The sequence below is a fragment of the Aeromonas sp. s1(2024) genome (genome assembly GCF_040908005.1).
GTDB lineage: Bacteria > Pseudomonadota > Gammaproteobacteria > Enterobacterales > Aeromonadaceae > Aeromonas > Aeromonas caviae.
Genome location: NZ_JBFOCW010000089.1, coordinates 1 through 45334 on the forward strand (window position 1 = coordinate 1; position 45334 = coordinate 45334).

The 45334-nt window shown below is 62.0% G+C and carries 55 protein-coding genes and 2 pseudogenes; 27 read left to right on the forward strand and 30 right to left on the reverse strand.

The annotated features are described in order from the left end of the window. A partial coding sequence (locus AB5Y70_RS20760; protein ID WP_368176039.1) for a GPO family capsid scaffolding protein occupies nt 1-218 on the reverse strand: 218 nt, incomplete at its 3' end. Nucleotides 219-367: 149 nt separating this feature from the next. Between AB5Y70_RS20760 and AB5Y70_RS20765 the strand changes: the two genes are divergently transcribed. After that, nucleotides 368-2137: a terminase ATPase subunit family protein gene (locus AB5Y70_RS20765; protein WP_368176038.1), complete on the forward strand. Its 1770-nt coding sequence runs from the start codon at nt 368-370 to the stop codon at nt 2135-2137. Continuing rightward, nucleotides 2134-3195: a phage portal protein gene (locus AB5Y70_RS20770; RefSeq protein ID WP_244081748.1), complete on the forward strand. Its 1062-nt coding sequence runs from the start codon at nt 2134-2136 to the stop codon at nt 3193-3195. Before AB5Y70_RS20765 ends, AB5Y70_RS20770 begins: the two co-directional genes overlap by 4 nt. A gap of 417 nt (nt 3196-3612) precedes the next feature. On the opposite strand, the gene AB5Y70_RS20775 is transcribed toward AB5Y70_RS20770, so the two are convergent. The 25 genes from AB5Y70_RS20775 to AB5Y70_RS20895 all read right to left on the reverse strand — a co-directional run bounded on the left by AB5Y70_RS20775 (nt 3613) and on the right by AB5Y70_RS20895 (nt 16285). Next, nucleotides 3613-4620: a DUF4062 domain-containing protein gene (locus tag AB5Y70_RS20775; protein ID WP_319877706.1), complete on the reverse strand. Its 1008-nt coding sequence runs from the start codon at nt 4618-4620 to the stop codon at nt 3613-3615. An 84-nt stretch (nt 4621-4704) separates the two neighbouring features. Then, nucleotides 4705-5337, reverse strand: a complete 633-nt coding sequence (locus AB5Y70_RS20780) for a P22AR C-terminal domain-containing protein (protein ID WP_319877704.1) — start codon at nt 5335-5337, stop codon at nt 4705-4707. A gap of 28 nt (nt 5338-5365) precedes the next feature. Further along, a complete protein-coding gene (locus AB5Y70_RS20785) occupies nt 5366-5719 on the reverse strand; it encodes a hypothetical protein (RefSeq protein WP_368176128.1) in 354 nt (117 codons plus the stop codon). A gap of 28 nt (nt 5720-5747) precedes the next feature. Next, entirely contained in the window at nt 5748-6143 is a 396-nt protein-coding gene (locus AB5Y70_RS20790) for a hypothetical protein (protein ID WP_319877702.1), read from the reverse strand. Next, nucleotides 6143-6700 (reverse strand): Panacea domain-containing protein, encoded by a 558-nt coding sequence (locus tag AB5Y70_RS20795; RefSeq protein ID WP_223920683.1) that lies wholly within the window; start codon nt 6698-6700, stop codon nt 6143-6145. The genes AB5Y70_RS20790 and AB5Y70_RS20795 overlap by 1 nt, the downstream gene beginning before the upstream one ends. Before the next feature lie 468 nt (nt 6701-7168). Beyond that, entirely contained in the window at nt 7169-7510 is a 342-nt protein-coding gene (locus AB5Y70_RS20800) for a hypothetical protein (RefSeq protein ID WP_368176129.1), read from the reverse strand. Between the two features lie 2 nt (nt 7511-7512). Further along, entirely contained in the window at nt 7513-7857 is a 345-nt protein-coding gene (locus AB5Y70_RS20805) for a hypothetical protein (RefSeq protein ID WP_319877698.1), read from the reverse strand. After that, nucleotides 7854-8093 carry a DUF3850 domain-containing protein gene (locus AB5Y70_RS20810; RefSeq protein WP_210538154.1) on the reverse strand — a complete coding sequence of 80 codons (240 nt, stop codon included), beginning with the start codon at nt 8091-8093 and terminating at the stop codon, nt 7854-7856. Before AB5Y70_RS20810 ends, AB5Y70_RS20805 begins: the two co-directional genes overlap by 4 nt. Continuing rightward, on the reverse strand, nt 8078-8419 hold the full coding sequence (locus tag AB5Y70_RS20815; RefSeq protein ID WP_210538153.1) for a hypothetical protein: 342 nt from the start codon (nt 8417-8419) through the stop codon (nt 8078-8080). Before AB5Y70_RS20815 ends, AB5Y70_RS20810 begins: the two co-directional genes overlap by 16 nt. After that, complete coding sequence (locus AB5Y70_RS20820; RefSeq protein ID WP_319877695.1) at nt 8416-8619, reverse strand: hypothetical protein; 204 nt, start codon at nt 8617-8619, stop codon at nt 8416-8418. The genes AB5Y70_RS20815 and AB5Y70_RS20820 overlap by 4 nt, the downstream gene beginning before the upstream one ends. Next, on the reverse strand, nt 8604-8822 hold the full coding sequence (locus tag AB5Y70_RS20825) for a hypothetical protein (RefSeq protein WP_210538151.1): 219 nt from the start codon (nt 8820-8822) through the stop codon (nt 8604-8606). Before AB5Y70_RS20825 ends, AB5Y70_RS20820 begins: the two co-directional genes overlap by 16 nt. 165 nt (nt 8823-8987) lie before the next feature. After that, on the reverse strand, nt 8988-9251 hold the full coding sequence (locus AB5Y70_RS20830; RefSeq protein WP_368176130.1) for a hypothetical protein: 264 nt from the start codon (nt 9249-9251) through the stop codon (nt 8988-8990). Next, on the reverse strand, nt 9251-9853 hold the full coding sequence (locus tag AB5Y70_RS20835) for a 3'-5' exonuclease (RefSeq protein WP_319877691.1): 603 nt from the start codon (nt 9851-9853) through the stop codon (nt 9251-9253). Before AB5Y70_RS20835 ends, AB5Y70_RS20830 begins: the two co-directional genes overlap by 1 nt. A 5-nt stretch (nt 9854-9858) precedes the next feature. Next, nucleotides 9859-12246, reverse strand: a complete 2388-nt coding sequence (locus tag AB5Y70_RS20840) for a replication endonuclease (protein WP_368176131.1) — start codon at nt 12244-12246, stop codon at nt 9859-9861. Beyond that, on the reverse strand, nt 12243-12683 hold the full coding sequence (locus AB5Y70_RS20845; protein WP_368176132.1) for a hypothetical protein: 441 nt from the start codon (nt 12681-12683) through the stop codon (nt 12243-12245). Before AB5Y70_RS20845 ends, AB5Y70_RS20840 begins: the two co-directional genes overlap by 4 nt. Beyond that, complete coding sequence (locus tag AB5Y70_RS20850; RefSeq protein ID WP_290434983.1) at nt 12683-12889, reverse strand: hypothetical protein; 207 nt, start codon at nt 12887-12889, stop codon at nt 12683-12685. The genes AB5Y70_RS20845 and AB5Y70_RS20850 overlap by 1 nt, the downstream gene beginning before the upstream one ends. After that, nucleotides 12886-13422 (reverse strand): DNA methyltransferase, encoded by a 537-nt coding sequence (locus AB5Y70_RS20855; protein WP_368176133.1) that lies wholly within the window; start codon nt 13420-13422, stop codon nt 12886-12888. The genes AB5Y70_RS20850 and AB5Y70_RS20855 overlap by 4 nt, the downstream gene beginning before the upstream one ends. Next, nucleotides 13419-13847 carry a hypothetical protein gene (locus AB5Y70_RS20860; RefSeq protein WP_368176134.1) on the reverse strand — a complete coding sequence of 143 codons (429 nt, stop codon included), beginning with the start codon at nt 13845-13847 and terminating at the stop codon, nt 13419-13421. Before AB5Y70_RS20860 ends, AB5Y70_RS20855 begins: the two co-directional genes overlap by 4 nt. Further along, entirely contained in the window at nt 13844-14020 is a 177-nt protein-coding gene (locus AB5Y70_RS20865; protein ID WP_017763985.1) for a hypothetical protein, read from the reverse strand. Before AB5Y70_RS20865 ends, AB5Y70_RS20860 begins: the two co-directional genes overlap by 4 nt. After that, complete coding sequence (locus tag AB5Y70_RS20870) at nt 14017-14316, reverse strand: hypothetical protein (RefSeq protein WP_368176135.1); 300 nt, start codon at nt 14314-14316, stop codon at nt 14017-14019. Before AB5Y70_RS20870 ends, AB5Y70_RS20865 begins: the two co-directional genes overlap by 4 nt. A gap of 63 nt (nt 14317-14379) precedes the next feature. Then, nucleotides 14380-14823 carry a hypothetical protein gene (locus tag AB5Y70_RS20875; RefSeq protein ID WP_319877680.1) on the reverse strand — a complete coding sequence of 148 codons (444 nt, stop codon included), beginning with the start codon at nt 14821-14823 and terminating at the stop codon, nt 14380-14382. Between the two features lie 15 nt (nt 14824-14838). After that, on the reverse strand, nt 14839-15057 hold the full coding sequence (locus AB5Y70_RS20880) for a hypothetical protein (protein WP_104455397.1): 219 nt from the start codon (nt 15055-15057) through the stop codon (nt 14839-14841). Beyond that, complete coding sequence (locus tag AB5Y70_RS20885; protein WP_279982881.1) at nt 15054-15311, reverse strand: ogr/Delta-like zinc finger family protein; 258 nt, start codon at nt 15309-15311, stop codon at nt 15054-15056. Before AB5Y70_RS20885 ends, AB5Y70_RS20880 begins: the two co-directional genes overlap by 4 nt. Before the next feature lie 11 nt (nt 15312-15322). Further along, on the reverse strand, nt 15323-15838 hold the full coding sequence (locus tag AB5Y70_RS20890) for a phage regulatory CII family protein (protein ID WP_323887215.1): 516 nt from the start codon (nt 15836-15838) through the stop codon (nt 15323-15325). Nucleotides 15839-15871: 33 nt separating this feature from the next. Further along, complete coding sequence (locus AB5Y70_RS20895; protein ID WP_239053058.1) at nt 15872-16285, reverse strand: hypothetical protein; 414 nt, start codon at nt 16283-16285, stop codon at nt 15872-15874. 382 nt (nt 16286-16667) lie between these two features. Here AB5Y70_RS20895 and AB5Y70_RS20900 point away from each other — a divergent pair, with 382 nt between their 5' ends. From AB5Y70_RS20900 to AB5Y70_RS20940, 9 genes are all read left to right on the forward strand, one after another. Then, nucleotides 16668-17192 (forward strand): S24 family peptidase, encoded by a 525-nt coding sequence (locus AB5Y70_RS20900; protein ID WP_239053059.1) that lies wholly within the window; start codon nt 16668-16670, stop codon nt 17190-17192. 18 nt (nt 17193-17210) lie between these two features. Further along, on the forward strand, nt 17211-17951 hold the full coding sequence (locus AB5Y70_RS20905; RefSeq protein WP_290433594.1) for a WYL domain-containing protein: 741 nt from the start codon (nt 17211-17213) through the stop codon (nt 17949-17951). Further along, on the forward strand, nt 17952-18998 hold the full coding sequence (locus tag AB5Y70_RS20910; RefSeq protein ID WP_319864159.1) for a tyrosine-type recombinase/integrase: 1047 nt from the start codon (nt 17952-17954) through the stop codon (nt 18996-18998). Nucleotides 18999-19107: 109 nt separating this feature from the next. Further along, nucleotides 19108-19575: a xanthine phosphoribosyltransferase gene (gene gpt / locus AB5Y70_RS20915; protein WP_039040347.1), complete on the forward strand. Its 468-nt coding sequence runs from the start codon at nt 19108-19110 to the stop codon at nt 19573-19575. 174 nt (nt 19576-19749) lie between these two features. Then, complete coding sequence (gene frsA, locus AB5Y70_RS20920) at nt 19750-21018, forward strand: esterase FrsA (protein ID WP_010675462.1); 1269 nt, start codon at nt 19750-19752, stop codon at nt 21016-21018. A gap of 62 nt (nt 21019-21080) precedes the next feature. Beyond that, nucleotides 21081-21473: a sigma factor-binding protein Crl gene (gene crl / locus AB5Y70_RS20925; protein ID WP_039040346.1), complete on the forward strand. Its 393-nt coding sequence runs from the start codon at nt 21081-21083 to the stop codon at nt 21471-21473. Between the two features lie 145 nt (nt 21474-21618). Continuing rightward, nucleotides 21619-22722, forward strand: a complete 1104-nt coding sequence (gene proB / locus AB5Y70_RS20930) for a glutamate 5-kinase (RefSeq protein WP_048207022.1) — start codon at nt 21619-21621, stop codon at nt 22720-22722. A 32-nt stretch (nt 22723-22754) separates the two neighbouring features. After that, nucleotides 22755-24011, forward strand: a complete 1257-nt coding sequence (locus AB5Y70_RS20935) for a glutamate-5-semialdehyde dehydrogenase (RefSeq protein WP_262512438.1) — start codon at nt 22755-22757, stop codon at nt 24009-24011. A gap of 156 nt (nt 24012-24167) precedes the next feature. Continuing rightward, nucleotides 24168-24803 carry a murein L,D-transpeptidase catalytic domain family protein gene (locus tag AB5Y70_RS20940; protein ID WP_042016892.1) on the forward strand — a complete coding sequence of 212 codons (636 nt, stop codon included), beginning with the start codon at nt 24168-24170 and terminating at the stop codon, nt 24801-24803. Nucleotides 24804-24972: 169 nt separating this feature from the next. Here the strand turns inward: AB5Y70_RS20940 and AB5Y70_RS20945 are convergent, their stop codons facing one another. Continuing rightward, nucleotides 24973-25404, reverse strand: coding sequence for a universal stress protein (locus AB5Y70_RS20945; protein WP_041212463.1), 432 nt, complete (start codon nt 25402-25404; stop codon nt 24973-24975). 194 nt (nt 25405-25598) lie between these two features. Between AB5Y70_RS20945 and AB5Y70_RS20950 the strand changes: the two genes are divergently transcribed. After that, nucleotides 25599-26342, forward strand: coding sequence for a hypothetical protein (locus AB5Y70_RS20950; RefSeq protein WP_010675456.1), 744 nt, complete (start codon nt 25599-25601; stop codon nt 26340-26342). Nucleotides 26343-26385: 43 nt separating this feature from the next. On the opposite strand, the gene AB5Y70_RS20955 is transcribed toward AB5Y70_RS20950, so the two are convergent. Then, nucleotides 26386-26889: an RNA methyltransferase gene (locus AB5Y70_RS20955; RefSeq protein WP_045525729.1), complete on the reverse strand. Its 504-nt coding sequence runs from the start codon at nt 26887-26889 to the stop codon at nt 26386-26388. Between the two features lie 284 nt (nt 26890-27173). Between AB5Y70_RS20955 and AB5Y70_RS20960 the strand changes: the two genes are divergently transcribed. The 11 genes and pseudogenes from AB5Y70_RS20960 to AB5Y70_RS21010 all read left to right on the forward strand — a co-directional run. Further along, a complete protein-coding gene (locus AB5Y70_RS20960; protein ID WP_049636577.1) occupies nt 27174-29798 on the forward strand; it encodes a nitrate reductase in 2625 nt (874 codons plus the stop codon). 28 nt (nt 29799-29826) lie between these two features. Beyond that, nucleotides 29827-30585: a uroporphyrinogen-III C-methyltransferase gene (gene cobA / locus AB5Y70_RS20965; protein WP_010675453.1), complete on the forward strand. Its 759-nt coding sequence runs from the start codon at nt 29827-29829 to the stop codon at nt 30583-30585. 125 nt (nt 30586-30710) lie between these two features. Then, nucleotides 30711-31295 carry an ANTAR domain-containing response regulator gene (locus tag AB5Y70_RS20970; protein WP_010675452.1) on the forward strand — a complete coding sequence of 195 codons (585 nt, stop codon included), beginning with the start codon at nt 30711-30713 and terminating at the stop codon, nt 31293-31295. A gap of 344 nt (nt 31296-31639) precedes the next feature. Next, nucleotides 31640-32995 carry a CmpA/NrtA family ABC transporter substrate-binding protein gene (locus AB5Y70_RS20975; protein WP_233265265.1) on the forward strand — a complete coding sequence of 452 codons (1356 nt, stop codon included), beginning with the start codon at nt 31640-31642 and terminating at the stop codon, nt 32993-32995. A 14-nt stretch (nt 32996-33009) separates the two neighbouring features. After that, complete coding sequence (locus tag AB5Y70_RS20980) at nt 33010-33969, forward strand: ABC transporter permease (protein WP_049636599.1); 960 nt, start codon at nt 33010-33012, stop codon at nt 33967-33969. A gap of 31 nt (nt 33970-34000) precedes the next feature. Next, nucleotides 34001-34822 carry an ABC transporter ATP-binding protein gene (locus AB5Y70_RS20985; RefSeq protein ID WP_010675449.1) on the forward strand — a complete coding sequence of 274 codons (822 nt, stop codon included), beginning with the start codon at nt 34001-34003 and terminating at the stop codon, nt 34820-34822. 26 nt (nt 34823-34848) lie between these two features. Further along, nucleotides 34849-37431 (forward strand): nitrite reductase large subunit NirB, encoded by a 2583-nt coding sequence (gene nirB / locus AB5Y70_RS20990; protein WP_080988628.1) that lies wholly within the window; start codon nt 34849-34851, stop codon nt 37429-37431. A 47-nt stretch (nt 37432-37478) separates the two neighbouring features. Next, the gene (gene nirD / locus AB5Y70_RS20995) at nt 37479-37832 is read left to right on the forward strand and encodes a nitrite reductase small subunit NirD (RefSeq protein ID WP_049636597.1); all 354 of its coding nucleotides are present in this window, start codon (nt 37479-37481) and stop codon (nt 37830-37832) included. Between the two features lie 144 nt (nt 37833-37976). Continuing rightward, on the forward strand, nt 37977-39068 hold the full coding sequence (locus AB5Y70_RS21000; protein ID WP_049636576.1) for a PfkB family carbohydrate kinase: 1092 nt from the start codon (nt 37977-37979) through the stop codon (nt 39066-39068). Continuing rightward, nucleotides 39062-40078: pseudogene (locus AB5Y70_RS21005) on the forward strand (pseudouridine-5'-phosphate glycosidase). Before AB5Y70_RS21000 ends, AB5Y70_RS21005 begins: the two are co-directional and overlap by 7 nt. Before the next feature lie 3 nt (nt 40079-40081). Then, nucleotides 40082-40186: pseudogene (locus AB5Y70_RS21010) on the forward strand (pseudouridine-5'-phosphate glycosidase); the annotation flags it as partial. 73 nt (nt 40187-40259) lie between these two features. Here AB5Y70_RS21010 and AB5Y70_RS21015 read toward each other — a convergent pair. Further along, complete coding sequence (locus AB5Y70_RS21015; protein WP_049636574.1) at nt 40260-40985, reverse strand: carbonic anhydrase; 726 nt, start codon at nt 40983-40985, stop codon at nt 40260-40262. Nucleotides 40986-41630: 645 nt separating this feature from the next. On the opposite strand from AB5Y70_RS21015, the gene AB5Y70_RS21020 reads away from it, so the two are divergent. Next, entirely contained in the window at nt 41631-42386 is a 756-nt protein-coding gene (locus tag AB5Y70_RS21020) for a DNA/RNA non-specific endonuclease (RefSeq protein WP_010675443.1), read from the forward strand. Between the two features lie 207 nt (nt 42387-42593). Then, the gene (locus tag AB5Y70_RS21025; RefSeq protein ID WP_029314779.1) at nt 42594-42941 is read left to right on the forward strand and encodes a DUF2541 family protein; all 348 of its coding nucleotides are present in this window, start codon (nt 42594-42596) and stop codon (nt 42939-42941) included. Between the two features lie 31 nt (nt 42942-42972). Here AB5Y70_RS21025 and mog read toward each other — a convergent pair whose 3' ends face one another. Then, a complete protein-coding gene (mog, locus tag AB5Y70_RS21030; protein WP_041212474.1) occupies nt 42973-43503 on the reverse strand; it encodes a molybdopterin adenylyltransferase in 531 nt (176 codons plus the stop codon). Nucleotides 43504-43912: 409 nt separating this feature from the next. Here mog and AB5Y70_RS21035 point away from each other — a divergent pair, with 409 nt between their 5' ends. Together AB5Y70_RS21035 and AB5Y70_RS21040 are read left to right on the forward strand one after the other, a co-directional pair. Beyond that, a complete protein-coding gene (locus tag AB5Y70_RS21035) occupies nt 43913-44251 on the forward strand; it encodes a DUF3135 domain-containing protein (protein ID WP_010675440.1) in 339 nt (112 codons plus the stop codon). Between the two features lie 232 nt (nt 44252-44483). Beyond that, entirely contained in the window at nt 44484-45281 is a 798-nt protein-coding gene (locus tag AB5Y70_RS21040) for a threonine/serine exporter ThrE family protein (protein ID WP_042014428.1), read from the forward strand. Nucleotides 45282-45334 lie beyond the last annotated feature (53 nt).

The window sequence follows — 45334 nt, forward strand, 5'->3', positions numbered from 1 at the left end:
TCGATGGTGACCTCTTCTGTCTTGGCGGCGGTGATGTCGCCGTACATCTTGAACAGGCCGTTGGGGTCAATCCCCCGGATGTGCTCCATATTGACCCGGGCGCCGTAGGTGGACTGGTTGTAGCGCTGGGCCATCTGCTCAAGCCATTCGCGGGTGATGGCGCGGCCATCGGTCGTGCCCCCTTCTACGGCAACACGGAAAAATTTGGACTTTGCCATGGGTTGGGATCCCTTTGGTGATTGGGTGGTGATGTCGCGGTTATGGTCTGGGTGACAGGCGGGATCGTGCAATCGGCGGCCAGTGTGTACGGCGCTGGCACACTGGCGGGGTGGCGTTTGGATGGGTTGTGGCTGGGTAGACTGGCGCCATGACGACAGCACCCTTACTTTTCCCCCATATCGAACCCAGACGGCAGGCCATGCACCTGTACTTTCAGGGGTACAAGATCCGAGCCATTGCGGAGCTGCTGGCGACCCCCGAGGGGACGGTCGCCACCTGGAAATCCCGCGATGGTTGGGATGACATCAAACCCATTGACCGGGTCGACTTCGCCATCGAGGCGCGGATGTGCCAGCTGATCGCCAAGGAGGTGAAAAGCGGCGGCGACTTCAAGGAGATTGACCTGCTGGGTAGGCAGTTGGAGCGGATAGCCCGGGTCAACAAGTACAGCAACGGAGGCAATGAGGCCGACCTCAACCCCAAGGTGGCGAACCGCAACAAGGGGCCGAAGAAGGCACCCGAGCGCAATGTGGTGGAGCCCGAACAGCAAGAGCGGCTGATCGAGCGCTTCGAGTCCACCATGTTTGGCTACCAGCGCACTTGGTACGAGGCTGGCAACCAGCACAGGATCCGCAACCTGCTCAAGTCTCGCCAGATTGGGGCGACCTACTTCTTTGCCTTCGAGGCCTTCATCGATGCCCTGGTCACCGGGCGCAACCAGATTTTCCTGTCGGCCAGCAAGGCGCAGGCTCATGTGTTCAAGCAGTACATCATCCAGTTTGCCAAGGAGGAGGGGGTGGAGCTCAAGGGCGACCCCATGGTGCTACCGAACGGAGCGCACCTCTACTTCCTCGGCACCAACGCCCGCACCGCCCAGAGCTACCACGGCAACATCTACATGGATGAGTACTTCTGGATCCATGGCTTCCTTGAGTTCCGCAAGGTGGCTTCCGGCATGGCGATGCACAAGAAGTGGCGCCAGACCTACATTTCCACCCCATCCAGCCTTTCCCATCCCGCCTATGCGTTCTGGTCCGGCGCCAACTTCAACCGTGGCAAGGCGAAGGCAGACCGGGTCGAGATTGACCTGAGCCACGCCAATCTTGCCAGCGGTAAGCTGTGCGCCGATGGTCAGTGGCGGCAGATTGTCACGGTCGAAGATGCGGTGCGCGGTGGCTGCGACCTGTTCGACCTGGATCAGCTGCGCAGCGAGTACTCCGAGGAGGAATACCTCAACCTGCTGATGTGCATCTTCATGGATGACACCTCGAGCGTGTTCCCGCTCGTCACCCTGCAGCGCTGCATGGTCGACAGCTGGGAACTGTGGGACGACTACAAGCCCTTTGCCCTGCGTCCGCTGGGTAGCCGGCCGGTGTGGATCGGCTATGACCCGGCCAAGGGTGGGCAGGGGGATAGCGCAGGTTGCGCCGTGCTGGCTCCGCCGGCGGTGCCCGGCGGCAAGTTCCGGGTGCTGGAGCGCCACCGCTGGAGCGGGATGGACTTCGACGCCCAGGCGCGAGCCATCAAGGCCATGTGCGAGCGCTACAACGTGTGCTACATCGGCATCGATACGACCGGGATCGGGGAGGGGGTCTACCAGTTGGTGAAGCAGTTCTACCCGGCGGCGACCCCTATCCAGTACAACCCGAGCGTGAAAATCCAGATGGTGATGAAGGCGCAGGATGTGATGAACAAGGGGCGGCTGGAGTTTGACAGCGGTTGGACAGACCTCGCCCAGGCGTTCATGAGCATCCGCCGCGCCGTGACCGCGGGCGGCAAGCTGCCGACCTTTGAGGCCAGCCGGTCAGAGGAAACCAGCCACGCCGATATTGCCTGGGCAACGATGCAGGCCCTGTTACACGAACCGCTGGCAGGTGCCACCGGTGCCAATACCAGCATGATGGAGATTTTCGCATGAGAAAGCGCCGCCCACAGCGCCATACCTCGCCGATGACGGCGACCCAGAAACCCGGCGCGGCCATCGAGGCGTTCAGCTTTGGCGAGCCGGTGCCCGTCTTATCGCAACGGGAGGTGTTCGACTACCTGGAGGCCATGCACAACGGCCGCTGGTACGAGCCGCCCCTCTCCCTCAATGGGCTGTCTCGGGTCTATCGGGCCGGGGTGCATCACGCCTCGGCCATCCAGGTGAAGCGCAACATCCTGCGTTCCTGTTTCATCCCGCATCCGAAACTGAGCCTGGCCGCCTTCACCGGGTTGGCGCTGGACTATCTGATCTTCGGCAACGGCTATCTGCAGGCGGTGCAGAACCGACTCGGCGGGGTGCTGCGCTATGACCACCTGCGGGCTAAATACACCCGGCGGGCTCTGGACTTGGACACCTATTGGTGGATTGCCCAGCCCGGGCAGGAGCAGGCGCTGCCGGCCGGGCGGGTGGGCCATGTGATGGAGAGCGACATCAACCAGGAGATCTACGGCATCCCCGACTATGTCGGCGGGCTCAACTCTACCCTGCTCAACGAGTCGGCCACCCTGTTCCGCCGCAAGTATTACGAGAATGGATCCCACGCTGGGTTCATCATGCACATCACCGACGCAGTGCAGAACGAGGGCGACATTGCGGCCTTGCGTGAGGCGCTGCGCCAGAGCAAGGGGCCCGGCAACTTCCGCAACCTCTTGCTCTACACCCCTAACGGCAGCAAGGACGGGGTGAGGCTGATCCCGGTTGCCGAGGTGGCGGCCAAGGATGATTTTCTCTCCATCAAGAACGTCAGCCGCGACGACCAGTTGGCCACCCACCGGGTACCGCCCCAGTTGATGGGAGTGATGCCGAACAGCACGGGCGGGTTCGGCGATGTGACCAAGGCCGCCCAGGTGTTCGACATCAACGAGATCGACAGCATCAAGGCCAGCCTGCTGGCGCTCAATGACTGGGCAGGGGAGGAGGTGATCCGGTTCAACCCCTACAAGCTGGCCGCCGGTATCGAGCAGGCCAGCCAAGGCGACATGCTGCGCTGACCCTGCCTGTGCATCCCGACCACCCCGCCACCTGGCGGGGTTTTCTTTTGCCCCTCACATGGCCGCATCAGCGGCCCGCTGCTGCATCACCGATGCGGGCTATCCTTGCACCCTCGCAGATCCTTTCACGCGCATCCTGAGCGGCTGGCGCAGCCTGCTGCCCCCCCCTGCCAGCACCACTGGCGCGCAATCGGGACCCCGCCTCGCCTGCCCGCTTTATGTGTGGGAAATCATGCAGGTGAAAGACGGGGAGAGGGGAATGGCTCCCCGCGCCAGCACTGGCCGCGCGGGGGATAACGGATCTTTTTTGCGATCCTTCACTTTCCGTCAGATCCTTTCACTTCCTGAACAATGAAAAGCAACAGATGTACGTGTTATTCCCTGGTTAATGTGGGGTCTGTAACACTGCTGACAGCACTAGCTTTTTCTAATTACTCTAAGCTCCACCATTAACTTTTTTCCTTTATCAGTCATAAACCAAAATAGTGCAATGCCACCATCATTTGTTCGACTTTGTTTAACGTTAATTAAGCCTAGCGCTTCAAGTTGAATTTTAAATGTTTGGAATTCTTGGTCGTTAATACTAGAACTTGTGAAACTTCTAATACCTAATTTATCGAGAATGCAATCTTTTATCACTGAGCGTGCTTTGGTGTCATTCGGTGTGTTCATAATCGACGGTGCAATCAAATTATATAATTGACCAAATGTGTCTTTATATTCCCATGAGTCATCATATCTGTTGCCAGCTTTTCTATAACGCCCGGTGAGTGTGAAAACTTGATCTAATCCTGCCAGATCTGGGATGTTAATACTTGAGTTAGATTTCAGTAACTGACTAAGTTCCTGTACTTTTTTATTCAGTTCATCATTTTCATTTTTCACTGAACGTAATTCTTCCAATACTTCAGATGAGGTCGTTGCATTCCCCCTCACCCAACCTACAGCAGGATAAGCTTTAATTGTCTTGGGTAGGTTTAGGGCAACTAGACTGGGTAGCTCTATTGCGGATGTCCAGAACTTGACAAGCCTGTTAGTGCATACCTCATTTCTAAACTTAACAAGTTTTTCATACAACTCTGGATTTCTATCAGTTTTGGCAACAGGTAATTGATCCGGCTCACCATGGACAAGAGCGATGATTTTCATGCCTTTTTCTTTCGCATACTGATACTCTTTTTCTGTATAACTAAGGCCATCATCTACGGATATGGAGCCATATCTAGCCCCTAATATAAGCAGGTAGTAGTCACAGTCATCAATAATCTTTTTAATAAATTCAAACTGCTCCTCGTCCATGGCTGGAAATAATTCCATTCCGGCTGGAATACAATCCATTTCCATCAGGGTTTGAATTACTTTAGCTCGTTCATCTTGTAAGTCTGCATATGTTGAACTAACGAAAACCTGATAGCGTTTATTCATATGTCTAAGCTCTCTATCTATTTTTTTGTAGAGTACACATACAAAAGAGACCGGTCACGCACCTCAGTGCGTGACCGGTCACATTTACCAACTTTTTGCTGCCGGCAGGCGATGCAGGTTGGGGATCAACCTGTTCCAGTCGCGGTTGCCGTGGGTAGCGGGCTGCACATGGCGGGTCTTGTCGGCCAGGATGTGCTGGGCGGCGGCCAGGGTCATCGGGTATTCGTGGATGATGGAGTAGTAGGTGCCGGCTTCGCGGTGCTCGGCCACATCGAGCAGGGGATAGATGCGGCGGACGGCCCCCATCATGTAATCGGCGGCGCGCCAGAGCCACGCCAGCGAATGCAGCTCATCGTCGGTCAGCATAGTGAGAGGCTGCGGGTTGGCGGCGGTCTCCCGGTCCAGTACATCGAGCACCCAGCGGCGAAACTCTTTGGCGAGTGCAGTACGGGAGAACATGGCGATCAGATGGGCACCGCGCAGGGAGAAGATCCGAACCTCTTTCTCGCTGCTACCATTGCCGAACCCCTTGACCGTCAAATTGACGGTCAAGGTCATGCAAGGGGTAAATTCGTCCGCGTTGCGGGTGTAGATGCGACTGACGGCATCTTCTCTGGCATAGCCAAGGGCTTGGGCGATCTGGGCGGCGGTCAGCCAGGGTTGGCCTTGATGGGGGATAACGGTGAACTGGGTGTCATGGAAGCGGATGCTGTTCATGGCTAGATCCTTTTGGTCGAGTGGATCGTCACCATTGACGCCAATCCTCTGGTGACGAACTGGACAGGGTTGGCGTACCGGGACCAAAAGAAACCGGCGCCCCGAAGGGCCCCTGCCCAGCCCGCCATAACTGAGATTGCGGGTACAACTGGGCCGCACAATAAAAAACACGCAGGGCGCGTGTTGTGCGCTTTTGATCGAACGGGACGCCAATCCCGACAACGGATTTTGCCGTTGCCCGCGCAGTATCGCGCAACTGCGCGACACCAATCAGCCCCAATAAGGCGGGATAAGCCACAATCACCCCGCCCAGCAGCACAACACCGCCGGCAGGGTATTCCATTGACATCAAGAAGGAAGTGTCTGTTTTGGTGAGGCGCATACACAAGGCTGCTGACCTGAGTGGGCGATCAGCAGTATTTTTTGTAGAAGGTTTTCACTCTGGGGACGACGTAAGGTGAGACGTCGAAACCGGCCAGAATGCGCGTGAATGTGGGGTCATCACAGGGTTGATGGGTGTGGATGTCCCCACTCGCGATCCGCTGACTTACCGTCACCGAGCCCAAAATATTGGCATTTTTGTAGAACACGAAGCTGGGATGACGGACAAAAGGATGATCACCTACCGCAAGAATGCAGGTCGTATCGTGTTCGATACCGGCTTTGATACTGCTGATATTAACGGCAAGAAAGCATTCTCTGGCCAAGTTAGGGTAAAAAATAGGGTCGTTGCAGACGAAGAAAAGGTGGTTAGTACCACCGGTTGGAATGAGCAAAGTCCCTTTGCGTATAGGCACCTGTGGCATCAACGCAACCCGTTGGTGATTTCATCAAGTTGGCGCTGTTCGCGCAGGTGCTGAGCCATGATGGTTGCCATTTCCGGTGTTTTTCCTACGGCCAAAAACAGCGTTTCTTCACTGATGGGGTAAGAGCTGCCATTGGGGTCACGCCATTCGGAGCAATTGTCGTGGGTGTAGTTGACCAATGCCCATTGGTCCATGTGACCAAAGTCATTCCAAGTGCGGGTCAGGATCTCCACTTCGATGTCGGACAGCAGGTCAAAATCATCCCGCTCTGCTTTTGGGTGACGAGTGGCGACCTCGTAATTTGCTTCACCCGAGATCCACTGTTCCCAACCGTCAGGCTGCTCACTGCCCCCCTTAATTAGATTCAGGGTTTGTGACAGAACGGGACCATGTGGCATGGACACCATACGATCACCGCTGATGGATTCACCAAAACGGCTCATGGCTTCCCGATCACTCAGGTAGAGCAGTTTCATCAACTTGAGGTATGGCATGCGGCCACCCTGCTTGGAGAGCAAGAAGGCTGCCATTTGGGCTACGCGTTCTTCGTTAAACATGGGATGTTCCTTCCTCACTGAGTGAGTTTTGCATGTCCTGGCCGATAACTAACCAGCCGATGCACAGTTCATTCATGCCGCAATCAAAACGGCAAAATCACTTCCACCGCTCTGTTTCCATGCTCTTTGCCACGGTAACAAAGCCCTCAGCCATTTTGGCTTTGAATGAGTCGCTAGTGGTTCGCTTGCTTTTCCCAGGGCGGGTTTTGGCCTGGAGTTGCTTCTCATTGAGATGGCCGCTCATAGCGTGCTCCTCTTCAATGATGGGGGGGGACGTCACCAAACAGATGCACGGTGAGTAATATTCAATTTTGTATATTACGCAGTATCGCGCAACATTGCGCCACCAATCAACCCCAATTATCCCCAATTTATCCCCAGTTATCCCTTGCCCCTATTGGGAAAACCGCCCTGCGTGGCTGTTCAACGCTGCTGGCGTGGTAGGCAAGAGCAAGGCATTGTGACCGGTCACAATGCCAAGGTTTTATCCCCTCTGGTGTGCCAGCAGGCCGCCTCACCCTTGAAGGTTCCTCCACACCCTTCCGGTAATGCACAGTCGCAGTTCTGGCAAATCTGCTGCTTGAGCTCGGCTTCCTGTTCCTGCCAGCGTTCCCAGTCACGGCGTAGCAGGGTGCTGATGTACTCGTCGGCGCTGTAGGGTTCACCGGATCCGGCTCTGGCTCGGCGCAGGATTTCCAGCTGCTCGCGCTCGCGGGTGGAGAGCGCCACCTCCACCCGCTTGATGCCTAGAGCGGCCTGTCTCGCATGCTGGGCCTGCTTTCGCTCCGTCGCCTCCTTTGGTTTGCTCATACCTACCCCCTTCTGGCAAATGCACCCTGCCGCGCCCTGGTGGCCTTCCATACCTGCTTGGGAGCTGGGCCGACAGGCAGCACCCGCTTTGCCTTCTTGGGTGGGGTGATGGTGTCCAGCTCGCCCTGATAGAACGGGAACCAGGTATCCTCGAACCGGATGACCCGCTCCATGCGGTCGAGCAGCAGATCGCAGAGATGGCGGTCAGTGGCCGGCATGTTGTCGAGCGTGCTGGTGATGGCGGCACGACCCGCCGATCCCGGCGGGTGTTGATGGAGGATGGGCCAGAGCCGCTGGCAGAGCGGCAGCAGGCGCTCGACGTCGGCGCGGTTGATGATGTCAGTCATACCGCATGCTCCTTCATCCCGAACACCACATAGCCCGGCTGCTGGGCATAGTCGGTGACGAAGGTGATCTGGCGTTTGGCGCTGCGGCCGGTGTAGCGTTCGCCGTCCCACTCGTTGAGGGTGACGGTATCGCCCTCTTGAAAGCCGCGGTCAGAGTTGTCGCGGATCTCGAACGGCTTGGCGCCGTCCAGTACCGGCTGGAAGTAGCGCGGCAGGATTTTCAGTTCGTGGTGCATGCGGCCTCCTCGCCTTCCTTACTGGCTATCTCAAAATCCCGAAAATTCTCGCTGCCGGTTTCGTTGTGTGCCAAGTTGCCGACGCGGTTGGTGTGAAACATCCCCATCGGCAGAAACGTTCTGGGGAAACGACCATGCCACTTTCCGTATTCAGTTGGCTTGCCAGATGCGAAGCTGGTCGGGCCGCATGCGCTACAAAGCTTCAATCCTTTTCGTTCTGGTGCATACGACCAGTCATAAAAACGCTCCATTCCATTGACGAATCCCTGGCTTGATAGTGCGGTGTTCTCGCAGCAACCGCAGTGCTCACATTGAAATAGGCTCATGCTTTCGGCCCCTCGTACTTGTTCCGCATCCGGTTGGCTATCTGCTCCAGGTCTTCGGCCATGTACCACATGCTGTTGTTGTCCTTGCGAGACACGACCTTGCTGCGATGAACGTTCCGGCCGATCAGGATTTTGGCGGCCAGCAGTACCAGCCATGCCTCAACATGGCGACGAATCCAGTCTTTCATTTCGTGGAGCATGCAGCCTCCATCTCCATCTGATTCATTGCCTCGGCCCAGCCGCCCGGGATCCCGTTGCTGATGGCTACCACGTCCAGAGCTCTGGATAGCTTCAATTCCTTACCTTTCGCCTTCTCTTCCTTCACCAGCTTTTTGGCTTTCTTGCGGCAAAATTCAACCGTATTGCCCGACGGGAATTTCAGATGGTCGTTGTCGTGCTTCATGTGTCCTCCATCTCAAGCAGGCGTAATCACTGGCTTCGATTGCGTCTGATGCATTTATCGTGCTTATGTCTGCTGCTCTTTCGTCAAATCCTCAATTTGCGCTCCCCGTATTGGGGGAGCGCAACACAAGCCTGTCATGGGCGATTGCCACAGTGACGATACTTATCACTCTTCCAGCGCCCTGAGCGTGGCATCCGCTTGGCCGACAGCAAACATCGCAACATCATTTTGCGTCATGTCATCCCAATTCGGGTTTTTCATCAGGGCTGCACTGAAGTGCATCGCCATCATTTCGCGTTTTGTCATGCCAACTGTCATACCACTTGAGACCAAATTTGATCCTCGGCCATCGGTCAGCGAAAAGACATCTATTGGCTGCCCATCAGACCCAGATACAGGCATGGCCGGCATATCAGCGTTTTTCATCATTACTCTCCTTTTTGGTTTTGATTTGAAGCCAGCGCCTGATAGATAGCGCTGACATAGCGGGCCTGATGCTTGGCATCGTCCAGCGCTCGGTGGGCAACCCCCTCGAATGGCATGTCTTTTTTCGGGTCAAAGCCCAGCAGGTCACGCCCCATATCAACAACGGTGCGCACATCCCTATCCTGGAATCCGTTCCAGTAGCCAATGAAGCGCACTTTTCTTACCGCTTCATAGGCGTTGGCCATGATGGTGCAGTCAAACCCAGCACCGTTACCCCACACATAGGGTCGTTTGCCTTCTTGCCCGTTGGCCATCAGCCACTCCTGAAACTTTTGCAGTGCCTGGAGAAGTGCCATCCGCTTTTCGCCATCTACGTTATAGGCAATGGCTGCGCGCGCTTCATCACTCTGCCCCAGCCACCACAACACGGTGTCAGGGTCCATCTCACCGAATCTGGCACTATCACTCAGGTGGATATGCGCTTCGAATTCGGCACCCAGTTCACCGGTCATCGGGTCAAAGAACACGGCTCCGATGGTGACGATGGCCGCTCGCGGGCCTTTGCCCATGGTTTCCAGATCCAGCATTACGTTTTTCATCTTCATTCCCCTCATTCCACGCCCAGGCGCGTCCGCGCCTTGGCAATCTCCGCCTGATGGCGGTCGTTGTCGGCTTGCATGCTCGCGACGCGGGCCTGCTCCTGTTCGGTGGGCTGGTAACTGGCCCGGTCCTCTTCGTCATCCAGCAGACGGGTGAAGATGGCGATCGCCTCTTCGGCCTGCGCCAGCGGCAGAGCTGCCAGCCATTCCGTGACGTTGCCGCCGGAGTGCATCAGCTCGCGGGCCTGCTGTTTCAGCGTGTCGCTGCTGGCGGCCCGGGTGCTGGCCTGCTCTGCCTCGACCTCGGCGGTCAGCTGGTCGGCCACCGCATCGCCAGCACCCGGCCAGTTGCGGGTCACAATCAGCCGATCGCCGACCAGTCGCACATATTGGCCGTCGGCGTGGATGATGCTGCCGTGCAGCAGCAGGGCGGCGTTGCTTTCATCAAGACCCATTCGGCCCAGCTCTTTAGCCAGAGCGGATCCTTTCACCCCCGATTTGGATCCTTCCGTACAGTTATTGACAGAACTCCGAGGGGGGCGGCTGCCGCCGCCTGAGGGCAACTCGCTGCGCTCGCTCACTGCAGGCTCGCGCTGCTCGCCCAAACCCGACCCGTTGACCCCCTTGCGCACTATCTGCCAACCCTCGGTGCGGGTGATGGCGGTGGTCATGCCGATGTCGGTGATCACCCCCATCAGGCGCAGCACATCCTCGCCATACTTGTTGGCGGCTTCATCGAGGCGCTTGGAGAGGCGGATCAGGTGTTCTTTACGGGGAAGGTCAATGCCGCCCATGGCGTCGATAAAGTCGCCCCAGCGGTTGTTGTCGGCGGCGGTGCGGGCGGCTTCCAGAATGCAATCCCACTCGATCACCTCGTCACCCAGTCGGCGCAACTCGCGCCACACGCTCACAGCCGGGCCGCCTATCTGCTGAAACTGGCGGATACGCCAGCAGCTCGCCCAGGCCGCGACCGCGATGGTGGTGTGGTCGACCGGGGCCTCGGCCTCGTAATCCATCCCGACCTTGTGGCCGTCGATGTTCTTGGCGATGTACTTGGCGATGTAGCCGGTGGCGCTGCCTTGGGTTGGGTCGATCTCCTTCCAATTCACCCGTGGGTTGATGGCCTTGACCACCGCCGGGCTGCTCACATCGAGCAGCCACTTGATGCGCGGCATCTTGTTGCGGATTTTCATCTCGGCCAGCGCATCGAGCTGGTCGCCGTTGGGCATCTTGAGCTCTGCCCGTTCGGCGGCGGTGAAGTGGTAGGCAAGCATGGTCAGAAAGTCGCGTTGGTGCTCGGGGTTGATAAACAGCAGGCAATGCCAGTGCGGGGTACCGTCGTGGTGCGGCTCCACCACCCGAAAACCGAAGGCCATGATCCCCTCGCGGGCCAAGGCGGCACGAAAGCGGGCCCACTGCTTGCACAGCAAGCGGTTAGTATCGGTCGGGCAGGCGCCGTTGAACTTCTCGTTCTGGTAGGTCTTCGCCTTGTCTTTGCTGCCCTGGCGCCAGGCGTGATAGCTGGAGGGGGCGGTCAGTGTGAGGAACAGGCCCAGTTTGCCCTGCTCCTGTGCCATGTCTTCAAAGCCCCGCATGCGCACCATCAGCTCATGACGGCGGATCTCGGGGTTGGCGACCGAGCCCATCACCGCATCGACCAGGTCAATCTCTTGCCCCAGCTCTTCGTTGACGGCGCTCATGCCAGCCATCCAGGCTTGCTGGGCTGCTTTACGCTGGGTGAACTCACGCACGGCGTGCGCACTGGCGTAGGGGCTGACCCCCTTGCGCACCTGGCCGGTGAGGATGGCAATCAGCTCGCAGTAGATAGCCCAGGCGCGGTTGATCTTGCGCAGCCACCACGACTCGTCGAGCAGGCGCACCAGCAAGCTGGCGGCGGCCCCTTCGAACTTGTCCACCTCGTCGGCCAGATCGTCCCGCTCGGCCTGGCTCAGAGGGCGGCCCAGCAGGCGCTCAACCTTGGTGCGCGGGTGAATGGGGAGGGGCGGGCAGAAGTGCCACGCCTTGGCCTGGGCCCCGATATCGGCCAGCAGCTCCGTGGCGGTGCGCTCATGGCCCGCCGCCGCCAGCAGTTGCTGGCAGCGACGGGCCCACTCGGCGGCAACCAGCTCGCGGCGCACGTCGTTGCGCAGGTCGATCACCGGTACCGGAAACCGGCTCTGTGCGGCGGCGCAGGCGTCGACCATGCGGCGCAGCCAGATGTTGGCGGTCTTGGGATTGGCCGGGTAGCGGCGCAGGAAGGTCGCGGCCAGCGGCTTGGCAACGTGCCACTCAATGCGGGCAAGTTGCTCGGCCGCCCCGGCCATGTTGATGGCGTGGTGCCCGACCAGGTAGTGCTGGGGGAGTTGGATGCCGTGCAGGTTGGTGATGGAGTCCATCATTGGCACACCCCGCACTTTTCGTTCACATACTCGTTGGGTTGCAGGTACCGGCCGCAGTCGCTGCAGGTCGGTACCATGTCCAGGGTGGCGAGCCGATCAGACCAACAGGTGGCCTCGCAGAAAAACAGGCTGGTGAGCCGGTTGCCGACCAGGATGACCGGACGCACATGGCCGAACTCGCCGCAGCAACTGCAGCGCATCGAGGGGCGGGCATTGGCCGGGACGGTCTTCACCACGGTTTCACTGGCGGCGCGGGCCAGCGGCCAGCAGGTTTCGACGCAGTAGGGGTAAGAGCGGCGACCGTGTCGGCCCGCAACCGGCAGGCAAACCGCCATCTGGCGGCACTTGGTGCAGGGCTCCAGCGTCACGATATGGCTGTTTGCAGGGCGCACGACGCCCAAAGCCGGGGCAAGCCCGGCTGGTTTTTGGTGAGTCATTAGATGGCGCCTCCGTTGTATGACTGGCGCAGACGGGCGGCAGATTGGCGCTCGCAGCGGCGAGCAGCGCGCACCATGATCAGCAGGGTTTTGATATATCGGTGGGGACGGCAGGGACGGCGACGGGCATCCAGCAATTCGAGTTGGTATTCCCGGCGGCGCGCTGCGTCGCTCAACATGGCATCAAGCCAGAAGTCGTGGATCATGCTGCATCCTCCGCAATCAGATGACTCAGGCCGTTCGGCAGGTTCACGCGATTACCGTTGTCCCAAATAAACCAGCTGTATTCGCAGGAGTCAGACCCGCCATTCACAAAGCGGGGCCGCGGTACCAGGATCGGGGTCTTGTTCGGAAAGCCGACCTCTGCCCAGAACGGCACACGCTTTTTGCTGCCCAAGAAGTTCACCCGCTGCAGGTAAATCAAGGTGCCATCAGGTTCGAGCTCGTACAGACTCTTTCTCAGAAACTCCTCCGTCAGCGAGAACGGCGGGTTGGTGATGATGACGTCGAACTGGCGGCCAAAGTCCCACGCCAAGTAGTCACGGCCATGGCGGATCTCGGCCCACTCCTTCTGCTCGGCCGGCAGCGGCACAGGGTCATAGATGTTCCCCTCGGCGCGGCACGGCTCCATAAAGGTGTCGCCCTGGCGGAAGTTAATGCAGCGCATCAGGGCAGCCACTGCGCTGGCTGGCGTTGGGTAGAGCTCGCGCTCGATGACATTGCCGGTGGTGCTGCTCATGCCTGATACTCCTCGTCGTCGCGGTCTGCATTGGCCTCACGGCTGGCCAGCGCCAGCACCCCATACATCGCCAGCAGCAACACCGCTGACCGAGTGACAGCCAAATCCTCTCGGCGCAGGCCAACAACCTTATTCACCTCCGCCAGTAACTGCGCGACCAGCTCTCCGGTGTCTTCGAAGGCATCCATCCGCTGGCTCAGCTCGACTGCTGACATTTCGTTCATGCGCCCAACTGCAAGCGACATGGCGACCATGCTGGTATTCACTTCACCGACAAACTCGCCAGAAAGCGCTTCGCCGAGATCGTCGAACCAATTTCCCAAACCGCAGGCCGAGTCAGTGGCTACCCCTGACAAATCCAGCACCGCCAACTCGGCACCCAGACGGGCCCGCATTGCCATGGGGTTCACATAGACCTTGCTCATGCTGCTACTCCTTCCAGAACACGGACGCGGCCAGACGGCAGCGGCTCGATGCGGGCGGCTTGGCGCTGGCCACGCAGCCAGCAGTTTTTGACGTTGATGTAGCCGTGGCGCACCAGGTAGGCGACGGCGGCGGCCGGTGATGGGGCGGTGTGCTTGGCGGTGATGGCGATCATTGGGCACCCCCTTGCAGCTCATGGGCAAAGGGCGGCTGGAATATCGCGGTGCTGTCTGGGCCGCTGGCCATGTCCACGCCGATGATGTGGGGCCGCTGGCCACCGCGCAGGATCTCGAGGCGCTTGGTCAGCTCGGCGTAGATGTCGAGCAGAGCCAGCTCGTCGGCCTGTTCGGCCAGGGCTTCGAGGCTCGCCTCGACGGCGAGGCTGTGGCATGCCCCGAGCTGGGGACGGTGGGTATTGATGAGGCTGTTCGCGACTTTGCGGATCGCCTGTTCTGCTGTAAGATTGTTCATGAGGTTTTCCTCGCTGATTGATTGAAAGCCCCGCTGGTGCGCCAACACCGATAGCGGGGTTTTTTATTGGCCGCTTCCGGCCACCTTCTGCAAAACCGCTCTGCGGCTTTCCAACATGCCGGCCTGCTTGTTGAGCTCGGCCCGGCGCTTGTTCTCGTGTTCTGCCTGTTCCTGCTCGCTGCGGGTCGGCCCCTCAATACGGCGGGTGGTGCGGTGCCACTCGCGGCGGTGCAGCACGCCGCCATCAAACTCATGCAGGGTTGCCATCAGCTCACCCAGGGCGAGGCGGATCGCCTCTTGTTGGTCAAAGTCGAACTGGTCCAGCTCGCGCCCGGCTTGGGTGGTCGACACCCCGGCGGCGTAACAGATGACGGCGCGGGCCCGGGTCGGCAGGCGTGACCAGCGGCTGGCCGCCCCATTGCGGCCGAACTGGGCGCGCATCTCTGCCAGCGCCACCTCTGCGGCGCTGGGCTGTTGAACGAGCTCGAAAATCTGTGCGGTGTTCATGGGGCGGCCCTCCGGTTATGCCTGCAGCAGCTTGGTCAGCCAGTGCGGGCGAGGTTGATGGCACGGCTGGAAGCGCAGCGCGCCACGGCGGCCCTGGCTGTCTTCCAGATAACTGCCGTCGAAACGGGTGGTGTTGCGCATCACCGGCTCGTCGCCGCTGGTGACGACAGTGGCGCGGTTGAACAGCAGAAAAGGCAGCGGGATCAGCCCCGGCTGCTCTGCGCGAAGTTTCATGCTGGCTCCTTGAGCGGGACGCTCTTCGACATGGTTTTGTGGTTTTTGCCCACGCCCTTGCAGGACGGCAGCACGATGGCCGGATTGGGCATGGCGGATGGGCTGATGGTGCCGACGATTTCAAACGCCGCCTTGAAGGTGTGGCCGCAGTCGACATTGCTGCAGGCGTAATAGGCGTGGCCTGTCAGCGGGCTCATTTTGGTGGAGTTTCGGGTATTCGCGTGGTAACCGCAGTGGGGGCAAATCAATCTCATGGTCTGGTCTCCTATGCGCCGATGGCGGCGCGGGCCATATCAGCAGCGCACGCAAGGCTGGGGATGGCGTGAAAGCGGTCCTCGACCTCGGTAGCCAGCAGCACAAGGTGCTCGATGCCTGCCCAGATGCCGGTGACGACGGTGTTTCGGTGTGATTTGGTGACGCGTTCACCGGCGAGGAGGGTGGTGGCCTGGGCCGTGACGCCCAGGATCTGGGCCCCCGCATTAAGCGCCTGTTGGGCGCGGGCCTCTGGGGCAACCTGGGCGGCATCCGGCAGACGAACGGCGGTCAGGCCGCAGTCAAACAGCAGGCCATCAAACAGCGTGTCGTCGCCGGTGGCGTGGTAGAGGGCGATGAGATCGTGCGCAGTCAGGTTGTGCCGCTCACACGCCGGGTTGAATTTGTTGTGCAGCACGTGGTGTGACATGCCGATGGTTTCAGCCAATTGGCTGATGTTGTGCGCCTGCTTGAACAGGTCGCAGGCCCCTGCAAAGTGGCTGTGTGAACGAGTGCGCTGGTTTGACACTTTATCCCCCTGTGCTCAATCGCTACCGTTAGGTCAAGCAGCAGCGCGCTGGCGCGACTTGCTGGTCGAATCCTTGGCCACACGACGACGGGAGTTCTCATGAACGAACTTGAAGTAGTGTTCCGGCTCCTTGGTCATCTCGCGCCAGCGGTGCAGATTGACCCACGGCTTGTCGCCAGCACGCAGTTTGGGAACGATGGGCAGGCGCCCGTCGCTGATCATGTCCTGGGCGGTGCGCAGTGGCAGGTCGAACTTGAGTTCGTCCCGCAGCATGGTGAGGAAGGCGTCCAGCGGAATGGCCGGCAGCATGGTGAGCGCAAGGCTCTGTTTGATGGTTTCCAACTGGCGCAGCACTTCTGCCAGTTGGTCAACTGGAGGTTGAACAGCGTCACCTATCGGTGCGGCATGCGCCCCTAAAGGCTGTTTTTCGGTGTCACGTTGCGTCATACTGCGCCCCTATCCCTATTTTATTTGCCTTTCAATGCGTTGAACCCCCTAGTTTGCGACCTGTGGGTTACAACGAGACTTGTAGGGTGAGAGTATACGGTCGCGCGGCATCGCGCAACCGAAAGATCTCAAAACAACCTGAGGCTTTCAATTTATGGAGATTGTTAACGGCACCACATTCGACATGAAGGGTTTCGCAAAGCGAATGGAAGCTCTGATAGGCAGAGAGAGCTATAAGTCGTTTTCGAGACGGGTAGGTGTGAGCGATGCAGTACTGCGCAAGTACGTGACTGGCGAAACAATGCCCTCTGTGGGACAAGTCTCCCAGATCTGTGGTCATGAGCCTCGGTTGTTCTTATGGCTATGTCTTGGCTTAGGAGATATGCCTGAAGAGGTTGCCGTTCTTCCTGAGGTGCCACGCAATGCCCTGGCGGGTCATAGTAAAGAGCCAGTAGCGCTCGAAGAGTCCGGAGCTTCCTACCACCAGATGCAGGATTACACCCTGGTCGACTGCTACCAGGTGTTTGCGTCGGCCGGGTTCGGCGCCACCGTCTCCGACGAGCTGAAAACCGAGCCCATGGCGTTTCGCACTGACTGGCTCAAGAAAGAGGGGTTGGCACCGGAACGGCTGGCGGTTATCCGCGCCAAGGGCGACAGCATGGAGCCCACCATCAGCAATAACGACATCATCTTGGTGAACCTGTGCAACGGCGATGCCCTGCGCGATGGCCTCTATGTGCTGCGCATTGGCGACAGCCTGCTGGTGAAGCGGCTGCAATTCGATGTGCTCGGCGGGATCAAGGTCATCTCTGACAATCCTGGCTATGAAACCCAGGTGGTGACCAAGGACCAACGGGCCGATGTGCATATCGTCGGCCGCGTGGCATGGGCAGGGAAGAAATTCTGATATAGCAGGAGGCTAACCGTGTTTGATCTGAATTCTGCAGAGCAGCAGAGTACCCGCAAGCTCAGTGCCAAGCTGATTATTGGGATCTTATTTATCCCCTTCATCTTTGCATGGTTCACACTTGAGAAGGGCTATCGTCCAGTTGCGCGGATTGCTGCATTCTCTTGGCTGACTCTCAATTTATTATTGCTAGTTACCGATAGTGGTTCGGCAAATTGGGGAATAGTGCTCTTCTTATGTGGGGCAGGGATGCTCTCAGCGATATGGTTTGGCAAATGGCGACCATGGATTTCAGTACAAAATATTGCCGACCGTGTGCCCCAAAAGTCTGTTGATAAATCACAAGCCAAAGTTGGCCCCGTTTTCTCAAAGAAGGGTAACAAGCCAGCCCCAGAGTTTTCGTATAACCCAGTCGCAACTAAGGCTACGAGCAGTGACGCGCTAGATAAGTTTGAACAGTCGCTCACCACTTTGTGGGCAGGCTACATCTCTGGTGTCGAATTTACCTATGTCAGCTTTGACGGTGAACGGTCGCGAAGGCAGGTTGATGTGGAAGAACTTGTATTTAATGACCGTGGGCAATTTTACATTCGTGGGTTCTGCCATAAGCGGATAGAGCAGAGAACATTCAAGGTGAGGAATATTGAGACCAAGTTCAAGGTCGGTTCAAAGCGTTATGAGTTTGATGACTGGTGCACTCAGGTGCTTGGGTTACCGGCAGATGTGATTGATGATATTCAGTCATTAGATCATCGCTGAATGACAGTTCGCAAACTCGACGACGGCAAGCCGCGCCTCTGGCTTGCCGAAGTCTATCCCCAAGGCCGTGAAGGCCCCCGCAAGCGCAAGCGCTTCGCCACCAAGGGCGAGGCGCTGGTCTGGGAAAAGTGGTTGCTGGAAGAGAGCAACAGCAACCCCTGGCTCACCGCCAACAAGGTGACCGAAGACAAGCGGCGCCTATCCGACGTCATCGACCTCTGGTTCCGTTTGCATGGGCAGACACTGGTCTCTGGCGAACAGGTCAAGCGCAAACTCGACTTGATGGCCGAGGCGATGGGCAACCCTTATGCGGTCGATCTCAACAAGCGGCATTTCGCCACGTACCGGGAAGGGCGGCTCACCGGGGCCATCATCTTCCCTGGTCGCTGCCGTGACCGGGCCGCTGGGCCCAAAACGGTGAACGACGAACAGCGCTTGCTGAATGCGGTGTTTGGGGAGCTGATCCGATTGGGGGAGTGGGTGAACCCCCACCCATTGACTGGCTTGCGCCAGGTCAAAACCCATGAATCGGAGATGACCTACCTCACGGCAGCGCAAATCGACATGCTGCTGGCCAGTTGCGCGACCTCCCGGGTGCCGGCGTTGACCACGGTGGTCAAACTCTGTCTGGCCACCGGGGCGCGTTGGTCTGAGGTGCAGGGGCTGACCAGCGCCCAGGTGAGCAAGTATCGGCTGACGTTCACCCAGACCAAGAGCAAGCGCAATCGCTCGGTCCCCATCTCGCCAGAGCTCTATGAACTGATCCCCAAACGCGGCATCCATGAAGGCAGGTTGTTCCCTCCCTGCTATGACGCATTTGAGTATGCCGCGCAAAAATCCGGGGTAAACTTGCCGGAGGGACAACTTTCTCATGTGCTCAGACATACGTTTGCCAGCCATTTTATGATGAATGGTGGTAATATCCTTGTCCTACAGCGAATCCTCGGTCACAGCACCATCACCATGACCATGAGGTACGCCCATTTTGCCCCCGAACATTTGGATGACGCGGTCAGATTAAACCCTCTGATCAGCCCTCACTCATAGGTGAAAAATGGCGGCAAAGTGGCGGCAGAGCTCCGCATATAATGCGTGATACCGCGTGATGTTGCGCGCTAACCCTTTGTTTTAACTGTAAGTCGTTGAGCCAATTACTATGCCTAAGAAATTTTATGTATCGTGGGATAACCTGCAACGCGAAGCGCGCCGTCTGGCCCGTCGTCAACTGCCTGTCAGCCAGTGGAAAGGGATCATCGCCGTCAGTCGCGGTGGTCTGGTGCCTGCGGCCCTGATGGCCCGCGAACTTGGCATTCGCAATGTCGAAACCCTCTGCATCTCCAGCTATGACCACGACAACCAGCGCGAGCTGGTGGTGGTGAAGGCTGCCACCACCGCAGGTGACGGCGAAGGCTGGCTGGTGGTGGACGATCTGGTGGACACCGGCGGCACCGCCAAGGCGATCCGCGAGCTCTACCCCAGAGCCAAGTTCATCACCATCTTCGCCAAGCCCATGGGCGAACCCCTGGTGGATGACTTCGAAGTCGCCATTCCGCAGGACACCTGGATTGAACAGCCCTGGGACATGGCGCTGGAGTTCGCCAAGCCGATCTGCGACGAAGCGTAATCGCCGCACCGGTCGCGACCAGTGACTCCCCGGCATTCGGGAGCAGACTGATCCGTCGTGATGCAAGGTTGACCACATTGAGCCCCTTTTGGGGCTCAATGCGTTTCTGGTGTGGCTGCTCGATGTGAAAAGTGGTTAAGATGGGACATTGTTTGAGACAGAAGAGCCACCATTTTGGAACCAAACGACGATACCAATCTGACGGAAAAGCTGTTTACCCGGGTCAAAAAGGTATTGGAAACTTCCGAAGTCTCCAACTCGAGCCCCGTCGACGAGCAAGACAGCGCACTGTCTGACAGCTTCATCGATGGCGCCCTGTCGCCCCGCTGGTATCGCCTGCTGCGCAGACCGACCTGGGCCTGGCAGGGGGCCGATCCCGTCGAGGTGGAGCAGACCCTGGCGCACATCGCCATGGGGCAGGGGGAGCGCAGTCACGAACGCTATCTGGACACCATCAAGGGCTATGTGCCCGGCAACTGGGTCTATGAGTGGAGCCAGCTCGCCGGCCGTTATTTCAATACGGGGCGGACGCTGCTGGGGGAAGGGGATCGCGCCGCGGCGCTGAAGAGCCTGCTCAAGGCAGTGCGCTACTACTCCATCGCAAGCTACCCCCACCTCAAGCACGACGAGCTGGCGGATCAGGCCCAGTTGCTTGGCAACATGGCCTATCGCGAGGCCGGACGCCTGTTCAAGGTGCCCCTCAAGGAGTTGCAGGTCCCGTTTCGGGGCAAGACCATCCAGGGCTACCTGCATCTGCCCACCACCGAGAAACCTGTGCCCCTGGTCATCGTCAGCGGTGGCATCGATTCGCTTCAGGTGGACTTCCTCAACTTCTATTTCAAGTGTCTCGAGCCCCACGGCATCGGGATGCTCTCCCTGGACATGCCGGGCACCGGCTATGCCGAGCACTGGCCCCTGGTGCAGGACACCAGCCGCCTGCACCAGGCGGTGCTCAACTACCTCTCGGAGGTGGCCTGGGTCGATCACCAGCGCATCGCCATGGTGGGGTTCCGCCTCGCCGGCAATGTGGCGGCCCGTCTCGCCTTCGTCGAGCCGTTCAAGCTTCGGACCGTGGTCTGCATCGGTGCCGGCATCAACCAGGTGTTCACCAATCAGGAGATGTTCGCCCGCTGCCCGCGCATGATGCGCGACGGGCTGGCGAACCGGCTGGGGGCGGACGCGGCCCAGTGGGATCTGCTGCGCACCAAGTGTCAGGTCTTCTCCCTCAAGACCCAGGGATTGCTGGGGAGTCGCACTTCCGTGCCGATATTGAGTATCGGGCACAAGAAAGATTTTATTTGTCCCGAGCAGGATGTCCGGGCATTGGCCGCTGCGAGTCGCAACGGCAAGGCGGTGGTGTTTGACAAGCAGCCACTGCTCGAGGTCTATGACGAGGCACTGAAAGAGACGGTAGATTGGCTCAAAAAGCACTTATGTACATGATATAAAACTAAAAATGTAACATCACCATGTGATGGTATGGCTTGTTCAACAGGGAGGTTAGCATGTCAGAAAGAGTGACTTACAAGCGATTGCTGCGGCAGTTCGCGGCCATTGGCCCCTATTTGCGTGAAGACCTGTGCGAGGAGGGCCGCTACCGCTTTGACTGCCTGTCCGTCTGCGTCAGCGCCAAGCCTGCCCCGGACAAGCGGGAGTTCTGGGGCTGGTGGCTGGTGCTGGAGCAGGCGGATCACAGCTTCAGCTACCACTATCAGACGGGGTTCTACAACGCGGACGGGGAGTGGATCGACAAGGCGCTGCCCAAGAAGCATCAGGCGGAAGTAGAACGCACCCTGCAACATTTCTACAAGCTCATCAGCGGCAAGTTGACCCAGCTGGAGTGCACCCTCTCCCCCGCGAAGCAGGTGACCGCCGAACTGAGCGTGACGGCAGCCTGATCCCCAAGCCCCGCATCTTCCCGGTGCGGGGTACCCCGATGCTTTGTCACCGAGCCCGCAACTGCCTGGCGAGGCTTAATTGCCTTGCAGGGCAGGGGGGGCGTGGGTATAAAGGGATTCCTTACTTTTCTAACCCTTCGTTCCCATGGAAAACAGAACCATAGTCGTCAAACTGGGCACCAGCGTGCTCACCGGGGGATCTGCCCGCCTCAACCGTGCCCACATGGTCGAGCTGGTCAGACAATGTGCCGCCTTGCATCGACACGGGCACCGTGTCGTGCTGGTCACGTCGGGGGCCATCGCCGCCGGTCGTGAGCATCTGGGCCACCCTCCGCTGGCGCCTACCCTGCCGAACAAACAGATGCTGGCTGCGGTGGGCCAGACCCAGCTCATCCGGGTATGGCAGGACCTGTTCAACCTCTACGGGCTGCACATCGGCCAGATGCTGCTGACCCGCGCCGACCTGGAAGACAGGGAGCGCTACCTCAATGCCCGCGACACCCTGCGCACTCTGCTCGATCACCGCATCATCCCCGTCATCAACGAGAACGACGCCGTGGCCACCGCCGAGATCAAGGTGGGGGACAACGACAACCTCTCCGCCCGTGCGGCCATCTTGGCGGATGCGGACTTGCTGGTCCTGCTCACGGATCAGAAGGGGCTCTTCACCGCCGACCCGCGCACCAACCCGGATGCCCAGCTCATCGAAGAGGTGCAGACCATAGACGACACCCTGCGCTCCCTCGCCGGTGACAGCGTGAGCGGCCTTGGCACCGGTGGCATGGCCACCAAGTTGCAGGCCGCCGACGTGGCGCGCCGCGCCGGGGTGGACGTGGTGATTGCCACCGGCCAGATCCCGGAAGTGATCGGCCGCCTCGCCGCCGGGGAGCGGGTGGGGACCCTGTTCCCGGCCCTGGCATCCCCCCTGGAAGGGCGCAAGAGCTGGATCCTGGCAGGGCCCCCCCCTCACGGCGAAGTGCAGGTGGATCAGGGGGCTGTGGCCGCCATGCAGGAGAAGGGCTCCAGCCTGCTGCCCAAGGGCATCGTCGCGGTGAAGGGCGATTTCGTGCGTGGCGACGTGGTGCGTATCCTGGATCCCAAGGGGAGCGAGCTGGCTCGCGGCATCTGCCGTTACGACCATCTGGAGCTGGATCGGCTGCGCGGTGTCCACTCGGATCAGATTGAACAGGTATTGGGTTACGGCTATGGGGCCGTGGCCATCCACCGTGATGACATGGTGCTGCTCTGAACAGGGCGACACCGCATGAACAAAAGGGAACTGTGATGAGTCTGGAGAAAATGGGGCAGGCGGCCCGTGAAGCCGCCTATCAACTGGCCACCGTCAGCACGGCACAGAAGAACCGGGCGCTGGCGGCCATCGCCGATGAACTGGAAGCACGCAGTGCCCAGATCCTGGCGGCCAACGAGAAAGACATCGCCGCCGGGCGCGAGGCGGGGCTCACGGAAGCGATGCTGGATCGCCTGCTGCTCAACCCGGCGCGCCTTGCCGGCATCGTGGCGGATGTGCGCAAGGTGATCACTCTGGACGATCCGGTCGGGGCCGAAATCGACAGCCGGGTGCTGGAGAATGGCCTGCGCCTCTCCCGTCGCCGGGTGCCCATCGGGGTCATCGGCGTCATCTACGAGGCGCGCCCCAACGTCACCATCGACATCGCCAGCCTCTGCCTCAAGACCGGCAACGCCAGCATTCTGCGCGGTGGTCGCGAGACCTTCCACTCCAACCTGGAGCTGGTGCGGGTGATCCAGCATGCCCTGGCGGCGTCCGGCCTGCCCGAGGCGGCGGTGCAGTACATCGACAACCCGGACAGGGCGCTGGTGGCCGAGTTGCTGCGCCTCGACCGCTACGTGGATATGATCATCCCCCGCGGCGGCGCGGGTCTTCACAAGATGTGCAAGGAGAACAGCTCCATCCCCGTCATCATCGGCGGGTTCGGTATCAGCCATATCTTCGTGGACGAGAGCGCCGATCTGGCGCGTTCCCTGGCGGTCATCGAGAACGCCAAGGTGCAGCGCCCCTCCGCCTGCAACGCCCTCGATACCCTGCTGGTACACGAGAAGGTGGCGGCCACCTTGCTGCCGCAACTGGTGGCTCTGATGAACGAGCGCAAGGTGACCCTGGTGGGCGCGCCCAATGCCATGGCGCTGCTGGCTGGCAGCGACAACCTGTGCGACGCGGGGCCGGAAGATTTCGACACCGAGTGGCTGGGGCTGACCCTGGGGGTCAAGGTGGTGGCGGACGTCAACGAGGCGCTCGCCCATATGCGCGAGCACAACGCCGGCCACTCCGATGCCATCCTGACCAACTCCCTCGCCAATGCCGAGCGTTTCGTCAACGGGGCCGGTTCGGCGGCGGTCTATGTCAACGCCTCCACCCGCTTCACCGACGGCGGCCAGTTTGGCCTCGGGGCCGAGGTGGCGGTCTCGACCCAGATGCTTCACGCCCGTGGCCCCATGGGGCTGACCGAACTCACCAGCTACAAGTGGGTGGGGCAGGCGGATTATCTCAGCCGTGCCTGATCCAGGCACGCTCAGCAAGCAGGATAATGCCGACTCAGGTCGGCATTTTTGTGCTTTTTTATTGCTCGCAATCAATGGCTTGCATATAACTATCCAGCAGGATGCGGTGTCACCCGGGGCATCAGGCCAGCGACAGCAAGGGGAGCAACTTCAAGGATGAAGGGACAGGATAGGAGTGCGTGGTGGGGCAGCCTCTGGCTGAGCTTGCCACTGCTGCTGGGGGCGCTCTGTTTCAGCGGCGCCAGCCACGCCAGCTGGGACCAGGATCTCTATCGTCAGCTCGGGCTGGCCGGCAAGCTCGACAGCCGCGTGTTTCGCAAGGCCCTGGACGGTTACCAGAGCGTGCGCCACAAGCGAAAACCCATTCTCACCATCATCGACTACAGCAAGCCCTCGACCATGCGCCGGCTGTTCGTCATCGACGTCAAGCGCCACAAGCTGCTCTACCACACCTGGGTCAGCCACGGCCGCAATTCGGGGGAGCTGGCCGCCCGCCAGTTCTCCAATCAGATGAATTCCCGGCAAAGTTCCCTGGGGGTCTACCGCACCGCCGAGACCTATCAGGGCAAGCACGGTTACTCCCTGCGTCTCGACGGCCTCAGTCCCGGCAAGAACAGCAATGCCCGCAAGCGCGCCATCGTGGTGCACGGGGCGGACTACGCCAGCCCCAGGCATCTGCAGAAGTTTGACAAGCTGGGGCGCAGCTGGGGATGCCCGGCCCTGCCAAGGGAGCAGTCCAGGGCGATCATCGACACCATCAAGGGAGGGAGCGTCATCTATGCCCATGGCTGAGACCCTGCCCGCGAGCCTGCTGCGAGGGCGTCACCAGGACTGGTGGGCGGCGCTCTACCTTGCCGACGACCTCTCGTTATCCCTCGTGCACCGGTTCTGAGATGAGCATCCCATGGCAATGAACAGCAAAAAGGCCAGCATATGCTGGCCTTGGCGCATCAGGTGGGGATTATTTGCGGACCACCAGCACAGGGCAGGGAGCGTGGCGCACCACGGATTCCGCCACGCTGCCCACCAGCAGGTGGGTGATGCCGGAGCGGCCATGGCTGCCCATGACCACGAGATCCACCTTGTCTTCCTTCGCCTGGAGTACGATTTCATCGGCGGCGCGGCCAAAACGGACCTCGAACTTGGCCGGAATCGGCAGGCAGGCGACCAGTTCCTTGAGCTGACTCTTGGCCTGGCGTTCCATCTCGTGGGTGATCTCGATGGCCGTCATGTGCAGGATCTTGTAGCTGTCGAAGCCGTGCAGCTGATCCACCACGTGGACCAGTTTGAGCTCGGCCTGGTGGGTGTTGGCCATGAAGACGGCGTAGTCGAGTACCGCTCTGGACATCTCGGAGAAATCGACGGGGCAGAGCAGGGATTTGATGGTTGGCATGAGAATCTCCCCTCAAGTTGGGCTACTAATGAATCTTGTTTGCCATGATACGCTGTGGGGCGACAATAACCCTCGACCCGCTCGCAAAATGGGGAAAATGTCGGCCGGGACTCTGTTTTTCTATGCTATCTGTATGCCTGAACGGGCCGTCCGGCGGTGAGCATCTGCCGAGTGCCATATCACTGAGGATATTCATGGTTCGTCTTTTTCTGTTCTGTTGCCTGCTGATCACCTCGTTCGTGCGGGCAGACACCATACACGTCTATTGCGACGACTGGCCCGGCTTCTGTCACCGGGACGGCAAGGGGGTCTATCTGGATGTGGTTCGAGCCATCTATGAACCCCTGGGGCACGAGGTGAAGCTTCACATGGTGCCTTACAAACGGGCACTGGCGGTGGTGTCGAAAAAGGAGGGGGACATGGCGATGGGGGTCTATCGGGGAGAGGTGCCCGGGGTCCATCAGCCCGACTACCCCGACTCGGCGGACTACGTGAGCGTGGTGATGCAAAAGCGCTGGCTGCCGCACTGGGCAGGGGAGCACAGCCTCAAGGAGCAGGAGGTGCTCTGGCTGAGGGGGTGGGCCTTTGACAAGTTCATCCCGGAGCCGATGCGCTGGTTCGAGATAGACAGCCACGAGATGGCGCTGCAATTGCTGATCAAGGGGCGTTACCGCTACTACCTGACCGACGGCGCCCTCTACCCCGAAGGCTCCCTTCCCCCCGAGCTGGTACAGGTATTCCTGCGCTGGATCCCGACCTACCCCATCTTCGCCGATACCCCGAAGGGCAGGCAGTTGCACGGGCTCTGGGATCCCGGCATGCGTACCCTGATAAGGCAGGGCAAGCTGGCGGAGATCTATCGGCAGAACAAGCTCTACGACTACTACCAGGACTTTCTCAGGGAGCAGGTGGTGCGGGCGAACAAGCCACAGCCCTAGCTGTCGGGCCTGATGCCGTCATCGGGCCCCTCTTGCCCCGCCCTTAGTCTTTGGCTCTGAGCGTCTTGGCCAACCGGTCATAGAGGATGACGTTGACCGAGGCGGCCAGGTTCATGCAACCCTGAGTCGGCACATAGATGACCTCCTTCACCGCCGCGAAGCGGGCGGGTTCCAGGGTGCCATCCTCCGGGCCGAAGATGTAGAAGGCTCTCTCGGGGTGCACGTAATCCGGCAGGGGCGTGGCCCCCTCGATCAAATCCACCAGCACAGGGGTGCAGCCCTCGGGTACGAAGTCCAGCAGCTCCTCGACCCCGAGCAGGGGGATCTTCTCCACCATCTGCTTGGTGTCGGTGACAAAACGCCTCGCCAGCTCGAAGCGCTGCCCAGTGTAGTAGACCTCGTTCGCCCCGTAGCAGCCGGCGGCCCGCATCACGGCGCCCACGTTCTCCGGGGATTTGGGATTGACCAGCCCGATGGCGCAATAGTCCCCTCTCTCCCGGGCATCTGCCCGGTGCTGCCCGGCAGCGCCTTCATCTGACACTTTCATCTCTCTCTCCTGTGTGGCGGCGCATTATACCCCCGGTGGGCCCCTTGCCCAGCGTGCGGGGCGGATTCCCGCAAGGCGGGCCCAACAAGGGGGCGGCTGCACCGTGGCGGCGCAGCCAGACACCCTGATACGCAATGGCGGCGCCCCTTGCATCCTGGCGCGGGGTTTGCAGTCACTTCCCCATACAAGACGATGAGGCATCCGGACAAAGGCGTCCGTCCCCGCAGGGGGGCGGACGCTTTTTTTATGGGCCCTTCGTCAGACACATGACAAGGAGCAAGGGAATGAAGACCACCTGTGCCTATTGCGGAGTGGGGTGCGGCATCCGGCTGAGCCGGGAGGGTGACAACTGGCAGTTGCAGGGGGATGAGCAGCATCCGGCCAACGGCGGCGCCCTGTGCGTCAAGGGGGCCAGCCTGCTGGAGAGCCTGGCCTTTCCCGATCGCCTGCTCTATCCGCGCTGGATGGGGCAGCGCATCGGCTGGGAGGAGGCCCTGGACACCCTGGCGGAGCGTTTTGCCGCCATCCTGGCCGAGTCCGGGCCGGGTGCCATCGGCATCTATCTGTCGGGCCAGCTCACCACCGAGGATTACTACGTCGCCAACAAGCTGATGAAGGGATACCTCGGCAGTGCCAACGTGGACACCAACTCCCGGCTCTGCATGTCGTCGGCGGTGGTGGCCCACCAGCGCGCCTTCGGGGAGGATCTGGTGCCCGCCTGTTACGAGGATCTCGAGCTCGCCGATCTGGTGGTGCTCACCGGTGCCAACACCGCCTGGACCCATCCCGTGCTGTTTCGCCGCCTGCAGCAGGCCAGGGCGCGGCGCCCCGAGCTCAGGCTGGTGGTGCTGGATCCCCGCCGCACCATGACGGCGGAGCAGGGGGATCTGCATCTGGCACTCAAACCCGGCAGCGACGTGACGCTCTGGAACGGCCTGTGCCGCTACCTGCTCGATGTCGATGGCTGGGACAAGGCCTATGTGGCGCAGCACGTGAGCGGCTTCGAGGCGTTGGCGGGGGAGCTGGACGATCCGGCCTGGCAGTTGGACGAGGTGGCCCGCAGCTGCGGCCTCTCCCGCAGCGATCTGCTCGGTTTCTACCAGCTCTTTGCCCGCACCCCCAAGACCGTCACTCTGTTCTGCCAGGGGATCAACCAGTCCAACCAGGGGGTGGACAAGGCCAACGCCATCATCAACGCCCACCTGATGTGCGGTCGCATCGGCAAGCCGGGGGCGGCTCCCTTCTCCATGACGGGGCAACCCAACGCCATGGGAGGGCGTGAGGTGGGGGGGCTCGCGACCCAGCTCGCCGCCCACATGGGCTTTGGCGAGGCCGAGTGCGATCGGGTACAGCGCTTCTGGGGAAGCCCGACCATGGTGCGCGGGCCGGGGCACAAGGCCGTCGAGCTGTTCGAGGCGGTGCACCGGGGGGAGATCCGCGCGCTCTGGGTGCTCGGCACCAACCCGGCGGTCTCCCTGCCGGACGGCAACCGGGTGCGCGAGGCCCTGAGCCGCTGCGAGCTGCTGGTGGTCTCCGAGGTGACGGCCAACACCGACACGGCGCGCCTCGCCCACCTGCTGTTGCCTGCCGCCGCCTGGGGGGAGAAGAGCGGCACCGTCACCAACTCCGAGCGCACCATCAGCCGCCAGCGCGCCTTCCTGCCCCTGCCGGGGGAGGCCAGGCCAGACTGGTGGGCCTTGACCCGGCTCGCCCGTCGGCTCGGCTTTGGCGAGGGGTTCGCCTATGAGCACGAGCACGAGATCTTCTGCGAGCATGCCGCCCTCTCCGGCTTTGAGAACGACGGATCCCGCCAGTTCGACATCTCCGGGCTGGCGGGTCTCACCCGTGCCGAATTCGAGGCGTTGGAACCCCTGCGCTGGCCCGTCAACGCTGACTGGCCCCAGGGGAGGGCCCGCTTGTTCGAGGACGGGCGCTTTGCCACCCCGGATGGCCGGGCCCGCCTGCTGCCCCTGGCCCAGCGCTCCCCCGAGCAGCCAGAAATGCCCCCGCTTGCAGGGGCTGTCTCCCTGCTCCTCAACAGTGGCCGCCTGCGGGATCAGTGGCACACCATGACCCGCACCGGCCATGTGCCCCGGTTGCAGGAGGCCGAGCCCTGGCCCAGGGTGCGGATGGGGGCCGCCAGCCTGCTGGCGCTTGGCGTGAAGGAGGGGGACCTGGTGCGCCTTTGCAACGGGCTTGGGGAGGCGCTGCTGCTGGTGGGGCTGGATGAGGGGCTCAGGGAGGGGGAGGCCTTCCTGCCCATGCACTGGACCGACAGCCAGTGCAGCCAGGGAGCGGTCAACCGCCTCATCGCCCCCGTGGTGGATCCCCTTTCCGGCCAGCCGATGTTCAAACAGGGGCGGGTGCAGGCCAGGGCGCAGCCCACCCGCTGGCAAGGGATCTGGTGTGGCCGTGGTGAGTGGCGCGAGCCGGTGGACTGGTGGGCCAGGCGTCCCCTGCCCGAGGGGAACTGCACCCTGCTGGCCTCCTGGTCAGAGAGCACAGAGAGCCTGTGGCAACGGCTGGGGGCCGAGGGGCACTGGCTCAGGCTGCCCATGAAGGAGGGGTGGCTGGCCGTGGCCCTGGCCGGAGATCGTATCGAGGGGATCCTGCTGGTGGGGGCGCGGCGCCCGGACATCAAGGTCGACCTGCTGGCCAGTCTGCTCGGCACGCCGCTCCAGGCGGGGGCCCTGAGCCAGACCCTGAGCCAGGCCCTGGCCGGGGAGAGCCGGCTGGTCTGCTCCTGCCTGCGGGTCTCGGAGCAGCGCATCGTCGATGCCATCACCCGGCAGGGGGTGAGCGAGCTGGCGGGGCTGCAGGCCCTGCTCGGCTGTGGCAGCAACTGCGGCACCTGTCTGCCCGAAATCGACAAGCTGTTGATCAAACATGTTTTCCTGGCATCCGCTTAGTGCGGTGCCAGGACACAAGGAGCCTGAGATGAGCCAAATCAGTCTGGTGGGAGCGGGCCCCGGGCCCCTCGAATTGTTGACCCTGCGCGCCCTGCACCGTCTGGAGGCGGCAGAGGTCGTGGTCTATGACCGCCTGGTGGGGAGCGAGATCCTGGCCCGCATTCCCCACGGGGCGGCCCGCTTCGATGTGGGCAAGCGCTGTGGTGAGCCGAGCCCGACCCAGGAGGAGATCAACGCCCTGCTGCTGGCCCTGGCCCGCACGGGCAAGCGGGTGGTGCGCCTCAAGGGAGGGGATCCCCTGGTGTTCGGGCGCGGTGGCGAGGAGGCGCTGCACCTGGCCCGGCACGGCATTGAGGCCGAGCTGGTGCCGGGGATCACGGCGGCCCTGGGGTGCGCCGCCAGCAGCTTCATTCCCCTGACCCACAGGGGGCTGGCCCGCTCCCTGACCCTGGTGACGGGGCACCTGATGGACGAGCGCGACTATCAGGGCTGGCAGGGGTTGACCCGGGCGGGCCACACCCTGGTGTTCTACATGGGGCTGGAGCGGGCGGCCCGCATTCGGGAAGGGATGTTGAGGGCGGGGGCTCCGGGCGCGCTGCCGGTGGCCCTGGTGGTGGCTGGCTGCAGCCCCCGCCAGCAGGTGCACGAGGCCACGCTCGATGGCCTGGAGCAGGCCGCCCGTGCCCTGCTGGGCCAGAGCCCGGTGCTGATCATCATGGGGGAGGTGGTGCGGCTGCGCGCCGAGCTGCAGGGACTGCTGACGGAGGCCCTGGAACGGGTCGCCTGAGGGGCAATTTTTCCTCTACCCCCACTACCTCCTGATAGATAAAAAGGAGGTAGATTCAAAGAGTTGGCCTTCATGTTGCGGCATTTTCGCCAGACAGAACGCGATCGTCGCCGGCAAGGAGCGCCATGACCACTTTTTCCACCCGGGGCCAGGACGGCCCCGCTTCCCGGCTGTTGATCCACGCCGATGACCCGGGCCAGGCGAACCGCCTGGCCCTGCTGGTTAGTCACTACGGCCATCAGCCCGGGATCCTCGATACCCGCCAGTTGCTGACTCCGACGCAGAGGGGGGATGCCCTGCTCGTCAGTTGCCGCCAGTTCAGCGCCGAGGTACGCCTTGGCCTCTCCCTTTGGCCCGACATGCCGCGCCTCTTGTTCTGCGAGCGGCTGGGGGGCGATACCCAGCTCGCCCTGTTGCAGCAGGGGGTGTTGCTGGTGCCCCACCCTTGCGGCGAGCGTGAGCCGGTGGAGCAGTGGCTGCGTCTGGCTCGCAGTCAGCTCGCCATGGTGCAGGCCCTGATGCAGACCGAGAGCGAGCTGCGCCAGAAGCTGGAGGATAGGCGGCTCATCGAGCAGGCCAAGGGACGCCTGATGCGCCATCAGGGGCTGGACGAGGACGAGGCCTATCGCCTGATGCGCAGCACCGCCATGAGCCGTCACCTGAGCCTGGGGGAGCTGGCGCGGCAACTGCTGCAGGCTTTGCCCGCCTGAGCGCCCCCGTGGCCAACCGTTTTGGTGCAACTGCGCCTAATTGAGGCAAATTTGAGGGAGGATCAGGGCACCACAGGCCGCAAAGGGCCGCCTGATGCACCCTGGACGAGCTGGCACGGAAAGTGAATAACAAAAACACGATAGCAATGAAGTAACGATGCGCAGTGAGGGGCCGGTCAGGTCACTCACCCGCAACAGGGCAAAGAAGCCCCGCCGATCCCGGATCGGCGGGGCTTTTTTTTGGTCGCGACGCACCTTGGGTCGCAGCGCTGCAACGAGGTGGCACTGCGATTCCAGGCAGCCTGGCGCCATGGCCCTGACCCGGAACCGAGGGAGGAGATGCAATGAACGGACGACAAGGATGTGCGGGGATGCTGCTGGCGGCGCTGTCGCTGCCGGCGCTGGCGCTGGGGGCACCGGAGCAGGAGGAGCTCAGGCTCGGCTTCATCAAGCTGACCGACATGGCGCCGCTGGCGGTGGCCTACGAGCGGGGCTATTTCGAGGATGAGGGACTCTACGTCACCCTCGAAGCCCAGGCGAACTGGAAGATATTGCTGGACAGGGTGATAGACGGCGAGCTGGACGGTGCCCAGATGCTGGCGGGCCAGCCCCTGGCGGCCCACATCGGCATCGGCACCCAGGCCGAGCTGGTGACGGCCTTTGCCATGGATCTCAACGGCAACGCCATCACGGTGGCCAACAGCGTCTGGGCCGCCATGGTGCCCCAGTTGCCCAGGCCGCAGGCGGGCAAGGTGCCGCCCCCGGTGAGCGCCGCCGCCCTCAAGCCCGTGGTGGCGGAGTATCGCCAGGGGGGCAAGCCCTTCAACATGGGGATGGTCTTCCCCGTCTCCCCCCACAACTACGAGCTGAGGTACTGGCTGGCGGCAGGCGGCCTGCACCCCGGTTTCTATGCACCCCGACTCGGCGACAACTCGGGCCAGCGCCAGGCGGACGTGCTGCTGTCGGTGACGCCGCCCCCCCAGATGCCCGCCACCCTGGAGGCGGGGACCATCGCCGGCTACAGCGTGGGGGAGCCCTGGAACCAGCAGGCGGTCGCCAGGGGCATAGGGGTGCCCGTCATCACGGATAACGAGATCTGGCGCAACAACCCGGAGAAGGTGTTCGGCGTCACCCGGCAGTGGGCCGAGCGTCACCCCAACACCCATGTGCGGCTGGTGAAGGCGCTGCTGCGGGCGGCCTGGTGGCTGGATGCAGACGACAACGGCAACCGGCGCGCGGCGGCCAAGCTGCTGGCCAAACCCGAGTACGTGGGGGCGGACGAGCAGGTGATCGCGAACTCCATGACGGGCACCTTCGAGTACGCCAGGGGGGACAAGCGCCAGGTGCCGGATTTCAACGTCTTCTTCCGCCACCACGCCACCTATCCCTACTACTCCGACGCCATCTGGTACCTGACCCAGATGCGGCGCTGGGGCCAGATCCCCGAAGCCAGGCCGGACGCCTGGTTCGAGCAGGTGGCCAAGGCCGTCTATCAACCGGACGTCTATCGCCAGGCCGCCGAGGCGCTGATCGCCGAGGGCAAGCTCAAGGCCAGTGACTTCCCCGACTTTGCCAGCGAGCAGGGCTATCGCGGCCCCCAGGATGGCTTCATCGACGGCCTCATCTACGACGGCCGCCACCCCAACGCCTACCTGCAACAGTTCGCCATCGGCCTCAAGGGCGATGAGCGGGTGCAATGAGCAAGGAGATCCCGATGAAACGACACACATGGCCCCTCATCCATTTAAAAGCCATCAACTGGAAAATCATGGTGCAGCCCCTGCTCGGCGTGCTGCTCTTCCTCGGCCTCTGGCAGTGGGGGGCGAGCCAGGTGCAGACCAGTCTGGGCACCCTGCCGGGGCCGCTCGCCACCGCCAGCCAGCTCTGGTCCCTCGGGCAGGAGCATCTGCAGGAGCGGGAGAAGGCGGCGGCCTTCCTCGAACGCCAGCAGGTGCGCAACGCCGAGCGACTGGCGGCGGATCCGGCGGCCGAGGTGAAGCTGCGTCCCTACACAGGACGTCCCACCTTCTTCGATCAGATAGCCACCAGCCTGCTCACCGTGCTGTGCGGCTTCGCGCTGGCGACTCTGATCGCCATTCCGTGCGGGGTGCTGCTCGGCATGAACCAGGGGCTCTATCGCGCCGCCAACCCGGTGATCCAGCTGCTCAAGCCGGTGTCGCCGCTGGCCTGGCTGCCCCTCATCACGCTAGTGGTGAGCGCCCTCTACGCCAATCCCGCCCCCTGGCTTGCCAAGTCCTTCCTCACCTCGGCCCTGACGGTGACCCTCTGCTCCCTCTGGCCGACCCTGATCAACACGGCGGTCGGCGTGGCGGGGCTGGATGGGGATCTGCACAACGTCAGCCGGGTGCTGCGCCTCTCCTTTGTGACCCACGTGCGGCGCATCGTGCTGCCAGGGGCCCTGCCCATGATCTTCACCGGACTGCGGCTCTCCCTTGGGGTGGCCTGGATGGTGCTGATCGCGGCGGAGATGCTGGCCCAGAACCCGGGGCTCGGCAAGTTCGTGTGGGACGAGTTCCAGAGCGGCGGCTCTGCGTCTCTGGCCCGCATCATGGTGGCGGTGATCACCATAGGCCTCATCGGCTGCGCCCTGGACAGGGGCATGCTGGCCCTGCAGCAGTGGTTGTCCTGGGACAAGCGTCAGGTGCTGCGTTAATCACATTCCTATTCAGGCAGGAGAAGAGCCAATGAAGAGTTATCTGGAGATAAGCGACGTCGGCATCTCGTTCGAGACGGAGCAGGGCAGCTTCGAGGCCTTGAGCCGGGTCAACCTGCGCATCGAGAAGGGGGAGTTCGTCTCCCTCATTGGTCACTCGGGCTGCGGCAAGAGCACCGTCCTCAACCTGGTGGCCGGGCTGCTGGAGCCGACCCTGGGGGGCATCATTCTCGATGGTCGCGAGGTGGCGGGCCCGGGGCCCGAGCGGGCCATGGTGTTCCAGAACCACGCCCTGCTGCCCTGGCTCAGCGTCCAGCAGAACGTGGCGCTGGCGGTGGCCCAGGTGGAGTCTGACAAGCGGGCGGTGGCGGAGCGGGTGGACTACTACCTCTCCCTGGTGCAGATGGATCACGCCAGCCAGAAGATGCCCCACGAGCTGTCGGGGGGGATGAAGCAGCGGGTCGGCATCGCCCGCGCCCTCTCGCTCTCCCCCAAGGTGCTGCTGATGGATGAACCGTTCGGCGCCCTCGATGCCCTGACCCGGGCCCATTTGCAGGATGCCCTGATGGCGATCCAGGCGGAGCTTGGCAACACCGTCATCATGATCACCCACGACGTGGACGAGGCGGTGCTGCTCTCCGATCGCATCGTCATGATGACCAATGGCCCCAGTGCCACCGTCGGGGAGATCCTGACCGTGGACCTGCCAAGGCCCAGGGACAGGGTCGCCCTGGCGGACGATCCCCACTACCACAAGCTGCGCCAGCAGGTGCTGCGCTTCCTCTACGAGAAGCAGCGCAAGGTGACCCCCCTCAAGGCAGCCGGGCAGGTGCGCAGCAAGCTGCGCGCCTGAGCCCGCCGGATTCAAGGAAGAGAGACATGACTGACAAAGAGCAACAGTGGGTGACAGGGGGCGGCATGGACCTGCTCGGTCGCCAGAACAGTGGTTCCGCCGACACGGCCGAAAAGCAACGGCTGCTGGTGGTGGGCAACGGCATGGTGGGCCATCACTTCGTCGAACAGCTGGTGGTGGCGGGCGGCCTCGACCGGTTCGACGTGACGGTGTTTGGCGCCGAGCCTGACGCCGCCTACGACAGGGTGCACCTCTCCGAGGTATTCGGCGGCAAGGCGCCCCAGGCCCTGCGCATGGCGGATCCCGCCTGGTATGAGGAGAGCGGCATTGCGCTGCGGCTGGGGGCCGAGGTGGAGGTGCTCGACCGGGCGGCCCGCACCCTGACGCTGGCCAACGGCGAGCAGTTCCCTTACGACCGTCTGGTGCTGGCGACCGGCTCCGTGCCCTTCGTGCCCCCCATCCCCGGCCATCAGCGAGAGGGCTGCTTCGTCTATCGCACCCTGGGAGATCTTGCCGCCATCCGCGATGCCTGCGCCCAGGCCCGCAGCGGCGTGGTCATCGGTGGCGGCCTGCTGGGGCTGGAGGCGGCCAACGCCCTGCGCCTGCTCGGACTCAAGACCCAGGTGGTGGAGTTCGCCCCAAGGCTGATGCCGGTACAGCTCGACGAGAGCGGCGGCGCCGTGCTGCGGGACAAGATCCAGGCCCTCGGGGTCGAGGTGCTGGTGGAGAAAGCCACCGAGTGCATCGAGCAGGGGGAGCAGGCCCGTCATCGCCTGCGTTTCAAGGACGGCACTCACATTGAGACCGACGTGCTGCTGTTTTCGGCGGGGATCCGCCCCGCCGATACCCTGGCCCGGCAATCCGGGCTGGAGGTCGGGGAGCGCGGCGGCATCTGCATCGACGACGGCTGCCACAGTTCGGATCCCGCCATCCTCGCCATCGGCGAGTGCGCGCTCTGGCAGGGCCGCATCTTCGGCCTGGTGGCCCCCGGCTACCAGATGGCCCGGGCCGCCGTGGCCAGCCTGTGTGGCGGCGAGACCCGCTTTATCGGGGCCGACATGTCCACCAAGCTCAAGCTGATGGGGGTGGACGTGGGCTCCATCGGCGATGCCCACGCCAGCACCGCCGGCGCCCAGGAGCTGCTGCTGCTGGACAGGGTCAACGGCATCTACAAGAAGCTGGTGACCGACGGCGAGGGCAATCGCCTGCTCGGCGCCATCCTGGTGGGGGACGGGGCCGATTACGAGCGGCTGCTGCAGTACTACCAGAACGGGGTGGCGCTGCCCCAGCCGCCGCTCTCCCTGCTGGTGGGGGAGGCAGGGACCGCTCCCGCGCCCCTAGTGCTGCCGGACAGCGCCATCCTCTGCTCCTGCCACAACGTGAGCAAAGGGGACGTGGTGGCCGCCGTTCGGGCGGGCAATCACGAGCTCTCGGCGGTGAAGAGCTGCACCAAAGCGGGCACCGGCTGCGGCGGTTGCAGCAACCTGCTCAAGCAGGTGGTGGATCAGACCCTGGCGGACCTTGGCGTCGAGGCGGACAAGGGGTTGTGCGAGCACTTCGCCTACGGCCGCCAGGAGCTCTATCACCTGGCCCGGGTCGGCGAGCTGAAGAGCTTCGAGGCGCTGCGGGACAAGCATGGCCAGGGGCTGGGGTGCGACATCTGCAAGCCGACGGTGGCCTCCATACTGGCGTCGCTCTGGAACGAGCACGTGCTGGAGAAGCCCCACCGCGCGTTGCAGGATACCAACGACGCCTTCCTTGCGAACCTGCAAAAGGACGGCACCTATTCGGTGGTGCCGCGCATCCCGGGGGGGGAGATCACCCCGGAGGGGCTCATCACCATAGGGGAGGTGGCGCGCAAGTACGGCCTCTACACCAAGATCACCGGCGGCCAGCGCATCGATCTCTTCGGCGCCCGGGTCGACCAGCTGCCCGCCATCTGGGGCGAGCTGGTGGCGGCGGGCTTCGAGACCGGTCAGGCCTACGGCAAGTCGGTGCGCACCGTGAAGTCCTGCGTGGGCTCCACCTGGTGTCGTTACGGGGTGCAGGACTCCATGACCCTGACCCAGACCCTGGAGCACCGCTACAAGGGGCTGCGGGCGCCACACAAGCTGAAGTTTGCGGTCTCCGGCTGCACCCGGGAGTGCGCCGAGGCCCAGAGCAAGGACATCGGCGTCATCGCCACCGAGCGGGGCTGGAACCTCTATGTGTGTGGCAACGGCGGCATGCGGCCGCGCCACGCGGACCTCTTTGCCACGGATCTCGACGAGCAGACCCTGATCCGCTACATCGACCGGCTGCTGATGTTCTATGTGCGCACCGGGGACAGGCTGCAACGCACCTCGGTCTGGATGGAGAACATGGAAGGGGGGCTCGACTATCTCAGGTCGGTGATCATCGAGGACAGGCTCGGCATCGGTGGCGAGCTGGAGGCCATGATGGAGGGGATAGTCGGCACCTGGCAGTGCGAGTGGAAGAGCACATTGGCGGATCCGGACAAGCTCAAGCTGTTCGAGGCCTTCGTCAACCGGCCCGAGGACGAGACGCCGCCGCGCCGTGAGGAGCGGGGGCAATGGGTGCCGGATATCGCTGTCAAGGAGGTGGTATGAGCGGGGGCAACGGGTTGCACGCCCGCCATCAGTATCAAGGAGGTGGTATGAAGGATGACAAGGACGGTACACAGCTCTGCGGGCAGTGGCACCGGGTGTGCGAGCTGGCGGCGCTGCCGGAGCAGGCCGGGCGCAGCGCCTGGCTGGAGGGGCGGGTGCTGGCGCTGTTTCGCCTCGGGGAGCATGTCTATGCCCTGGACGGGGTGGACCCCCTGGCCGGCGTCGCCGTGCTGGGGCGTGGCCTGGTGGGGGATGCCGGTGGGGAGCCCGTGGTGGCCTCGCCGCTGTACAAGCAGCGCTACGCCCTGATGGACGGTCGCTGTCTGGACGATCCTGCCCTGAGCGTCGCCTGCTGGCCGGTGCGGCTGGAGGGGAGCGAGGTCTGGGTACAGCTGGGGTGAGTGGCCCATCTGAAAACCATGTTGTGATCGCCGGGCACTGCCCGGTGATTTTTTGTGCGCGACCCGACATTTCTTGTACGAGAGGATGGCGGGAAAACGTTTTTCGGAAATAATGGACAAACGTTTGCAACTGGATGTTTGTCTATGACGGAACGTGAGCAAGAGATCCTCGCCCTGCTGCGCCAGGATCCCATGATTGCCCAGCAGGAGCTGGCGGACAGGCTCGGCATCAGCCGTTCCGCGCTGGCGAGCCACATCTCCAGCCTGATGCGCCAGGGCTATGTGCAGGGGCGCGGCTATGTGCTGCGCGAAGGCCCCTACGCCGTGGTGATAGGCGGCGCCAACATGGATATCTGTGGCTGCAGCCACGACAACCTGCGCATCGGCGACTCCAACCCGGGCCGGGTACGCACCTCCGCCGGCGGGGTAGGGCGCAACATCGCCGAGAACCTGGCGCGCCTTGGCACCGACACCCGGCTGCTGACCGCGGTGGGCAACGATCAGTACGGCCATCATCTGCTGGAGGTGAGCCAGCGCGCCGGGGTCGATGTGCGCCAGGTGCTGGTACTGGAGGGTCAGTCGACCTCCTGCTACCTCAGCCTGCACGATGGCAGCGGCGAGATGAGCTGCGCCGTCAACGACATGGGGATCATCGACCAGCTCACCCCGGCCCGGCTCGCACCCTTGAGCGGTTTTCTCGGCGCGGCCCGGCTCTGGGTGCTCGACACCAACCTCGCCACCCACACCCTGGACTGGCTGTTCGAGCGCCAGGGGGAGCACATCATCTTCGTGGACACCGTGTCGGTGGCCAAGGTGGAGAAGATCCGCCCCTGGCTGCACCGCATCCACACCCTCAAACCCAATCGCACCGAGGCGGAGCAGCTGTGCGGCTTCACCATCGGCGGGCCCGACACCTGGCCCATGGCGGCGGCCTGGTTCCACCGCGCCGGGGTGCAGCGGCTCTTCCTGAGCCTCGGCGATCAGGGGATCTTCTATAGCGACGGGGCCTGCCAGGGCCATCTGCCCGTGCTCGGCAGCCCGGTCGTCAACGTGACCGGCGGCGGCGATGCCTTCATGGCAGGGCTGGCCCACGCCTGGTTGCAGGAGCAGGGCATCATGGAGACAACCCGGTTCGCCCTCGGTTGCGCCGCCCTCACCGTCAATTGTTCCGATACCGTCTTTTCCGGCCTATCCAAGGCCGCCGTTGAACGCATGCTGGAGGAGTACCCATGTTGAACGCTTACCTCGATATCCAACCTGAAGTTGCCGCCGCGCTGGCTGCCGGCAAGCCGGTGGTGGCCCTGGAGTCCACCATCATCTCCCACGGCATGCCCTATCCGCAGAACGTGGAGACGGCGCGCCAGGTGGAGCAGGTGGTGCGGGACAACGGCGCCGTGCCGGCCACCATCGCCATCATCGACGGCCGCCTCAAGGTGGGGCTGGATGCGGGGGCGCTGGAGGCGCTGGGCCGGGCCGGTCATGCCGCCACCAAGTGCAGTCGCCGCGACATTCCCTTCGTGCTGGCGAACAAGGGGCTGGGGGCGACCACGGTGGCCTCCACCATGATAGTGGCCGCCATGGCCGGGATCCGGGTGTTCGCCACCGGCGGCATCGGCGGCGTGCATCGCGGCGCCCAGGAGACCTTCGACATCTCGGCCGACTTGCAGGAATTTGCCCAGACCCCGGTGGCCGTGGTCTGCGCCGGCGCCAAGTCGATCCTCGACATCGGTCTGACCCTGGAGTACCTGGAGACTCAGGGGGTGCCGGTGATCGGCTACCAGACCGAGGATCTGCCCGCCTTCTACACCCGGGAGAGCGGCTTCAAGGTGGATTACCGCCTGGAGAGCCCGGCGGCCATCGCCGAGGCGCTGCGTCTGAAGTGGGAGCTGGGGCTGGCCGGGGGCGCCGTGGTGGCCAACCCGATCCCGACCCAGTTTGCCATGCCCAAGGCCGACATCGATGCCGCCATTGCCCAGGCACTGCGAGAGGCGGACGAGCAGGGGGTGAAGGGCAAGGCGTCCACCCCCTTCCTGCTGGCCCGGGTGTGCGAGCTGACCGGTGGCAACTCCCTGGCAGCCAATATCCAGCTGGTGCTGAACAACGCCGCGCTGGGGGCACGCATCGCTGCCAGCCTGTGATCGGTTGTCCGGGTGTGCGAGCTGACCGGCGGCAACTCCCTGGCGGCCAATATCCAGCTGGTGCTGAACAACGCCGCGCTGGGGGCGCGCATCGCTGCCAGCCTGTGATCGGTTGTCAGGGTGTGCGAGCTGACCGGTGGTAACTCCCTGGCAGCCAATATCCAGCTGGTGCTGAACAACGCCGCGCTGGGGGCACGCATCGCTGCCAGCCTGTAAACACCTTTGCGAAAGATGCAAAAGAGGGCCAACAGGCCCTCTTTTTATTGCGCTAATCGGTGAGATAACCCCCTTATTCCAGCACCAGTCGCCCGTTGAGAGGCTGGACGGGGCGGTTGTTGGGGTGGTGCATCACCGCCTTGAAGGCATCGATCTGGGCCTGGCTGGCCTGGACCGGCTCCTTCATCACCAGCCAGCGCACTCCTTCCGAGCAGGGTGGGGTGGTCAGGGACCCGCTGAAGCGGTAGTAGTCGTGCTGGGCGGGCAGCAGTTGCTCTGCCGAGATGGGTTCCTTGAAGGCATGGATCTCCCCCGCCTTGGCTGGCAGCACCTGCCAGGCCTGGCTCAGGGCCCCATTGGCCTGGCCCGGCTCGAACATCACGGCGACCACCGCCAGCTCCCCCTTGTCATTGGCATGGACCAGGTGACCCTCCAGGGGGTAGGACTTGCCCTCGATGAGGTTTTCGCTGGGGGCGTGGAAGTGGAACTGCTTGAGTTCGAAGTGCATGCCGTCGAGCTCAAGGGTGCTGCCGGGGGCATAGTTGACCTGCACCGTGTGGCCGTTGTTGGCCAGCGTCTTGCCACCCGCCTGATAGTGGAACTGCAGGGGGGCCAGATCGGCCTTCACCAGACCCGAGAGGTTGACCGGCGACTGGTTGCTGCCGGCACACTGGCCATATTCCGGGGTCAGGCTGGCCCATTTCGCCGGGCCGGCCTCGCCGCTGTATTCCCAGTGTGTGGTGGCGGCAAAGGCGGCAGGGCAGAGCAGCAGGGCGCCAGCCAGCAGGGACTTTTTCATCATGCATCCTTATCCTGATTGAAAAGCACGGCCATTCCTGGCCTTCCGGCAGGAAGGCCTCGTCAATGGCATCGTTGGAAACGCAGGGTACGCGGTGCCAGACCGGATTAATTGTTATGAAAGGTCTGTCGTCATCGTTATTTGAAGCGTGGCATGAGGCTGCGTCATGATGTATTCCGGCAACGGGGCACGCTTATTCATGGAGGAGAAATCCTGCGGGCATTTTCGCAATGAACGGCCCCCTTTCATGGCGCCCCAAATAGATGACGGGCTGATTCTAGAGGGCTTTTCATGGCTTCGTTTGATCTCGAGCAAACAAGCGCGGACTAATTATCGGGCTTGAGGATCCCTTATTTCGTTGGGATTTTTTCGATATTCCCTGGCCCGGCCAGGGGCGTGCGTGGCGGGAGCCGGGCGCTGCGCTGACAGAGTGCCTCGGTGTTGACCCCTTATCTCTCTGATAGTGCTGGAGAAATTCCCCCCTCAGCACAGTGACGGCGGGATGACAATCCCCCGGTTGGCGGCGCCTTGTTTGCTGTTTTGCCGTCCTCTTCACATTTCCGGATTGCTCGCTATTTGTGCGATTGCCTTACTCATCTGACCTGGTGTCAAATCACTCCGCCTAACACAAGGAGTGGCATAATAATGAATAATATCAATAAATTAGTTCTGGCTATCGGATTCACTCTCACCACCTTCCCGAGCCTGGCGGCGGGATTCCAGTGCGGGGAGCACGTCACCCTAGGGGTACCCGGTCAATCCAGTCAGCTGTTGTGCCGGGAGGGCTATGCCGCCGGGTACAACTACGACACCAAGGTCTCTGACTGGGTCTCTTACCGGATGACGGCCGCCAGCGCCCAGGGCCAGGTGCCGCGCAAGGATGCCTTCGCCGAGGACAAGGAGGTGCCGGTGCAGTTTCGCGCCACCCTGTCGGACTACAAGGGCTCGGGCTATGACCGCGGCCACCAGGCGCCGGCGGCGGACATGCGCTCCACCGCCAACACCATGAAGCAGAGCTTCCTGCTGACCAACATGACCCCGCAACTGCCGGCGCTCAACCAGGGGGCCTGGCGCATCCTGGAGGAGAAGACCCGGCAGTGGGCCATCACCTACAAGAGCGTGCAGGTGATCACCGGCCCCATCTTCACCCACTCTGATGGCGCCATCGGCAACGGCGTGACCGTGCCCCACGCCTACTACCGGGTGGTGATGGATCTGGCGGGCAAGCGGGCCATCGCCTTCATCCTGCCGCAAGAGAACGTCTCGGCCAGCAGGCTGGCGGACTATGTGGTGACGGTGGATGAGGTGGAGGAGCAGACCGGGCTCGACTTCTTCACCGAGCTGCCGGATGAGCAGGAAGAGGCCATGGAGTCGCGGCTGTCGGCCATGTGGGGCGGTTAGCGCGTCCGGCAGGGGTAACGGGGGCCCAGGCCCCCGTTACCCACACGGGCCTCCGGCCATTGTCATGGCCCCTGGTACAGGGCCAGTACAGCTTGGGTCTGGCATCGGGCCCTTATCATGACTCCTTTTTCAGGAGGCATCATGTCAGCGCTGTTTTCCCTTCACTCCTCGTCCACTCTTGCCCGCGCGTTGCGCATCTGCGTACCCATGGCGCTGCTGGGGGCTGCTGTTCCCCCGGCCATGGCCGACGAGGATATCCGCTTGGGGCAGACCATTCTGCTCGGGGTCGGCGATCATCCCGCCATCATTCCCATGCTCGCCTGCCGGCCGACCAAATCCATCATGGTCAAGGCAGGGCGGGAATTGACCCTGGAGCGGGTCAAGGTGTTCTACGGCAACGATCGCAGCAAGACTCTCTATTTCGACAAGGTGTTGAGAGAGGATCAGGAGTCGGGGTGGCAATCCCTCGGCAGCCGACTCTGCATCAAGCGCATCGAGGTGTACGGCAATTCGGAAGGGAGCAGGGCAGGGGTCAAGGTGTACGGGCGCAAATGAGCAAAGGGCGGGGGAAATCCCCGCCCAGTGCTTATTTCTTCGGGCGGAACGGTTTGATGATGGCCTCGTCGCACTCGAGATAGGGCCCTTCCATCAGGTCGATGCAGTAGGGAATGGCGGGGAAGACCGCATCCAGGCACTCGCGGATCGATTTGGGCTTGCCCGGCAGGTTGACGATGAGCGAGCTGCCGCGCAGGCCGGCGGTCTGGCGCGACAGGATGGCGGTCGGCACGAACTTGAGGGACTCGGCCCGCATCAGCTCGCCAAAGCCCGGCATCATGCGATCGCACACCGCCTCGGTGGCCTCCGGGGTCACATCCCGCCTGGCCGGCCCGGTGCCCCCCGTGGTAACGACAAGGCAGCACTGCTCATCGTCCACCAGCCGAACCAGGGTCGCCTCAATCTGATCCTGCTCGTCGGGGATCACCTGATAGACGGGCTCCCATTCCGAGGTCAGGTAGGCGTTCAGGGTGTCGATGATGGCCTTGCCGGAGAGATCTTCGTAGATGCCTGCACTGGCGCGATCGCTGACGGTGACGATACCGATTCTTGCCTTGCTCATGGTCTGCCCTTGGTTGCCGCAATAAAGTGGTAAATAAAATAACATAATCAGTGAGATATGTTAAACCGCCGGATGAGGCAAGGGGAGGGCATTGAGCCTGGGAGAGAGTCGAATGAAAAACAATTTTGAGGAAAGTCCCTTAATAAGGCATAAGGCCGAGAAAAATGGTGCTGAAATTTTATAAAAAAACTGACGCAGGCCGGATTCGGTTAATTTCATGAATCATAAGGAATAAATGATTTTTTCCGCCAACGATGCGCAATTCGTGCCAAAAACCGGACTCCTGTGGCTCGGCGGTGAATGGCCCAAAATCGCCACCATCCTATATAACCTTCCCTAGGGACAGTGAAACATAGTGATGTGCCCGGCGTCGTTCCATTCCATGGGCGAGGTCCGGCCAGGAGGGTATATGGAGCTGCCTGATTTCGATACCCTGAAGTACTGGGCGCTGGCCGAGCCGGAGCGACTCGACGCGCTGCTGCACCAGCAGATAGAGACCCTGATCGCCCAGGTGGGGCCAGAGCGGCAACGTCGGTTGCGAGGTCTGCAATTTCGCATCGACTGCCAGCGCCGCCTGGCCAGAAACAACCTCGACAGCTGCATCCGGATAGCCAACATGATGCATGACTCCGTCTACGCCATGCGCCAGCACATTCTGGATCTGCAGAACGAATCTTGTCAGGAAATGGCAGAGCCCCCGCTGCCGGATAATGTGATAGCGTTTTCCAGTTATCTGAAACGGAAATAATTCACGGCCCTGTTCAAGATATAAAAAAACAGGGTATTTATTAATTTGTTTCACCCCTTCTAAAACAAGTTGTTAAGCAAGTTGGGTGAATTGTTTTTTATTTGCTGCAAATATTCCCCGGGCGGCTGAATAATAGTGACCAGTGCACGCAGTCCGATAGAGATGGATGAAGGTGTATTTATTTTGGGGTAATATCCAGACACATTTCATCTTGCTATGACTCAAAGGGATCATGAGAAGCATCACACCAGGAAGGGTGCTGTCGCGAGAGCAGCAGACGGAGATCACCCGGATCATCGTCAAGGCGGGCCAGATGCTGGCCCAGTTTGGGGCGGAGAGCCGCATCATCGAGCAGACCACGGTCCGGCTCGGCATGGCGCTCGGGCTGGAGAGCGTCGAGATGGCCATCTCTTCCAGCGCCATCGTCCTCACCAGCCTCTACCAGGGCAGTTGCGTCACCACCACCCGCCGGGTGCGGGAGCACGGCATCAACATGCAGGTGGTGTGCGAGATCCAGCGCATCTGCATCATGACGGAAAAGTCGCTTATCGGCGCGCGCGAGGTCCGTCAGCGCCTCGAGGCCATCACGCCGTTCCATTATCACCCCTGGCTGGTGGTGCCCATGGTGGGGCTCTCCTGCGGTGCCTTCAGCCTGCTGTTTGGCGGTGACTGGCCCATCTTCCTGGTGACCTGCTGCTCGGCCTCGGTCGCCATGCGGGTGCGCCAGCTCATTGCCCGCCATCACCACAGCCCCCTCATCAACTTTGCCGCCACCGGGTTTATCGCCACCCTGCTCGCCTCCAGCGCCACCTTCTTCGGCTGGGGCGAACAACCCTATCTCGCCATGGCCGCCAGCGTGTTGCTGCTGGTGCCGGGGTTCCCGCTCATCAATGCGGTCTCCGACATGGTGAAGGGTTACTTCAACATGGGGCTGGCCCGCTGGGGCACGGCGACACTGCTGACCATCAGTGCAGCCATAGGGATCATTCTCGCCATGTCGGTGACCGGTATCTGGGGGTGGAAAGTATGAAGATCTTTGACGTTGTATCGACCCTGTTGATCGGGGCAAACCGGCTATCCATC

Bases quoted from the DNA above. Each gene is read 5' to 3' on its own strand.
- AB5Y70_RS20765 (WP_368176038.1), top strand. From the start codon at position 368: ATGACGACAGCACCCTTACTTTTCCCCCATATCGAACCCAGACGGCAG.
- AB5Y70_RS20770 (WP_244081748.1), top strand. From the start codon at position 2,134: ATGAGAAAGCGCCGCCCACAGCGCCATACCTCGCCGATGACGGCGACC.
- AB5Y70_RS20775 (WP_319877706.1), bottom strand. From the start codon at position 4,620: ATGAATAAACGCTATCAGGTTTTCGTTAGTTCAACATATGCAGACTTA.
- AB5Y70_RS20780 (WP_319877704.1), bottom strand. From the start codon at position 5,337: ATGAACAGCATCCGCTTCCATGACACCCAGTTCACCGTTATCCCCCAT.
- AB5Y70_RS20785 (WP_368176128.1), bottom strand. From the start codon at position 5,719: ATGCGCCTCACCAAAACAGACACTTCCTTCTTGATGTCAATGGAATAC.
- AB5Y70_RS20790 (WP_319877702.1), bottom strand. From the start codon at position 6,143: ATGCCACAGGTGCCTATACGCAAAGGGACTTTGCTCATTCCAACCGGT.
- AB5Y70_RS20795 (WP_223920683.1), bottom strand. From the start codon at position 6,700: ATGTTTAACGAAGAACGCGTAGCCCAAATGGCAGCCTTCTTGCTCTCC.
- AB5Y70_RS20800 (WP_368176129.1), bottom strand. From the start codon at position 7,510: ATGAGCAAACCAAAGGAGGCGACGGAGCGAAAGCAGGCCCAGCATGCG.
- AB5Y70_RS20805 (WP_319877698.1), bottom strand. From the start codon at position 7,857: ATGACTGACATCATCAACCGCGCCGACGTCGAGCGCCTGCTGCCGCTC.
- AB5Y70_RS20810 (WP_210538154.1), bottom strand. From the start codon at position 8,093: ATGCACCACGAACTGAAAATCCTGCCGCGCTACTTCCAGCCGGTACTG.
- AB5Y70_RS20815 (WP_210538153.1), bottom strand. From the start codon at position 8,419: ATGAGCCTATTTCAATGTGAGCACTGCGGTTGCTGCGAGAACACCGCA.
- AB5Y70_RS20820 (WP_319877695.1), bottom strand. From the start codon at position 8,619: ATGCTCCACGAAATGAAAGACTGGATTCGTCGCCATGTTGAGGCATGG.
- AB5Y70_RS20825 (WP_210538151.1), bottom strand. From the start codon at position 8,822: ATGAAGCACGACAACGACCATCTGAAATTCCCGTCGGGCAATACGGTT.
- AB5Y70_RS20830 (WP_368176130.1), bottom strand. From the start codon at position 9,251: ATGATGAAAAACGCTGATATGCCGGCCATGCCTGTATCTGGGTCTGAT.
- AB5Y70_RS20835 (WP_319877691.1), bottom strand. From the start codon at position 9,853: ATGAAGATGAAAAACGTAATGCTGGATCTGGAAACCATGGGCAAAGGC.
- AB5Y70_RS20840 (WP_368176131.1), bottom strand. From the start codon at position 12,246: ATGATGGACTCCATCACCAACCTGCACGGCATCCAACTCCCCCAGCAC.
- AB5Y70_RS20845 (WP_368176132.1), bottom strand. From the start codon at position 12,683: ATGACTCACCAAAAACCAGCCGGGCTTGCCCCGGCTTTGGGCGTCGTG.
- AB5Y70_RS20850 (WP_290434983.1), bottom strand. From the start codon at position 12,889: ATGATCCACGACTTCTGGCTTGATGCCATGTTGAGCGACGCAGCGCGC.
- AB5Y70_RS20855 (WP_368176133.1), bottom strand. From the start codon at position 13,422: ATGAGCAGCACCACCGGCAATGTCATCGAGCGCGAGCTCTACCCAACG.
- AB5Y70_RS20860 (WP_368176134.1), bottom strand. From the start codon at position 13,847: ATGAGCAAGGTCTATGTGAACCCCATGGCAATGCGGGCCCGTCTGGGT.
- AB5Y70_RS20865 (WP_017763985.1), bottom strand. From the start codon at position 14,020: ATGATCGCCATCACCGCCAAGCACACCGCCCCATCACCGGCCGCCGCC.
- AB5Y70_RS20870 (WP_368176135.1), bottom strand. From the start codon at position 14,316: ATGAACAATCTTACAGCAGAACAGGCGATCCGCAAAGTCGCGAACAGC.
- AB5Y70_RS20875 (WP_319877680.1), bottom strand. From the start codon at position 14,823: ATGAACACCGCACAGATTTTCGAGCTCGTTCAACAGCCCAGCGCCGCA.
- AB5Y70_RS20880 (WP_104455397.1), bottom strand. From the start codon at position 15,057: ATGAAACTTCGCGCAGAGCAGCCGGGGCTGATCCCGCTGCCTTTTCTG.
- AB5Y70_RS20885 (WP_279982881.1), bottom strand. From the start codon at position 15,311: ATGAGATTGATTTGCCCCCACTGCGGTTACCACGCGAATACCCGAAAC.
- AB5Y70_RS20895 (WP_239053058.1), bottom strand. From the start codon at position 16,285: ATGACGCAACGTGACACCGAAAAACAGCCTTTAGGGGCGCATGCCGCA.
- AB5Y70_RS20900 (WP_239053059.1), top strand. From the start codon at position 16,668: ATGCCTGAAGAGGTTGCCGTTCTTCCTGAGGTGCCACGCAATGCCCTG.
- AB5Y70_RS20910 (WP_319864159.1), top strand. From the start codon at position 17,952: ATGACAGTTCGCAAACTCGACGACGGCAAGCCGCGCCTCTGGCTTGCC.
- gpt (WP_039040347.1), top strand. From the start codon at position 19,108: ATGCCTAAGAAATTTTATGTATCGTGGGATAACCTGCAACGCGAAGCG.
- crl (WP_039040346.1), top strand. From the start codon at position 21,081: ATGTCAGAAAGAGTGACTTACAAGCGATTGCTGCGGCAGTTCGCGGCC.
- proB (WP_048207022.1), top strand. From the start codon at position 21,619: ATGGAAAACAGAACCATAGTCGTCAAACTGGGCACCAGCGTGCTCACC.
- AB5Y70_RS20940 (WP_042016892.1), top strand. From the start codon at position 24,168: ATGAAGGGACAGGATAGGAGTGCGTGGTGGGGCAGCCTCTGGCTGAGC.
- AB5Y70_RS20945 (WP_041212463.1), bottom strand. From the start codon at position 25,404: ATGCCAACCATCAAATCCCTGCTCTGCCCCGTCGATTTCTCCGAGATG.
- AB5Y70_RS20950 (WP_010675456.1), top strand. From the start codon at position 25,599: ATGGTTCGTCTTTTTCTGTTCTGTTGCCTGCTGATCACCTCGTTCGTG.
- AB5Y70_RS20955 (WP_045525729.1), bottom strand. From the start codon at position 26,889: ATGAAAGTGTCAGATGAAGGCGCTGCCGGGCAGCACCGGGCAGATGCC.
- AB5Y70_RS20960 (WP_049636577.1), top strand. From the start codon at position 27,174: ATGAAGACCACCTGTGCCTATTGCGGAGTGGGGTGCGGCATCCGGCTG.
- cobA (WP_010675453.1), top strand. From the start codon at position 29,827: ATGAGCCAAATCAGTCTGGTGGGAGCGGGCCCCGGGCCCCTCGAATTG.
- AB5Y70_RS20970 (WP_010675452.1), top strand. From the start codon at position 30,711: ATGACCACTTTTTCCACCCGGGGCCAGGACGGCCCCGCTTCCCGGCTG.
- AB5Y70_RS20975 (WP_233265265.1), top strand. From the start codon at position 31,640: ATGAACGGACGACAAGGATGTGCGGGGATGCTGCTGGCGGCGCTGTCG.
- AB5Y70_RS20980 (WP_049636599.1), top strand. From the start codon at position 33,010: ATGAAACGACACACATGGCCCCTCATCCATTTAAAAGCCATCAACTGG.
- AB5Y70_RS20985 (WP_010675449.1), top strand. From the start codon at position 34,001: ATGAAGAGTTATCTGGAGATAAGCGACGTCGGCATCTCGTTCGAGACG.
- nirB (WP_080988628.1), top strand. From the start codon at position 34,849: ATGACTGACAAAGAGCAACAGTGGGTGACAGGGGGCGGCATGGACCTG.
- nirD (WP_049636597.1), top strand. From the start codon at position 37,479: ATGAAGGATGACAAGGACGGTACACAGCTCTGCGGGCAGTGGCACCGG.
- AB5Y70_RS21000 (WP_049636576.1), top strand. From the start codon at position 37,977: ATGACGGAACGTGAGCAAGAGATCCTCGCCCTGCTGCGCCAGGATCCC.
- AB5Y70_RS21015 (WP_049636574.1), bottom strand. From the start codon at position 40,985: ATGAAAAAGTCCCTGCTGGCTGGCGCCCTGCTGCTCTGCCCTGCCGCC.
- AB5Y70_RS21020 (WP_010675443.1), top strand. From the start codon at position 41,631: ATGAATAATATCAATAAATTAGTTCTGGCTATCGGATTCACTCTCACC.
- AB5Y70_RS21025 (WP_029314779.1), top strand. From the start codon at position 42,594: ATGGCGCTGCTGGGGGCTGCTGTTCCCCCGGCCATGGCCGACGAGGAT.
- mog (WP_041212474.1), bottom strand. From the start codon at position 43,503: ATGAGCAAGGCAAGAATCGGTATCGTCACCGTCAGCGATCGCGCCAGT.
- AB5Y70_RS21035 (WP_010675440.1), top strand. From the start codon at position 43,913: ATGGAGCTGCCTGATTTCGATACCCTGAAGTACTGGGCGCTGGCCGAG.
- AB5Y70_RS21040 (WP_042014428.1), top strand. From the start codon at position 44,484: ATGAGAAGCATCACACCAGGAAGGGTGCTGTCGCGAGAGCAGCAGACG.